This is a genomic window from Microbacterium sp. NPDC089186, from assembly GCF_040685115.1.
GTDB classification, from domain to species: domain Bacteria; phylum Actinomycetota; class Actinomycetes; order Actinomycetales; family Microbacteriaceae; genus Microbacterium; species Microbacterium galbum.
In genome coordinates, this window is record NZ_JBFBHJ010000001.1 from 763,662 (window position 1) to 820,536 (window position 56,875).

General features: G+C 68.7%; 52 protein-coding genes and 3 tRNA genes (2 of these 55 only partly in view). 31 read left to right on the forward strand and 24 right to left on the reverse strand.

All coding sequences use genetic code 11. The annotated features are described in order from the left end of the window. Window positions 1-150 carry the 5' end (the start) of a LacI family DNA-binding transcriptional regulator gene (locus AB0N82_RS03645; protein WP_363388252.1) on the reverse strand. 900 nt of this gene lie to the left of the window's left edge, so the window shows 150 of its 1,050 coding nt (coding positions 1-150); the start codon lies at window positions 148-150; the stop codon falls past the left edge of the window. 77 nt (window positions 151-227) lie between these two features. On the opposite strand from AB0N82_RS03645, the gene AB0N82_RS03650 reads away from it, so the two are divergent. The 5 genes from AB0N82_RS03650 to AB0N82_RS03670 all read left to right on the forward strand — a co-directional run bounded on the left by AB0N82_RS03650 (window position 228) and on the right by AB0N82_RS03670 (window position 6,306). After that, on the forward strand, window positions 228-1,466 hold the full coding sequence (locus AB0N82_RS03650; RefSeq protein WP_315994058.1) for an MFS transporter: 1,239 nt from the start codon (window positions 228-230) through the stop codon (window positions 1,464-1,466). 44 nt (window positions 1,467-1,510) lie between these two features. Continuing rightward, window positions 1,511-2,209 carry an endonuclease NucS gene (gene nucS / locus AB0N82_RS03655; RefSeq protein ID WP_076673136.1) on the forward strand — a complete coding sequence of 233 codons (699 nt, stop codon included), beginning with the start codon at window positions 1,511-1,513 and terminating at the stop codon, window positions 2,207-2,209. A 121-nt stretch (window positions 2,210-2,330) separates the two neighbouring features. Then, window positions 2,331-3,017, forward strand: a complete 687-nt coding sequence (locus tag AB0N82_RS03660) for an HAD hydrolase-like protein (protein WP_315994059.1) — start codon at window positions 2,331-2,333, stop codon at window positions 3,015-3,017. Next, window positions 3,010-4,206, forward strand: a complete 1,197-nt coding sequence (locus AB0N82_RS03665) for a hypothetical protein (protein ID WP_363388257.1) — start codon at window positions 3,010-3,012, stop codon at window positions 4,204-4,206. Before AB0N82_RS03660 ends, AB0N82_RS03665 begins: the two co-directional genes overlap by 8 nt. A 36-nt stretch (window positions 4,207-4,242) precedes the next feature. Next, window positions 4,243-6,306, forward strand: coding sequence for a phosphatidylglycerol lysyltransferase domain-containing protein (locus AB0N82_RS03670; RefSeq protein ID WP_363388260.1), 2,064 nt, complete (start codon window positions 4,243-4,245; stop codon window positions 6,304-6,306). Between the two features lie 57 nt (window positions 6,307-6,363). Here the strand turns inward: AB0N82_RS03670 and AB0N82_RS03675 are convergent, their stop codons facing one another. Continuing rightward, complete coding sequence (locus AB0N82_RS03675; RefSeq protein WP_315994062.1) at window positions 6,364-6,570, reverse strand: cold-shock protein; 207 nt, start codon at window positions 6,568-6,570, stop codon at window positions 6,364-6,366. A 320-nt stretch (window positions 6,571-6,890) separates the two neighbouring features. On the opposite strand from AB0N82_RS03675, the gene AB0N82_RS03680 reads away from it, so the two are divergent. From AB0N82_RS03680 to AB0N82_RS03695, 4 genes are read left to right on the forward strand one after another with little or no spacing between them, the layout of a single operon-like run. Beyond that, window positions 6,891-7,499, forward strand: coding sequence for a GntR family transcriptional regulator (locus AB0N82_RS03680; protein ID WP_315994063.1), 609 nt, complete (start codon window positions 6,891-6,893; stop codon window positions 7,497-7,499). A 48-nt stretch (window positions 7,500-7,547) separates the two neighbouring features. Then, window positions 7,548-7,976: a hypothetical protein gene (locus tag AB0N82_RS03685; RefSeq protein WP_363388265.1), complete on the forward strand. Its 429-nt coding sequence runs from the start codon at window positions 7,548-7,550 to the stop codon at window positions 7,974-7,976. A gap of 4 nt (window positions 7,977-7,980) precedes the next feature. Continuing rightward, entirely contained in the window at window positions 7,981-9,240 is a 1,260-nt protein-coding gene (locus AB0N82_RS03690) for a histidine kinase (protein WP_363388268.1), read from the forward strand. Next, window positions 9,237-9,914, forward strand: coding sequence for a response regulator transcription factor (locus tag AB0N82_RS03695; protein WP_363388271.1), 678 nt, complete (start codon window positions 9,237-9,239; stop codon window positions 9,912-9,914). Before AB0N82_RS03690 ends, AB0N82_RS03695 begins: the two co-directional genes overlap by 4 nt. A gap of 213 nt (window positions 9,915-10,127) precedes the next feature. Here the strand turns inward: AB0N82_RS03695 and AB0N82_RS03700 are convergent, their stop codons facing one another. Further along, window positions 10,128-11,126 carry an endonuclease/exonuclease/phosphatase family protein gene (locus tag AB0N82_RS03700; protein WP_363388274.1) on the reverse strand — a complete coding sequence of 333 codons (999 nt, stop codon included), beginning with the start codon at window positions 11,124-11,126 and terminating at the stop codon, window positions 10,128-10,130. 141 nt (window positions 11,127-11,267) lie between these two features. Beyond that, the gene (locus AB0N82_RS03705; RefSeq protein WP_315994068.1) at window positions 11,268-11,534 is read right to left on the reverse strand and encodes a GlsB/YeaQ/YmgE family stress response membrane protein; all 267 of its coding nucleotides are present in this window, start codon (window positions 11,532-11,534) and stop codon (window positions 11,268-11,270) included. 159 nt (window positions 11,535-11,693) lie between these two features. Between AB0N82_RS03705 and AB0N82_RS03710 the strand changes: the two genes are divergently transcribed. Next, window positions 11,694-12,611, forward strand: a complete 918-nt coding sequence (locus AB0N82_RS03710) for a DUF368 domain-containing protein (protein WP_363388277.1) — start codon at window positions 11,694-11,696, stop codon at window positions 12,609-12,611. 314 nt (window positions 12,612-12,925) lie between these two features. Here the strand turns inward: AB0N82_RS03710 and AB0N82_RS03715 are convergent. Next, window positions 12,926-13,009, reverse strand: a tRNA-Leu gene (locus AB0N82_RS03715). Between the two features lie 152 nt (window positions 13,010-13,161). Between AB0N82_RS03715 and AB0N82_RS03720 the strand changes: the two genes are divergently transcribed. The 7 genes from AB0N82_RS03720 to pknB are packed head-to-tail and all read left to right on the forward strand — an operon-like array spanning window position 13,162 to window position 22,101. After that, window positions 13,162-13,899: a DUF3662 and FHA domain-containing protein gene (locus tag AB0N82_RS03720; protein WP_315994103.1), complete on the forward strand. Its 738-nt coding sequence runs from the start codon at window positions 13,162-13,164 to the stop codon at window positions 13,897-13,899. Then, complete coding sequence (locus AB0N82_RS03725; RefSeq protein WP_315994104.1) at window positions 13,896-14,441, forward strand: FHA domain-containing protein; 546 nt, start codon at window positions 13,896-13,898, stop codon at window positions 14,439-14,441. Before AB0N82_RS03720 ends, AB0N82_RS03725 begins: the two co-directional genes overlap by 4 nt. A gap of 9 nt (window positions 14,442-14,450) precedes the next feature. After that, entirely contained in the window at window positions 14,451-15,689 is a 1,239-nt protein-coding gene (locus tag AB0N82_RS03730) for a PP2C family serine/threonine-protein phosphatase (protein ID WP_315994105.1), read from the forward strand. Continuing rightward, window positions 15,686-17,089, forward strand: a complete 1,404-nt coding sequence (locus tag AB0N82_RS03735) for an FtsW/RodA/SpoVE family cell cycle protein (protein ID WP_363388280.1) — start codon at window positions 15,686-15,688, stop codon at window positions 17,087-17,089. Before AB0N82_RS03730 ends, AB0N82_RS03735 begins: the two co-directional genes overlap by 4 nt. A 40-nt stretch (window positions 17,090-17,129) precedes the next feature. Next, window positions 17,130-18,584, forward strand: coding sequence for a penicillin-binding protein 2 (locus tag AB0N82_RS03740; protein WP_363388282.1), 1,455 nt, complete (start codon window positions 17,130-17,132; stop codon window positions 18,582-18,584). Beyond that, complete coding sequence (locus tag AB0N82_RS03745; RefSeq protein WP_363388284.1) at window positions 18,581-20,371, forward strand: serine/threonine-protein kinase; 1,791 nt, start codon at window positions 18,581-18,583, stop codon at window positions 20,369-20,371. The genes AB0N82_RS03740 and AB0N82_RS03745 overlap by 4 nt, the downstream gene beginning before the upstream one ends. Before the next feature lie 29 nt (window positions 20,372-20,400). Beyond that, window positions 20,401-22,101: a Stk1 family PASTA domain-containing Ser/Thr kinase gene (gene pknB / locus AB0N82_RS03750; RefSeq protein WP_363388286.1), complete on the forward strand. Its 1,701-nt coding sequence runs from the start codon at window positions 20,401-20,403 to the stop codon at window positions 22,099-22,101. Here pknB and AB0N82_RS03755 read toward each other — a convergent pair. Genes AB0N82_RS03755 through AB0N82_RS03765 form a run of 3 tightly spaced genes read right to left on the reverse strand, consistent with a single transcriptional unit; the run spans window position 22,073 to window position 23,663 of the window. Continuing rightward, complete coding sequence (locus AB0N82_RS03755; protein ID WP_363388289.1) at window positions 22,073-22,729, reverse strand: gamma-glutamyl-gamma-aminobutyrate hydrolase family protein; 657 nt, start codon at window positions 22,727-22,729, stop codon at window positions 22,073-22,075. The genes pknB and AB0N82_RS03755 overlap by 29 nt on opposite strands. Beyond that, the gene (locus AB0N82_RS03760) at window positions 22,726-22,881 is read right to left on the reverse strand and encodes a hypothetical protein (protein ID WP_363388292.1); all 156 of its coding nucleotides are present in this window, start codon (window positions 22,879-22,881) and stop codon (window positions 22,726-22,728) included. The genes AB0N82_RS03755 and AB0N82_RS03760 overlap by 4 nt, the downstream gene beginning before the upstream one ends. After that, entirely contained in the window at window positions 22,881-23,663 is a 783-nt protein-coding gene (locus tag AB0N82_RS03765; protein ID WP_363388295.1) for a class E sortase, read from the reverse strand. The genes AB0N82_RS03760 and AB0N82_RS03765 overlap by 1 nt, the downstream gene beginning before the upstream one ends. 54 nt (window positions 23,664-23,717) lie before the next feature. Between AB0N82_RS03765 and AB0N82_RS03770 the strand changes: the two genes are divergently transcribed. Then, window positions 23,718-23,957 carry a cell division protein CrgA gene (locus tag AB0N82_RS03770; RefSeq protein ID WP_076673116.1) on the forward strand — a complete coding sequence of 80 codons (240 nt, stop codon included), beginning with the start codon at window positions 23,718-23,720 and terminating at the stop codon, window positions 23,955-23,957. Window positions 23,958-24,008: 51 nt separating this feature from the next. Here AB0N82_RS03770 and AB0N82_RS03775 read toward each other — a convergent pair whose 3' ends face one another. Together AB0N82_RS03775 and AB0N82_RS03780 are read right to left on the reverse strand one after the other, a co-directional pair. After that, on the reverse strand, window positions 24,009-24,935 hold the full coding sequence (locus AB0N82_RS03775; RefSeq protein WP_363388299.1) for a rhomboid family intramembrane serine protease: 927 nt from the start codon (window positions 24,933-24,935) through the stop codon (window positions 24,009-24,011). Between the two features lie 16 nt (window positions 24,936-24,951). Continuing rightward, window positions 24,952-25,509, reverse strand: a complete 558-nt coding sequence (locus AB0N82_RS03780; protein WP_363388302.1) for a peptidylprolyl isomerase — start codon at window positions 25,507-25,509, stop codon at window positions 24,952-24,954. 101 nt (window positions 25,510-25,610) lie between these two features. Between AB0N82_RS03780 and AB0N82_RS03785 the strand changes: the two genes are divergently transcribed. Further along, the gene (locus tag AB0N82_RS03785) at window positions 25,611-26,183 is read left to right on the forward strand and encodes a DNA helicase (RefSeq protein WP_315994115.1); all 573 of its coding nucleotides are present in this window, start codon (window positions 25,611-25,613) and stop codon (window positions 26,181-26,183) included. Next, the gene (locus tag AB0N82_RS03790) at window positions 26,180-26,653 is read left to right on the forward strand and encodes a YbaK/EbsC family protein (RefSeq protein ID WP_315994116.1); all 474 of its coding nucleotides are present in this window, start codon (window positions 26,180-26,182) and stop codon (window positions 26,651-26,653) included. The genes AB0N82_RS03785 and AB0N82_RS03790 overlap by 4 nt, the downstream gene beginning before the upstream one ends. Before the next feature lie 6 nt (window positions 26,654-26,659). Here the strand turns inward: AB0N82_RS03790 and AB0N82_RS03795 are convergent, their stop codons facing one another. From AB0N82_RS03795 to dnaA, 10 genes are all read right to left on the reverse strand, one after another. Beyond that, window positions 26,660-27,091, reverse strand: a complete 432-nt coding sequence (locus AB0N82_RS03795) for an NUDIX hydrolase (RefSeq protein ID WP_363388306.1) — start codon at window positions 27,089-27,091, stop codon at window positions 26,660-26,662. 130 nt (window positions 27,092-27,221) lie between these two features. Continuing rightward, window positions 27,222-27,294: transfer RNA gene (locus tag AB0N82_RS03800), tRNA-Ala, on the reverse strand. 13 nt (window positions 27,295-27,307) lie between these two features. After that, window positions 27,308-27,381: transfer RNA gene (locus AB0N82_RS03805), tRNA-Ile, on the reverse strand. Window positions 27,382-27,446: 65 nt separating this feature from the next. Further along, window positions 27,447-27,848: a DUF3566 domain-containing protein gene (locus tag AB0N82_RS03810; RefSeq protein ID WP_136586371.1), complete on the reverse strand. Its 402-nt coding sequence runs from the start codon at window positions 27,846-27,848 to the stop codon at window positions 27,447-27,449. Further along, complete coding sequence (gyrA, locus tag AB0N82_RS03815; protein ID WP_315994118.1) at window positions 27,845-30,472, reverse strand: DNA gyrase subunit A; 2,628 nt, start codon at window positions 30,470-30,472, stop codon at window positions 27,845-27,847. The genes AB0N82_RS03810 and gyrA overlap by 4 nt, the downstream gene beginning before the upstream one ends. 59 nt (window positions 30,473-30,531) lie before the next feature. Further along, complete coding sequence (gene gyrB / locus AB0N82_RS03820; protein ID WP_363388311.1) at window positions 30,532-32,568, reverse strand: DNA topoisomerase (ATP-hydrolyzing) subunit B; 2,037 nt, start codon at window positions 32,566-32,568, stop codon at window positions 30,532-30,534. A 119-nt stretch (window positions 32,569-32,687) separates the two neighbouring features. Next, window positions 32,688-33,176, reverse strand: a complete 489-nt coding sequence (locus AB0N82_RS03825) for a DciA family protein (RefSeq protein ID WP_363388314.1) — start codon at window positions 33,174-33,176, stop codon at window positions 32,688-32,690. Beyond that, window positions 33,169-34,323 carry a DNA replication/repair protein RecF gene (gene recF, locus AB0N82_RS03830; RefSeq protein ID WP_363388317.1) on the reverse strand — a complete coding sequence of 385 codons (1,155 nt, stop codon included), beginning with the start codon at window positions 34,321-34,323 and terminating at the stop codon, window positions 33,169-33,171. The genes AB0N82_RS03825 and recF overlap by 8 nt, the downstream gene beginning before the upstream one ends. 59 nt (window positions 34,324-34,382) lie before the next feature. Continuing rightward, complete coding sequence (gene dnaN / locus AB0N82_RS03835) at window positions 34,383-35,534, reverse strand: DNA polymerase III subunit beta (RefSeq protein ID WP_315994122.1); 1,152 nt, start codon at window positions 35,532-35,534, stop codon at window positions 34,383-34,385. Between the two features lie 450 nt (window positions 35,535-35,984). Next, on the reverse strand, window positions 35,985-37,415 hold the full coding sequence (dnaA, locus tag AB0N82_RS03840; RefSeq protein ID WP_315994123.1) for a chromosomal replication initiator protein DnaA: 1,431 nt from the start codon (window positions 37,413-37,415) through the stop codon (window positions 35,985-35,987). Window positions 37,416-37,709: 294 nt separating this feature from the next. On the opposite strand from dnaA, the gene rpmH reads away from it, so the two are divergent. The 9 genes from rpmH (at window position 37,710) to AB0N82_RS03885 (ending at window position 48,336) form a co-directional block, all read left to right on the forward strand. Beyond that, on the forward strand, window positions 37,710-37,847 hold the full coding sequence (rpmH, locus tag AB0N82_RS03845; RefSeq protein WP_005054680.1) for a 50S ribosomal protein L34: 138 nt from the start codon (window positions 37,710-37,712) through the stop codon (window positions 37,845-37,847). Between the two features lie 8 nt (window positions 37,848-37,855). Next, window positions 37,856-38,194, forward strand: a complete 339-nt coding sequence (rnpA, locus tag AB0N82_RS03850; protein ID WP_315994124.1) for a ribonuclease P protein component — start codon at window positions 37,856-37,858, stop codon at window positions 38,192-38,194. Continuing rightward, window positions 38,191-38,547 (forward strand): membrane protein insertion efficiency factor YidD, encoded by a 357-nt coding sequence (gene yidD / locus AB0N82_RS03855; RefSeq protein ID WP_315994125.1) that lies wholly within the window; start codon window positions 38,191-38,193, stop codon window positions 38,545-38,547. The genes rnpA and yidD overlap by 4 nt, the downstream gene beginning before the upstream one ends. A gap of 2 nt (window positions 38,548-38,549) precedes the next feature. Continuing rightward, window positions 38,550-39,623: a membrane protein insertase YidC gene (gene yidC, locus AB0N82_RS03860; RefSeq protein WP_315994126.1), complete on the forward strand. Its 1,074-nt coding sequence runs from the start codon at window positions 38,550-38,552 to the stop codon at window positions 39,621-39,623. A 15-nt stretch (window positions 39,624-39,638) separates the two neighbouring features. Further along, on the forward strand, window positions 39,639-40,142 hold the full coding sequence (locus AB0N82_RS03865) for a R3H domain-containing nucleic acid-binding protein (protein ID WP_363388328.1): 504 nt from the start codon (window positions 39,639-39,641) through the stop codon (window positions 40,140-40,142). A gap of 8 nt (window positions 40,143-40,150) precedes the next feature. Beyond that, window positions 40,151-40,780 (forward strand): 16S rRNA (guanine(527)-N(7))-methyltransferase RsmG, encoded by a 630-nt coding sequence (rsmG, locus tag AB0N82_RS03870; RefSeq protein WP_315994128.1) that lies wholly within the window; start codon window positions 40,151-40,153, stop codon window positions 40,778-40,780. 5,250 nt (window positions 40,781-46,030) lie between these two features. Then, window positions 46,031-46,951, forward strand: coding sequence for an AAA family ATPase (locus AB0N82_RS03875; RefSeq protein ID WP_363388333.1), 921 nt, complete (start codon window positions 46,031-46,033; stop codon window positions 46,949-46,951). Further along, window positions 46,951-47,916: a ParB/RepB/Spo0J family partition protein gene (locus tag AB0N82_RS03880; protein ID WP_363388337.1), complete on the forward strand. Its 966-nt coding sequence runs from the start codon at window positions 46,951-46,953 to the stop codon at window positions 47,914-47,916. The genes AB0N82_RS03875 and AB0N82_RS03880 overlap by 1 nt, the downstream gene beginning before the upstream one ends. A 69-nt stretch (window positions 47,917-47,985) precedes the next feature. After that, window positions 47,986-48,336, forward strand: a complete 351-nt coding sequence (locus AB0N82_RS03885; protein ID WP_363388340.1) for a tryptophan synthase subunit alpha — start codon at window positions 47,986-47,988, stop codon at window positions 48,334-48,336. Between the two features lie 528 nt (window positions 48,337-48,864). Here the strand turns inward: AB0N82_RS03885 and trxA are convergent. From trxA to AB0N82_RS03905, 4 genes are all read right to left on the reverse strand, one after another. Further along, a complete protein-coding gene (trxA, locus tag AB0N82_RS03890) occupies window positions 48,865-49,188 on the reverse strand; it encodes a thioredoxin (RefSeq protein ID WP_315994132.1) in 324 nt (107 codons plus the stop codon). Between the two features lie 62 nt (window positions 49,189-49,250). Further along, window positions 49,251-50,237: a thioredoxin-disulfide reductase gene (gene trxB / locus AB0N82_RS03895; protein WP_363388344.1), complete on the reverse strand. Its 987-nt coding sequence runs from the start codon at window positions 50,235-50,237 to the stop codon at window positions 49,251-49,253. Window positions 50,238-50,310: 73 nt separating this feature from the next. After that, window positions 50,311-51,930: a murein biosynthesis integral membrane protein MurJ gene (gene murJ / locus AB0N82_RS03900; RefSeq protein ID WP_363388349.1), complete on the reverse strand. Its 1,620-nt coding sequence runs from the start codon at window positions 51,928-51,930 to the stop codon at window positions 50,311-50,313. Next, window positions 51,927-54,170, reverse strand: a complete 2,244-nt coding sequence (locus tag AB0N82_RS03905; protein ID WP_363388352.1) for a DUF6049 family protein — start codon at window positions 54,168-54,170, stop codon at window positions 51,927-51,929. Before AB0N82_RS03905 ends, murJ begins: the two co-directional genes overlap by 4 nt. 131 nt (window positions 54,171-54,301) lie before the next feature. Between AB0N82_RS03905 and AB0N82_RS03910 the strand changes: the two genes are divergently transcribed. Then, entirely contained in the window at window positions 54,302-55,813 is a 1,512-nt protein-coding gene (locus tag AB0N82_RS03910; protein ID WP_363388355.1) for a methyltransferase, read from the forward strand. A 104-nt stretch (window positions 55,814-55,917) separates the two neighbouring features. Then, window positions 55,918-56,875, forward strand: the 5' portion of a protein-coding gene (locus AB0N82_RS03915) for a CCA tRNA nucleotidyltransferase (RefSeq protein ID WP_363388358.1). Its footprint extends 470 nt past the window's final position; 958 of the gene's 1,428 nt are visible here — the first part of the coding sequence; the start codon lies at window positions 55,918-55,920; its stop codon lies beyond the right edge, outside the window.

Genomic DNA, 56,875 nt, shown 5'->3' on the forward strand with positions numbered 1-56,875 from the left:
CGTGTAACCGAGCGCATCGGCGGCGGCGAGCACGCGTGCGCGGGTCGCCTCGGAGGTGGGCGTCTTCCCGCTGAAGACCACCGAGGCGGTCGACGGGGAGACGCCGGCCTCACGGGCGACGTCGCTGATGGTGGCGCGGCGGGTGCTCACGGCCCGATCGTACCCGCGACGCAGGGTGCTGCCGAATCGATTCGATCGATGTCGAATCGATTCGGTACAGTGTCGGCATGCTCACCTCTCTCACCCGCTCCCAGCTCGTGCGCTGGCACATCGCGATCTGCGCCATCTTTTTGGCGAGCGGACTGAGCATCTCGACCTGGGCGTCCCGGGTCCCCGCCATCCGCGAGTCGCTCGGCATCGAGAACTCCGGGGTCGGCCTGCTGCTGCTCGGTATGGGCGTGGCATCCATCATCGGCCTCTCCATCGCGCCCGCGGTGATCGCACGCCTCGGTGCGCGCACCGGAATGCTCGTCGCGCTCGTACTCGTCGGCGTCGGACTCGGCGTCATCGGGTTCGGCGCCGACACACTGCAGGTCTTCGGCGTCGCCCTCGTCGGCCTCGCCCTCTTCGGCTTCGGCAACGGCGCGGTCGACGTGATGATGAACGTCGAGGGGGCCGCCCTCGAGAAGGCGACCGGCCGCACCATCATGCCGTTGCTGCACGCGTTCTTCAGCTTCGGCACGGTCATCGGCGCAGGCCTGGGATTCGTCGCCGTCAGCGCGGGGATCCCCGTGCTCGCGCACTGCGTCGCGATGGGTGTCGTCATCCTCGTGGTCGCCTTCGTCTCCGTGGCGAACGTGCCGCGGGCCGAGGTCGCGATGGACGCCCCCGCCGCCGAGGAGCGCGCGCACTGGCGTGATCGCCTCGCCACCTCGCTCCAGGCGTGGCGCGAACCGCGCACCTACACGCTCGGCGTGATCATGCTCGGCATGGCCTTCGCCGAGGGCAGCGCGAACGACTGGCTGCCCTCCGCCGTCGTCTACGGCCACGGCGCCCCCGAAGAGGCGGGTCCCGCCGTGCTCGCGGTGTTCTCGGTCGCGATGACCGTCGGTCGCATCGCGGGCGGCCCGGTCGTCGATCGCCTCGGCCGCGTGATCGTGCTGCGCGTGCTCGCGGCGACCGCCGCCGTGGGTCTGCTGCTGTTCATCCTCGCGCCGTACGGACCGCTCGTGTTCGTCGGCGCGGCACTGTGGGGCCTCGGCGCGTCGCTGGGATTCCCGATCGGCATGTCGGCCGCCGCGGACGACCCCGCCAAGGCCGCTTCCCGCGTCGCGGCCGCAGCGACCATCGGGTACGTCGCATTCCTGTGCGGCCCGCCCATCCTCGGCTGGATCGGCGACCACATCGGCCTGCTGAACACCCTGTTGATCGTGGTCGGGCTGATCGTGGCATCCGGGCTCTTCTCCGGCGCGGCGAAGCCGCTCGTGGTCGACGAGGCGAAGGTCGACGAGGCCGCACGCCGCTGACGCCCGACGAGGCGGACACCGGCGAGCGCGATTAGGCTCGTCGGGTGCGTCTCGTCATCGCCCGTTGCTCCGTCGATTACACCGGCCGTCTCAACGCGCATCTCCCCCTCGCCACCCGCCTGCTCGTGCACAAGAACGACGGCAGCCTGCTGGTGCACTCCGACGGCGGCTCCTACAAGCCGCTGAACTGGATGAGCCCGCCGTGCAGCCTCACGCGCGAAGACCCCGACGAGGTCGACGTGGAGGACGGCGTGATCGAGCGGTGGCGCGTGACGCACGCGAAGACCGGTGACGCCCTCCTCGTCCGCATCCACGAGATCGTGCACGACACGGCACACGACCTCGGGGTCGACCCCGGGCTCATCAAAGACGGCGTCGAGGCCGACCTGCAGCGCCTCCTGGCCGAACAGGTGTCGGTCGTGGGCGAGAACCTCACCCTCGTCCGTCGCGAATATCCCACCGCGATCGGCCCGGTCGACCTGCTGCTGCGCAACGACGACGGTCCCGGCACGGTCGCCATCGAGGTCAAGCGCCGCGGCGACATCGACGGGGTCGAGCAGCTCACGCGCTATCTCGAGCTGCTCAACCGCGACCCGCTCCTGGCGCCGGTGACGGGCGTGTTCGCGGCGCAGGAGATCAAGCCCCAGGCTCGCGTGCTCGCCACCGACCGCGGCATCCGGTGCCTCACCCTCGACTACGACGAGATGAAGGGCGTGCAGTCGGGGGCTCCGCGGCTGTTCTGAGGTCGCCCGGTCGTCCCTCTCGACGCCCGGGGCCGGCTTTCTGCGGACCGCTCTGCTCCGTCCCCGCGACGGCCCCGACGCTGAGACCCACCCCGCACGGCTCCGCCGGTAGCGTGGTCGTATGCGCGTTCGCTCTCCCTTCTCCTGCATCCTGTGGGACGTCGACGGCACTCTCGTCGACGCATCGGAGGGGATCCTCCGCCGTCTGGCCATCACGCTCGAGCACTTCGGCCACCGGGCGCCCACGCGCGGCGAGCTGTCGCACTGGATCGGCCCGCCGATGTTCGAATCGTTCCAGGCCAACGTCGGCATGACCCCCGAGGAGGCGACCGCGGCGGTCGTGTTCTACCGCGAGCTCAACAAGAGCGAGGGCTACACCGTCAGCGCGCAGCTCTACCCCGGAGTGGCCGACCTCCTGCACGATGTGCACGCGGCCGGAGTGCCGCAGTCGACCGCGAGCTCCAAGCCCGAGGTGCAGGTCGTGGCGCTCATGAACCACTTCGGCGTAGCCCCCGACCTCGAGGCCGTCGTGGGGGCGACCCTCGACGAACGAACCCTGAGTTCCAAGGCCGACATCGTCCGCGAGGCCCTGCGTCGTCTCGCCGCCACGGGGGCCGACGTCTCGCGCCCCGTGCTGATCGGCGATCGGCATCACGACGTCGAAGGCGGGGCGGATGCCGGTGTGCCGGTGATCTTCGTCCGCTGGGGCTTCAGCTGGCCCCACGAGGCCGACGGTGCTCAGGCCGCCGTCGACGACGTCGCGCAGCTGCGCTCTCTGCTGCTGGTGGAGGACCCCGCCGGTGCCTGACCTCGGCGCGGCACTGCCGTTCGTCGTCGCCCTGGTCGCGGTGCTCGTCGTCGCCGGGGTGGTCGCTCTCGTCGTGCAGGCGACGCGCCGATCGCCGCGCGCGCGGGCGGCCGCCGACGAGGTCGTCGCGGAGGCGGCGGAGGCGCTACGGCGCCTCGACGACGCCGTCGACGACCTCGACGTGGCCTTCGAGGCGGTCGACGCCCTCGACGCACCCGACGCCCCCACCGACCTGCGACGCGGGCGCACCGCCGCGCACCGCGCCCGCGACCGCGGCTTCACCGACCTGTGGGCGCTGGACGACCGCTCCGCCGTCCCCGCTCGTCGGCGGGACCAGGCCCGACGGGTCGGCCGAGACCTCGACACGAGCCGCGCGCGGATCGACGCCCTGCAGAGCCGCCTCGACGAATGGGCGGCCGACAGCCGACTCCCCGCCGCCTTGCGCGACGCCGCCCGGGTGCGCCGCGACGGTCTCCTCGAGGCGACGGGCGATCCGGATCCTCTGCTCGGGGCGCTGCGCCGACGCTTCGATGCGTCCGACTGGATCGACGCACAGCGCGCCGCTGACGCCGCGGCCTCGGCGATCTCCGACGCCGACGCGGCACTGCGCGACGCCGAGACCGACCCGACACCCTCCGTCCTTCGTCGCGCGACCGCGGCGCTGCGTCGTGCCGAGCGGAACGGGCGCGCCGTCGAAGACGTGCACCGCATGGCCCTGCAGGCGGCCGAGAACGCCGACGCCGAGCTCGCGGCCGCCCGCGACGAGCTCGATGAAGCGATCGCGATCGCGAGCGCTCGACCCGCGGAGTGCACTCCGTCCGCCGACGAGATGCTGCGGGCGGCCGCCCGCGAGCTCGAGACCGCCGCCACAGCTGCCGTGCACCGCCCGCGCGAGGCGATCGCTACCGTGGCGCGCGTGCGCGAGACGCGCGATCGCGCTCTCGGCGCTGCCGTCAACGCACGTCAGCGGCTCGAGGCCGCTCGCGCGGCTCTTCCCGGCACGCTCGCGTGCGCGCGAGCCGCCCTCGCCGCCGCGGACGCGCGCGACGACCTCCCCCCCATCGCCGACCGCCTGCAGCTCGCGCGAGCCCGGCGCGAGCTCGCCGCGGCCCGCGCCGCCACCGACGCCGCCGAGGCCTTGGCCAACGCGCGCGCGGCGTGGCACGCCGTTCCGGGCGCTCTCGACTGAGGCAGCGTCGCCGCACCGTGCAATATGGTGAGCGCTATGGCGGACTCCTCCCCCATCCGACGCCTCTCGGTCGTCGCCCGGCGCGTACCGGTCACGCTCGGGCTGATCACCGTCCTCATCCTCTGCGGGGTCATCGGAGGCGGCCTGTGGTCGCCGTTCTCGGCATCCTCGATGTACGCCGATGTCGCCTACGGGCTCCCCGCGTTCGCCGAGGGCCGGTGGTGGACCCTGGTCACGGGGACGTTCTTCGTCTCGGCGCCCTGGGTCTACCTCGCGGGCGTGCCCGCCGTGGCGATCATGGCGTTCTTCGAGTACCGGCGGGGTAGCCGCGTCACGGCGGTCTTCTTCGCCGGAGGCCAGCTCTTCTCCGTCCTGGCGTCCGCGGGATTCCTCGCCCTCGCGTCGCTGCTGCCGTGGGCGTGGGCGCAGCAGCAGGCCGTCGCCCTCGACGTCGGCCCCTCCGGCGGCGTCTTCGCGTGCATCGCCGGGGCGCTCGCCCTTCTGCCGTCACCGTGGCGGTTGCGTGCGTGGACCGTGTTCATCGCGATCCTGGCCGTGACCTTCGTCTACTACGGCTCCCTCCCCGACCTCGAGCACGTGCTCGCCGTGGGCCTCGTGCTCGCCGTCGACCGCTCGCTCCGGCCGCAGCGGGTGAGCGTGCGCGAACAGCGGCTCATCGCCTTCGTGGTGGTGTGCGGCCTGGGCGCCTTCGAGATCCTCGGCTACGTCGCGCCGATGACAGGTCCCTTCGGCAGCTCGGCGGCGACCTCCGGATCGTGGATCGACGTCGCGATCAACACCGCGGTCGTGCTCGTCGTCGCGACGTCACTGCGCCGCGGTCGCCGGTGGGCCTGGGTCGTGGTCCTGGTTTACTGCCTCCTCAACGTCCTGCTCGTCCTCGCGGTCATCGGCCTCCTGATCGCCGTCGGTCTGTCCGGTATCGAGGCCGAGATCGACACCGACGTCACGAGCGTGCTGGCGTCGTCGGTGCTGTGGGTCGTGGCATCCGTATACGTCGTGCTGGTGCGCGGGGCGTTCCGCGCCCGCCCGCGCGCCGCCCTCGGCGACGCACCGGCGCCGACGCTCGACGACGTAAAGACCGAGCTGCGTGCCAGCGGTGGCGGAACGCTGTCGTGGATGACGACGTGGGACGGCATGTCGTACGCCCGGTTCGGCCGTGGCATCGTCGCCTACCAACGCCGGTCGGGGGTCGCCCTGGCGCTGGGCGACCCTCTCGGTCCCGACGCCGATCGCGCCGCCACCGTCCGACGGTTCATCGAGCGATCCGAGGCCGCCGGCCTGGCGCCCTGCTTCTTCAGTGCCGGCGGGGCGACGAGCGCCGCCGTTCCCCCCGACTGGCGCCGCATCGTGGTCGCCGACGACACCGTGGTCGATCTGCCCGGTCTGCAGTTCACCGGCAAGGCCTGGGGCGCGGTGCGCACGTCGCTGAACCGCGCGCAGCGCGAGGGCATGACCTTCCGGCTCACGCGCCTCGCCGACGAACCATGGGGCGTGCGTCAGCAGCTGCGGGCCATCTCCGAGAGCTGGGTGGGCGACAAGGGACTGCCCGAGATGGGCTTCACCCTCGGCACCCTGCACGAGGCCTCCGACCCCGAGGTGCGCCTGGCCCTCGCCGTCTCCCCCGACGGCGACGTCGACGGCTTCCTCTCGTGGCTACCGGTCTACGGCGAGGGAGAGGTGCGGGGATGGACCCTCGACCTCATGCGACGGCGCGACGGCGGCTTCGGCCCCGTCATGGAATACCTGATCGGATCGTCGGCGCAGCAGTTCTCGGCCGAGGGCGCGCAGGTCATGTCGCTGTCGGGCGCTCCTCTGGCCCACGAGTATCCCCCGGATGCCGGGGCCATCGCCGATCTGCAGACGCGCATGGCCGACATGCTCGAGCCCGTTTACGGGTTCGCGTCGCTCCACCGCTTCAAGCAGAAGTTCCACCCGCGGTACGAGACGATGTATCTCCTCTACCGCGACGAGGCGGACCTCACGAGGATCGGGGCGGCGCTCACGCGGGCGTTCCTGCCCCAAGCCACGATCCGGCAGTTCGCGGCCGCCGGGGTCGAGCTCGTCCGCCAGGAACGCTGATCGCCCCGACCGCGAAGGAGCGTGCGGGCGGGGCGGCATCGGCCGCAGCCGACGGCGTCAGAGCGGGCGGATGTCCTCCGCCTGCAGGCCCTTGGGGCCCTGGGCGATCTCGAACTCCACGCGCTGGTTCTCCTCGAGCGAGCGGTAGCCGCCCGACTGGATCGCGCTGTAGTGCGCGAAGACGTCCTGTCCGCCGTCATCGGGGGCGATGAAGCCGAAGCCCTTCTCCGAGTTGAACCACTTGACCGTGCCCTGCGTGCTCATCGTGATGCCGTTTTCCCCTTTGAGCCGACGCCGAGCGCGCCGGTCTGTGCCCCCACGGTAACGGCCGGAATCCTCCGGCGCACGGCACCGTGACACAAACGTTGCGGTCGGAGGAATGCGCCGGAATTGTCCTGAGCCCATACGACGCCCGGGCTGAGCAGAGCTCGAAGCCCGGGCGTCGACGGATCCCCCCGGATATGCCACGCGATGCGTGACGGCGATCACTTTACCGGCGCGCGAGCGTGCGCGCGACACGAAAACGAAGAATCAGTCAGTTATGTCGATGTTCTGTGCTAGCGATGAGTCGTAAAATCCGGCTGATGGATGGTCGGCGGCGTGCTTCGGCCCTCGTCGACGCGGCGTACCGCTCTCTCGGCGAGGCCATCGTCGACGGTCGCCTGCAGCCCGGCGACCGTCTGCGCGACGTCGAACTCGCCGCACTCATGGGCATCTCGCGCACTCCCGTCCGCGAGGCCCTCCAGCGCCTCGAACGCATCGGTCTCGTCGAGGTCGCCGCCAACAGATACACGCGTGTGGCCTCCCTCACCGACCGTGCCCGCACGGACATGCGCGAATACGCCGCCCACACGATCGCCGGCGTGCTGCACGTCGCCCTCGATCGCGCGACCGACGAGGAGATCGCCGAGACGATCGCTCTCCTGGACGCCCTCCGCGATGCCCCGTCGTCGCGTACGTATGTCGGGGCGATGATGGCCCTGTACTCGCAGCTGGTGGCCGAATCGCGCAATGTCGTCTTCCGGAAGGCCTTCGAGCAGACCGATCTCGTGCTCCGCCGCAATCTGGACGGGTGGGAGAGCATCGACGACGACACCCGCGAACCGCTGTTCCGGCATCTCCGCGAACAGACCGCGAGGCGCGACGCGAACGGCGCCAGCTGGACGTTCCTCGCGCTGCACGGTTTCGCCTGACGGCACAAGGTCTCACCCCGCACCGCGCCACGGCACTACCGTGACGGCATGCCCCACATCGAGCTGCGCGCCCTGACCGACGACCACCGGGATGCCGCCTTCGACGCCATGTCGGCCAGCAGGTCCTCCTGGCCGCGCGGTGTCTTCGAGGCGCGGGCCTCTTTCGACGAGTGGGTCGACCGCCCCGACGTCGAGGTGTACACGGTCTCGGAGGACGGCCGGCTCTCCGGCGTCGCCGCCGCGATGGACGTCGACGGCGACCGCGAGATCCTGCTCGCCGTGACACCGGATGCCGGGGACGAGGCGCCGACGGAGGCCCTGCGCCAGCTGACCGTACGGGAGGCCGAGAGGCCGCTCTACGCCTGCGTGTCGGTCGACGACGAGCCCGCTCACGACATGCTCGCGCGCATCGGTTTCGTCGAGCACGAACGCGATGGGGCGGACGTGGTCTACGTCCTCCCGCCGACGCTAGAGTGACGCGGTGCCGACGAACGACGACCTCACCCGCGTCCTGACGCGTCCCCGCTCGCTGGCGGTCTTCGTCGCGATCGTCTTCCTCGTCACCACCGTGCAGGCGCTGACCAACCCGCTCGCGGGGCTGCTGGAGGGCGAGTTCCCCTGGGACGGACCCGTTCCCTTGGCCGCCGTCGTCGCCCTCGTCGTCCTGGGCTGCGCGGCCCAGAGCGCGTTCCTCTTCCTCAGCGCCCGCGCGCCGGTGGTCGCCGTCATCGGCACCGCGGCCTGCTACGTCGCTCTCGTCGTCGGCCTGTCCATCCCCCGCTGGCTCACCGCTCTCCCGCTCGTGGTGGCGGTCACCGTCTTCCTCCTCGCCGTGAGCAGGCGACCGCTCGTCGCCGTCGGGTGGTCCGTCACGGTGGTCGCCGCGGTGAGCCTCTCCCTCTTCGGGTGGGCCCTTTCGACGGGCGTCCCCCTCGGCATCGTGGGCAGCTTCGTCCTCGAGGCCGTCCTCGCCTTCGGCACCCCGATCGCGGGCGCGGCAGCCCTGGGCATCTGGTGGGCGCGGCGCATGCGCGTCCTCCGACGCACGCGCGACGAACTCGCCGCCGCCGCCGAGCGCCATGCCGCCGAGATCGAGCGCGTCACCACCCTCGAACGCGCGCGCATCGCTCAAGAGCTCCACGACGTGGCCGGTCAGCACCTCGCCGGATTGCTCTCCCTCGCCGATGCGGCCGTCGACATCGACGTCCTCGACACCGCGCAGGCGACCGAGCTCATCGCCGAGATGCGGGCCGAGGGGCGCTTCGCGTCGGCCAGCCTGTACGCTGCCCTGCGAGACCTCCGCATCCAGAACGGCTCGCGCGTCGGACCGACCCTCGACCTGCGTTCCCTCGACGGCCTGCGCGACTTCTGGGCGGCGCGGGGCATGAGTATCGAGATCGAGGTGCGCGGATCCATGGCCGACCTCCCCGCGATGGTCTCCACGACGGCGTACCGCGTCGTGCAGGAGGCGCTCACGAACGCGAGCAAGCACGCCCCGGGAGCCGCGACGCGAGTCGATGTCGAGGCGTCCCCCGCCACCCTGCATGTCGCCGTGCGGAACGCCCCCGCCCTCGTCCCCCGCACGGCGCCGGATGCCGGGGGTCTCGGATGGGGACTGACCGGCATGGCCGAGCGGGTGGACCTGATCCATGGCACCCTCACCGCCGGTCCCCGCGACGACGGCGGATGGTCGGTCACCCTGCGCGCTCCCGTCGGCGCCTTCGACGCGGTTTCGCCGTGACAGCCGCCGAGCCCGAGGTCAGCGTCCTCATCGTCGACGACAACCGCACCGTCCGCCGCGGCATCCGCCTGCGGCTCGAGAACGCTCGGGGGATCCGCGTCGCCGGAGAGGCGTCGAACGGACAGGATGCCGTGGTCCTGGCGCGAGCCGAGCGCGTCGACGTCGTGCTCATGGATCTGCACATGCCCGGCATCGACGGCATCGAGGCGACCCGTCGGATCACAGCCGAGCGCGCCGATCGCTGCCGAGTGGTCCTGCTGACCAGCGAGGTGTCCGACTCCTTCCTCGTCGATGCCCTCGAGGCCGGTGCCAGCGGGTATCTGCTGAAGGGCCACGAAAGCGACCAGCTGCTGCCTGTCATCCGCGGCACCGCGGCCGGCATGGCGACGATCTCGCCACTCGTCGCCCCCCGGCTGCTGCGCGAGCTCCGCGAGGCACGGCCGACGCCGGCCGATCCCGCACAGCTCGAGTTGCTCACCGCCGCCGAACGGCGCGTGGTGGGGCTGTTGAGCAGCGGCGTGACCTCCAACGACGACATCGCGCGCCATCTCTCCGTCTCTGTCAACACTGTACGGAGTCAGACGGCGGCCGCCCTGCGCAAGCTCCACCTCGATGACCGGACGCAGCTCGCGCTCTGGGGCGCCCGGAACGGCCTCGATCGTCGCGACGCGTAGTCCGAACGGATGAAATCGCGACCGGTCCCCCCGCCGGATTCCGCACCTCGCGAGGAATCGTGCGCCGCATTCGCGACGAATGGTGCGCGCGGGCGGCGGGAACGCGCCAGAATGCTGCTCACAGCGGCGTGGCTTCGCCGCTCATCCGCGCGGGGCCGGGAGTTTGGGGGCGGCCCCGCGCGGCCACACCGGTCCCGTGCGGACGCCGCTGCGTCAGCGTCGGGACAGCGTCGCGACGATCGGGCGGTGGTCGCTTCCGGCGTCATCGAACCCCGCGATGACGGAGAACCCGTCGGCCGTCCAGTCCGAGCCGACGAGCACGTGATCGATGGGGGCGCCGAGCAGCGCCGGGAGCCGGACGGGCCACGTTCCCACAGCGGCCGAGCCGGCGGCGGCGGCGGCATCGCGGCATCCGCCCAGATCGCCTCCGGCTGCGCCGTAGCCGTCGAAGTGGTCGACGGTCGCGTTGAGGTCGCCCGCGACGATCACATCGGCGGCGGCGCAGGCATCGGCGATCCAGGCCAGCCCGGCGTCCCACTCATCCAGGACTGCGGGCAGGGGAGGCATCGGATGCGCGGCGACGAGCGTCGGTCCCCCGCCGTCGACCGGGCGCCACAGGCCGCTCGGCAGTCCGGGCGTCGATCCCGCGCGGACGTCTCGCATGTAGACGCCGAGCGTGTCGGAGATGAGTATCGAGGTGGGGATCGTCTCGCCACCCTCCGCCGCCCACACCGTGTCGTGGCGCATCGAGCGTCCACTCGCCTGCAGGATGCCGACCACCTCCGCCGCGGCGAAGGCATCCGTCTCGGGCAGGCTCACGACGTCCGCGCCCGTCTCCCGTACGGCGCGCGCGATCCGCTCCGGCGAGACGGATCCTCCGTAGGTGTTCCAGGCCATGACGGTGAGCTCCCCGTCGGGCACGGCCGCGCCCGGGCCGCGCACCGCGAGCACGACGCCGTTACCCACCGCCGCCGCGACGAGCGAGAGGGCGAGGGCCGCCGAAACTCCCCAGCGACGACGTCGCACCGCGATCGCCGCGCACGCGAGGGCCGCCACGGCGAGGCCGATGGCCAGTGGAGCCCGGAGGGAGATGGCGTTGGCGACGAGCGGGAGACGATGGATGCCGATCCCCTGGGGCCAGATGGCGGCGGCAGCCGCGACCGCACCGAGCAGCAGCGCGATGACGAACGAGGGGCGGGGTCTGGTCGGCATCCTGATCAGTAAAGCGCGCCCGTCACGCGGTTCGCACGTCCGCTGAGACGGCGGCGTGCTCGGACGCCGGATCGACGTCGCCGTCACGACGCGCGAGGGCCCGGGACGCGGTTCCCCGCCCCGGGCCCTCGGGTCACGTGATCAGCGCGCGGCGCGACGCCCCACGATGAGGCCGTAGATCAGCAGCACGATGATCGATCCGCCGATGGCCAGCAGCCACGTCTGGATCGAGAAGAAGTCCTGAAGCGGGGCGTTGAACAGCAGTCCACCGAGGAAGCCGCCCAGCAGGGCGCCCACGACGCCGAGCACCAGCGTGATCAGCCAGCCGCCACCCTGCTTCCCGGGGAGGATCAGCTTGGCGATGGCGCCGGCCAGGAGGCCGAGGAGGAGAAATCCGAAGAATCCCATGTTGTCGTTCCTTTCGCGAGTGAGAACCGAAGCCCGCGCACGGCGGGACTCATTGCATACAGCCTCCTCCCAGGAAAGCGTTTCGCGGGGTGGGTTGCATCGGCGCTGATTGTCTGGTTCGCGCGAGGCGCGATCGGCTGTTCGCATAGCGTGGGGCGGATGGCCGACCATCTTGCCGACCGCCGTCCCCCTCTCCGCCCCGCGCTCGACCTCGGGCGAGGCCTCCTCATCGGGGCTGTCGAAGTCGTCCCGGGGGTGAGCGGGGGCACGGTCGCCCTCATCGTCGGCGTCTACACCACCCTGATCGAGGCCGCGAGCCACGTGGTGCGCGCCGTCGTCGCCCTCGGCGACCTCCCTCGGGGGCGGGGCATCAGCCGCGCGCGGGCGCATCTCGCGGCGGTGCGCTGGAGCGTCGTCGCTCCCGTCCTCGTCGGCATGGTGCTCGCCGTCGTCCTGGGCGCGCGCGTTCTCGCTCCCCTCGTCGAGGAGCACCCGACGGCGACACGGGCCGTGTTCGGCGGGATGATCGCGGCATCCCTCCTCATACCGGTGCGCCTGCTCGGCCGGTCGTGGACGTGGCGGCTGTCCCTGCTCGCCGGCTTCGCCGCAGCGGGAGCCTTCCTCGTGACGGGCCTGCCGTCATCGCGGGTGATCGATCCGCCCCTCCTGCTCGTGGCCCTCGCCGCGGCGGTCGCTGTCTGCGCCCTCGTGATGCCGGGGTTGTCGGGCGCGTTCCTGCTGCTGGTCTTCGGGCTGTACGAGACGACACTCGTCGCCGTCAATGAACGCGATGTCCCGTACATCCTCGCCTTCGCCATCGGGGCGGTGGTGGGCCTCAGCCTGTTCGTGAACCTGCTGCGGGTGCTCCTCGCCCGGTTCCGCGAGATCATGCTCGCGCTGATGACGGGCCTCATGCTCGGCTCCCTCCGCGCCCTCTGGCCGTGGCAGGACGCGTTCGGGCAGGCGACGCCGGCGGGACCGGATGCCGTCCCGATGGCGTTGCTCGCGCTGGGGGGCGCCGCGGTGGTGCTCCTCGTCGTCGCGATGCAGGCGCGACTCGACCGTCCGCGCCGTTGAGCTCTTCGTCCCCAATCTGTGGACAACTCTGTGCACAGTCGAAAAACTCATGTGGATAACCCTGTGGGAAGTCGGCGCGGACAGCTCGCCGACGTCACGTCGACGCGGTTCACGCGCCCGTCATTCCGGGCGTCGAGGGGAATTACATCCGCGTAATTCCGCGAGACCGCCCCCGTGATCGCGGCGGAGAACGTCCTGGGGAGAACTTCGCTCACAGGGGGTGGAAACTGTGGATAACTTTCCGACGCGGACGACTTCTCGTGCGGCAAACGACGAAGACCCCGGGGATGAACCCCGGGGTCTTCGTCGTTCTGTGCGCGAGGGGGGACTTGAACCCCCACGCCCTTGCGGGCACTGGCACCTGAAGCCAGCGCGTCTACCTATTCCGCCACTCGCGCGAGTCACGGCACGGATGCCACGAACTCAACTTCCCGAGAATATCACGGCGGGGTCCACGTGACGAAACGCGGCCGCGGGAGGCCGCTTCCATGACCTGCCCAGCCGCCCTGGCTACGATGTGCCTACTGGTCTGCCTGCCCGAAGGAGTCTCGTGGGACTACTCGACAGTTTCGAGAAAGGTCTCGAACGCGCCGTCAACGGTGCGTTCGCGAAGACCTTCCGTAGCGGCATCCAGCCGGTGGAGATCGCCTCCGCGCTGCGCAGCGAGCTCGACAAGAAGGCCGTGGTGGTCACGCGCGAGCGCATCCTGGCGCCGAACGCCTTCTCGGTGCGCCTCTCCCCCGCCGACGACGAGAAGATGGGCGCCCTGGGCTCCACACTGCTCACCGAGCTCGACACGCTCGTGAAGAAGCACGCCCGCACGCAGGGCTACTCGTTCGCGGGGCCCGTCGCCATCACGATCGAACGCGACTCCTCCTTGTCGACGGGCACGCTCCGCGTGGACTCGCAGACCACCGAGGGCCGTGTCGCCTGGCGCGGTGTCGTCGACATCGACGGCACGCGTCATCCGCTCACGAGCTCGCGCACCGTGATCGGACGCGGCAGCGACGCCGACATCACCATCCCCGACGCCGGCACCAGTCGCAAGCACGTCGAGATCCTGTGGGACGGCGAGCGCGCGATGGTCCGCGACCTGGGCTCGACCAACGGCACCACCCTGAACGGCCGCAAGGTCTCGGAGGCGGCACTGCCCCCCGATTCGACGATCTCGATCGGCCGCACCAATATCGTGTTCCGTGTGGTCGCGCAGGCGCAGCCGCCGCGGCGCCCGCAGGCGTCCGACGCCACGAGCATCTTCGACGTCCGGGAACGGGGACCCCTGTCATGAGTCAGCTGACTCTGCTTCTTCTGCAGGGCGGGTTCCTCGTGCTGCTGTGGTTCTTCGTGTTCGGCGTCGTCTACTCGCTGCGTGCCGACCTCTTCGGCGTGAAGGTGCGCAAGCTCCCCGAGCCGGCGGCAGCGTCGTCCGCTCCCGCGGCCGCGGCGCCGACCGCGTCTCCCGACGCCGTGACCACGCAGGTCAAGCGTCCGGCCGCACCGCCCGCTCCCGCCCCGGTCGGGGCTCTCGCGACGACCGCGGCGGTCTCGCGCATCGTCATCACGAGCGGCCCCAAGGCGGGTCTCGAACTCCCGCTGGGCACCGAGCCGCTCACGATCGGCCGGTCGAGCGAGTCGGGGCTCGTCATCCGCGACGACTACACCTCCAGCCACCACGCCCGACTCGTGCTGTGGGGCGATCAGTGGATGCTGCAGGACCTCGACTCCACCAACGGAACGACGCACGACGGCGTCCGCGTCGCGTCGCCCGTGCAGGTCAAGGTGGGTGCGCCCATCAAGGTCGGCGCGACCACGTTCGAGTTGAGGACGTAAGCCACCCCCATGGTCTTCCAGGGCTCGAGCGCCGCCATCTCTCACACGGGCAAGGTGCGCTCCAACAATCAGGACTCCGGCTATGCCGGGTCCAACCTCTTCGTCGTCGCCGACGGGATGGGCGGTCATGCCGGGGGCGACGTCGCCTCGAGTCTGGCGATCCACCGACTGACCGAGCTCGACCAGCCCTTCGGCACCCCCGCGCAGGCGGAGCACGCGATCCGCGACGCCCTCGCCGACACCGCGGCCGAGCTGATCGACACGGTCGCCCGCCGCCCCGAGCTCGCCGGTATGGGCACCACGGTGAGCGCCCTGGTGATGGTCGACGACTACGCCGTCATCGGCCACATCGGCGACTCGCGCATCTACCTCTACCGCGACGACACGCTCACGCAGATCACGGCCGACCACACCTTCGTGCAGCGCCTCGTCGACTCGGGCCGCATCACGCCCGAAGAGGCGCGATACCACCCGCGGCGCTCCGTCCTCATGCGCGTGCTCGGCGACATGGACCCCGATCCCGAGGTCGACAGCTTCATCATGCCGACGCAGGACGGCGATCGCTGGCTGCTGTGCTCCGACGGGCTGTCGGGGGTCGTCGACGACCCGCACACCGCCAAGACGCTCGCCCTCGGCATGCCCCCGGCGCGCACGGCCGACGCGCTGCTCAAGCAGGCGCTCGACGGCGGCGCGCCCGACAACGTCACCGTGGTGCTCGTCGACGTGGGCGGCCAGCATCCGGTGTTCATCGGCACCCCGGCGATCGTCGGCTCCGCCTCCAACCCGAGCGGCGTGGTCGTCCCGGCGGCCCGGCCCAGCCGTCCGAACTGGCTGCACCACGCCCGCCAGGTCGCCAACGAACCGACCCATTTCGAGCCCGCCGCGGAGTTCCTCGAGGAGCTCATCGAAGAAGACCGCCGTCGCGCGCGCCGTCGCCGTTTCGGCTGGCTCGCCGCGCTGCTCGTCGTGCTGGCCGGCATCGGGCTCGCCCTGTTCGCCGGGTACAACTGGACCCAGACGCGGTACTACGTCGGCGCCGACGAGAACTCGGTCGTCATCTACCGCGGCATCCAGCAGTCCATCGGGCCGATCTCGCTCTCGACCGTCTACGAGGACACCAACATCGTGCTCGCCGATCTGTCGGACTTCGACCGTCAGACCGTCGAGGCCACGATCTCGGCCCGCTCGCTCTCCGATGCGGAGCTGATCGTCGACCGCCTGCGCCCGGCGGCGGAGGGAAGCGGATGACCGACCAGAAGCAGACGCGCTCCCCCGACGCCGTGTCGACCGACACGGCTGTGATGCGCGCCCTGAAGAAGATCCGCGTCCCGGCGACGCAGCGCAACCGCGAGCTGGGTCTGCTCTTCTTCGCGATCGCCGTCTACGGCTCCGCCGTGGCCCTCGTCCAGCTCGGGGCGACCGGCGCGATCGACACCGGCTTCCTCTCGCTCGCCGCCGTGCCCGCCGTGCTCGGCCTCGTGATGCACGTCGTGCTGCGCCTGCGCGTGCGCGACGCCGATCCGTTCGTCCTCCCCATCGCCACCGTGCTGACGGGTCTCGGCATCGCGATGATCTACCGCATCGACCTCGCCGACCAGAGCGCCGGATGGGATGCCACGGGTCACCGCCAGATCGCGTGGGCCGCCATCGCGATGATCTGTGCACTGGCCGTGCTGATCTTCGTCCGCAACTACCGCGTCCTCTTCCGGTACACCTACCTCTCGGGACTGGTCGGCATCCTGCTGCTGCTCCTGCCTTTCGTGCCCGGTCTGGGCACCGACCAGAACGCCGATGTGTGGGTCTCGCTCGGCTTCGTGTCGTTCCAGCCCGGTGAGCTGGCGAAGATCTGCCTCGCGATCTTCTTCGCCGGCTACCTCGTGCGCACCCGAGAGAGCCTCACCTCCACGGGCACCCGGTTCCTCTTCATGACCTGGCCGCGGGCGCGCGAGCTCGGCCCGGTGCTCATCATCTGGCTCGTCTCGCTCGGCATCATCGTGCTGCAGCGCGACCTCGGAACCGGCCTGCTCATCTTCGGCATGTTCGTCGCCATGCTCTACGCCGCGACCGGCAAGACGAGCTGGGTCGTCATCGGCCTGATCCTCGTCGCCAGCGGTGCGTTCCTGGCATCCCGGGTTCTGCCCTACGTGCAGGGCCGCTTCGCCAACTGGCTGAACGCCTTCGACCCCGAGGTCATCGACCGCGACGGCGGCAGCTACCAGCTGGTGCAGGGCATCTTCGGGCTGTCCCACGGTGGACTGTTCGGCACCGGGCTCGGCCAGGGGCGTCCGTACATCACGCCGCTGTCGCAGAGCGACTACATCGTCCCGAGCCTCGGCGAGGAGCTCGGCCTCGTCGGGATCTTCGCGATCCTCGCGTTGTACATGGTGTTCACCAGCCGTGGCATCCGCGTCGGTCTCGCCGGTCAGGACGACTTCGGCAAGCTCCTCGCGACGGGCTTCTCGTTCACGATCGCCCTGCAGGTGTTCATCATGGTCGGCGGCGTCACGCGCGTCATCCCGCTGACGGGTCTGACCACGCCCTTCCTCGCCGCCGGCGGATCGTCGCTCATCGCGAACTGGATCATCGTGGCGTTCCTGCTGCGCATCTCCGACGCCGTCCGCTCCCGCCCCCGGGTGGTGATCGGCTGATGCGCCGCGCCCCCGCCGCCCCCCGACCCGAGGAGGCACCGTGACCAAAGAACTCCGACGCCTCAGCATCGTCATGCTCGCCATGTTCCTGGCGCTGTTCGCCTCGACGAGCGTCATCCAGGTCGTCCAGGCGAACGCCCTGACCAACACCCAGGGCAACACCCGCGCCCTCTACGACTCCTTCGAGATCCAGCGCGGATCGATCATCGTCAGCGGCACGCCGATCGCCCAGTCGGTCCCGTCCGACGACGTGTACAGCTGGCAGCGCCAATACGCGGATGCCGCCATGTGGGCGCCCGTGACCGGCTACATGAACCCCGTGCTCGACGCGAAGACCAACATCGAGTCCGCCGAGAACAGCGTGCTCAGCGGCTCCGACTCGAACCAGTTCTTCTCGCGCATCGACCGCGCCATCACCGGTCAGGCCCCGCGCGGATCGAACGTCGAACTCTCGCTCGACGCGAACGTGCAGAAGGCCGCGTGGGACGCCCTCGGCGACCAGCAGGGCGCCGTCGTGGCGATCGAACCCTCGACCGGCCGCATCCTCGCCATGGTCTCGAAGCCGAGCTTCGACACGAACACGCTCGCCTCCCACGACACGGATGCCGTGAACGCGGCGTACGACCAGCTGGTCGCCGACAGCGCGAAGCCGCTCGACAACCGCGCGATCTCGGGGAACCTCAACCCCCCGGGGTCGACGTTCAAGCTCGTCGTGGCCTCGGCCGCCCTGGCATCCGGCAAGTACACCCCCGACTCGGCCTTCCCCAATCTCGCCGCCTACACGCTGCCGCAGTCGACCAACGTCGTCAGCAACGCCGGCGGCGGAACGTGCGGCGGCGGCGACACCGTGACCATCGCCACGGCCCTGCGGTTGAGCTGCAACATCCCGTTCGCCGAGCTCGCCGTCGAGTTGGGCGACGACGCGATCCGTGCGGAGGCGGAGAAGTACGGTTTCAACACGTCCTTCACGATGCCGCTGACGTCGACCGCGTCCACCTACCCGGCCAGCCCCAACGCGCCGCAGACCGCGCTGAGCGGCTTCGGCCAGGGCGACGTCCGCGCCACGCCGCTGCAGATGGCCATGGTCTCGGCGGGCATCGCGAACGACGGTGTGGTGATGAACCCGCGGATGGTCGATCGGGTGATCGAGCCGAACCTGTCGGTCACCGACGAGGGCACCAGCAGTGAGTTCGGTCGCGCGATCGAGTCCGACGTCGCCGCCCAGATGGTGTCGATGATGACGGCGAACGTCCAGGACGGCGCGGCATCGAATGCAAGAATAGACGGGGTCCAGGTGGCGGGTAAGACCGGCACCGCGGAGAACGATTCCCGCCCCTACACTCTCTGGTTCACCGGCTTCGCACCGGCGGACGACCCTCAGGTCGCCGTCGCCGTGGTCGTCGAAGACGGTGGAGGCCAGGGGCAGAGCGGGAGCGGCAACGAGATCGCCGCCCCGATAGCGAAGAAGGTCATGGAGGCGGTGCTGGGTAAATGAGACCGACACAGGGTGTGACCTTCGGCGGGCGGTACGAGCTCGATTCACGGATCGCGATCGGCGGTATGGGCGAGGTCTGGGAGGCGACCGACCACGTCATCGGCCGGACCGTCGCCATCAAGATCCTCAAAGACGAGTACATGGGCGACCCAGGCTTCTTGGAGCGCTTCCGCGCCGAAGCCCGCCACGCCGCGCTCGTGAACCACGAGGGCATCGCGAGCGTCTTCGACTACGGCGAGGAAGACGGCAGCGCCTTCCTCGTGATGGAGCTCGTCCCCGGCGAGGCCCTGTCCACGATCCTCGAGCGCGAGGGGTCGCTGTCGAGCGACAAGACCCTCGACATCGTCGCGCAGACCGCAGCCGCCCTCCAGGCGGCGCACGCCGCGGGCCTCGTGCACCGCGACATCAAGCCCGGCAACCTGCTGATCACCCCCGACGGCCGCGTGAAGATCACCGACTTCGGCATCGCGCGCATCGCCGATCAGGTCCCGCTCACCGCGACCGGCCAGGTCATGGGCACGGTGCAGTACCTCTCCCCCGAGCAGGCCTCGGGACACCCGGCGTCACCGGCCACCGACACCTACTCGCTGGGCATCGTCGCGTACGAATGCCTGGCGGGCAAGCGTCCCTTCACGGGCGAGTCGCAGGTGGCCATCGCCATGGCGCAGATCAACGAGCAGCCCGCTCCGCTGCCGCCCACGGTCGCCGTCCCGGTGCAGAACCTCGTGATGGCGATGATCGCGAAGAAGCCCGAGGACCGCCCGGCATCCTCCGCCGCCGTCTCGCGCGCCGCAGCTGCGCTCCGCCGCGGCGACCTCGCCGCTGCCGCGGCGGCCGTCCCGGCGATCGCCGCCGGTGCCGCCGCTGTCGACGACGCCACGCAACTCCTCACCTCGGGGCAGACCTCGGCCACCACGCGCCTGCTGCCCGCGGCCGGCGCCGCAGCGGCGGGTGTCGCTCCCATCCTCACGGAGGAGCACACCGAAGAGAACGCCGCCCCGCAGAAGAAGAAGCGGAGCCCCTGGACGTGGCCGCTGGTCGCGCTCATCGTGCTGCTGGCCCTGGTCCTCGGTGGAACGCTCTTCACGCTCCTGGCGAACCAGAACGAGCCGGACGCCGCCCCCACCAGCGCCGCTCCCAGTTCCGCCACTCCCAGCACCCCCGCCTCTCCGTCGACCTCGCCGACGCCCACGCAGTCGGCACAGCTCGTCGACGTCGACGCCCTCGACCTCATCGGCAAGACCTGCGACGAAGCGCGCAGCATCCTGGGTGACGCGAACCTCGGCGCGACGTGCGCCACCGGCACGGCCGCCGAGAACGCCGACCAGATCGGTCTCGTGTACATCGTCGACCCCACGGGACGCAACCTCGAGGGCACGAACATCACGGTGACCGTGTACGGCGAAGAGACGCCGCTGCAGCAGCCGGGTACGCCCACCCTCCCGGGCACGTCCGTCACGGCCGGCAGCGACATCCAGGTGTCGTGGCAGCAGTACTCCTGCCCCGCCGGTACCGGCAGCGTGACGTCGTACGACTTCACCGCGACGAACGGCACGTTCGACACGAACGGTCAGTCCACGGCGTCGTTCTCGCCGGACGAGCGCAACGCGCAGCTGAAGGTGAGCAACTCGGTCGGGCAGTCGCTGCGCGTCACGTACACCGTCAGCTGCTCGGGCACCGACCGCACGGCAGGACCCTCGGGCGAGGCATCCGCCTCGATCACGGGAGGCAACTCGCCGAGCCCCTCCACCACGGGCAACGGCGCCGGCGCCACCACCAAGCCCTGAGCTTCGACCCACCCCCTCCGGGAGTTTTCGTGACCATTGAGACGCGCGTCCTGTCCGGGCGCTACCGCGTCGACGACCTCATCGGTCGCGGCGGCATGGCGAGCGTCTATCGTGGCTACGACCAGACGCTCGGGCGCACGGTGGCCATCAAGATCCTCAAGGCGGATCTGGCGGGCGACGCCGCGTTCCGCACGCGCTTCCGTCTCGAGGCTCAGGCCGCGTCGCGCATGGCTCATCCGACCATCGTCCGTGTCTTCGACGCGGGCGAGGACGTCGAGGTCGGCGTCGACGGCCAGGAGCGCCCCGTTCCGTACATCGTCATGGAGCTCGTGCACGGGCGCCTGCTGAAGGAGATCATCGCCGAGGGCTCGGTGCCGGTCGACTATGCGCTGCGCTACGTCGACGGCATCCTCGAGGCCCTCGAGTACTCCCACCGCGCCGGAGTGGTGCATCGCGACATCAAGCCCGGCAACGTCATGATCACGGATGCCGGGCGCGTTAAGGTCATGGACTTCGGTATCGCGCGAGCCGTGTCCGACTCGTCGTCCACCGTCGCCGAGACGACCGCGATCGTGGGCACGGCGGCGTACTTCTCGCCGGAGCAGGCGAAGGGCGAGTCCGTCGACGCCCGAGCCGATCTGTACTCCACCGGTGTCGTGCTCTACGAACTGCTCACGGGCCGCCCTCCCTTCCGCGGCGAGACCCCCGTCGCCGTCGCGTACCAGCACGTGAGCGAGGCCCCGCTGCCTCCGAGCGAGGTCAACGAGAGCATCCCCCGCGCCCTCGACGCGATCGTGCTGCGCGCACTCGCGAAAGACCCGTTCCAGCGTCCGCAGGATGCCGCGGGCTTCCGCGAGGCACTCGACGAGACCGCCGACGGCAAGTCGCCGACGAAACGCCAGATGTCGGCCCTCTCTAACGAGCTTTACGGACCGAACCCCCGCCAGGCTGCCGAGACCGCCCGTTCGCTCCGGCAGCTCAGTACCGACACGACCATGCGTCGCACCCAGCCCGGACCGCCCGTCGCGTGGATCTGGGCCGGCGTCACGGTGCTCGCCGTCCTGCTCGTCGCCGTCCTCATCTGGGTGATGCAGATCCAGCCGAACGAGGACGTGCCCACCAACTCCTTCACCGTCCCCAACGTCGTAGACATGTCGTACGAGCGGGCCGTCGAGACACTCGAGGCGCAGGAGCTCACCGCGAGCCGTGTCAACGAACCCGACGCGGACATCGCCGCAGGCAACGTCACGCGCACCACCCCCGACGCGGGGACCACCGTGGCGTCCGGTCAGCAGGTCACCGTCTACGTCTCGACCGGGCCCGACACCGCGTCGGTGCCCTCGCTGGAGGGCCTGTCCGAGTCCGAGGCGCGCACCGCCTTGCAGAACGCGGGTCTGTCGGTCGGATCGATCCGCCGCACCACCGATCCCGCTCTCTCCGCAGGCACCGTGATGTCCGCGAGCGCCGAGGCCGACACGCAGCTGGCCAAGGGCACCGCGGTCAACCTGGTCGTCGCCAGCGGCCAGGTCGTCATCGTCAACTACACGGGGTACCTCCTCGAAGCCGCCATCCGCGACCTCGAGTCCGACAGCAAGCAGCTGACGGTCATCACGCAGGAAGACCCCGGATGCCGCGCCACCACGCCCCAGACGGTGAGCGGCCAGTCGCTCGCCCCGGGTGAGGTGCCGGTGCACAGCGAGATCACGCTGTCGGTCTGCTCGGGCTCCTGAGGCCACGCGGGCTGAGGCGGGCGGCGCGTTCGGCCGCGCCGGGCATGCCGGCGTTCTCCAACCACCGGCCCAGGAGGACGTGACCCCCCTCGGTGAGGACGCTCTCGGGGTGGAACTGCACCCCCTCGATCGGCGCGGTTCGGTGGCGGATCCCCATGACGACACCGCCATCCGTGAGCGCCGTCACCTCCAGCACGTCCGGCACCGACGTCGGGTCCACCGCGAGGGAGTGGTACCTCGTCGCCGAGAACCCATCCGGCAGGTCGGCGAAGACGCCCGCGCCGTCGTGTCGCACGACACTCGTGATCCCGTGCAGCAGCTCGGGGGCGTGCCCCACGCGCCCTCCGAACGCCGTCGCGATGGCCTGGTGCCCGAGGCACACCCCGAGAAGAGGGATGCCGAGCTCCGCCGCCTCGAGGATCACCCGCTCGGACTGGCCGGCTTCGGCGGGATGCCCCGGTCCCGGGGAGACCAGGACGGCGTCGGCGGATCCCCCGACGACGGTCGACAGCCGGGTGTCGTCGGCGGACAGGAGGTCCGTCTGCGCACCCAGGTCGCGCAGGTAGCCGGCGAGGGTGTGGACGAAACTGTCGCGGTTGTCGACGATGACGACGCGCCAGGGGCTCACTCGACCGTGACCTCCTGCGGGTAGACGATGTCGCTGACCCAGGGGAAGACGTAGAAGAAGAGGCCGTAGAGCACGGCCACCAGCAGGACGATCACGATCAGCAGGCGCACCCACCACGGACCGGGGAGGACGCGCCAGAGGGCTCCGTACATCAGGCTGCTCCAGAGGTCAGGGCGAGAGGCGGGCCCGCGTCGGTGCGGGGGGTGTACGACTCGAAGACACCGTAGGCGATCGCTCGTTCTGAGAAGCCGTAGCGCGGGCTGCAGGTCGTCATCGTGATGATGCGGTCGGTCGCCTCGATCTCGGGGCGCTGCGGGAGGGGCAGCAGCACGTCGACCGCGTCCGGACGCACGTACTCGAGGTTGCGATAGCGATAGGTGTACCACCCGGTCTCGGTCTCGACCACGATGGCGTCACCGATGTGCAGCGACGGCAGATCCGCGAAGGGAGCCCCGTGGCTGCCGCGATGACCGGCGATGGCGAAGTTGCCGAGCTGACCGGGCATGGCGCTGTCGGGGTAGTGTCCGAGGCCGATCGGGTCGAGCGTCCGCGACGCACTCACCCCACCGGCCAGGCGGAACTGATAGTCGGAACCCAGCCGTGGGATGCGCACGACGCCGAAGATCTGGGCATCGTCGGGCTGCGCCATCGCCGGCGGATCGGAAGTGGGCGGGATGCCCGGGGTCGAGGTGTCGCTCGGCGCCGGAGCAGGCGGATCGGCCGCCCAAGACTCGGTGATGTCGCGCGCCTCGTTCTTGAACTGCGACCCGATGATGACGTCGCCGATCCACAGCTGCCAGACCACGAAGAGGAGCACCAGCACACCAGCGGTCACGAGGAGATCGCCGATCACGCCGATGACCGAGAGACCACGGCGGGGAGCCGTCGTGCGCCGCCGTGCCCGTCGGGTCTGAGGCTGCGGGACGGTGTGCACGAGGCGAGTCTAGTTCCGTGGGTTCGCGCACACCTGAGCATTAGACTGTGCCGCATGGCTCGAACTGGCAAAGGCGAAGACCCGATCGCCGAACGCAACGACGGTGGATCCGCCCCGAACCCGGTGTGGTTCCTGCCCATCATGATCGGCCTGATGCTGATCGGACTCGTCTGGGTGCTGGTGTTCTACCTCAGCAACTCGCAGTTCCCCATCCCGGGGATCGGCCCCTGGAACCTCGTCATCGGGTTCGGCATCGCCTTCGTGGGCTTCCTCATGACCACCCGCTGGCGCTGACTTACACCCGTGTAATTCATCCCCACCTGTGGATGAAGCTGTGGATAAGTCTCAGAGGTAGGCCACCGCGGGTATCGCCAGCAGCGCGACGAGCACCACGGTGACGGCCACGAGCAGACCGGTCTGCAGACCCCGTTGACGCTGCGCTCGTGTGCGCGAGTAGATGACGCCGACCACGGCGCCGGTGACGAGGCCACCGAGGTGCGCCTGCCACGAGATGCCGATGGCTGCGAGCGACGACGCGAAGTCTCCGGACCCGATCGCGTTGATCCCGGCGAGGACGAACGGCCAGGCGAAGTTGATGGCGATGAGGATCGCGATCACCCGGATGTCGGCGCCGAGGTGCCGACCGATCACGAGCAATGCGCCGAACAGCGCGAAGATGGCTCCCGAGGCGCCGACCGTCCACACGCCCGGTGCCAGGAGGGCGACAGCGACCGAGCCGCCGAGCGCCCCGAGCAGGTAGAGGATCAGGAACCGCGCCCTGCCGAGCAACGGCTCGAGGCTGCGCCCGATGAACCACAGCGCGAGCATGTTCAGCGCCATGTGGAGGAAGCTGCCGTGCACGAGTGCCACCGTGAGCAGACGCCACGGCTGCAGGATTCCCGCCTGCGGCAGCACGAAGAAGCTGTTGAACGCCAGGAGATCGGACAGCACGCTTCCGACACCCGGGATCAGCCCGATGATGTAGACCAATCCGGTCACGGCGATGATGCCGAGCGTCATGGTCGGTCGACCTGACGAGACCACCGACATGGGACGGGACGCCCAGCGGCGCTCAGCCTTCTTCTGCGCCGGTGTCTGCGTGGCGCGCTGCTGCGCCATGCATTCGGGACAGATCACTCCGACGGCGGCGGGGGTCCGGCACTCCGAGCACACGGTGCGCATGCACCGCTGGCACAGCACGAAGCTCTGCCGGTCGGGATGCCGGTAGCAGAAGTTGTCGCTGTTGCGACGGAACTCCTCGGTGGTGGACACCCGCCGCCGTCCGGGATCAGACCGCGGCGATGTCGACCGAGTGCAGCACGACGTCCGCCTTCGGCCGATCCTGAGCGCCGGTGGGAACGGCGGCGATGGCGTCGACCACGGCCTTCGAGGCGTCATCCGCCACCTCGCCGAAGATCGTGTGCTTGCCCTGAAGCCACGGAGTGGGGTCGGTGGTGATGAAGAACTGCGAGCCGTTCGTTCCCTCCGGCTGACCCGTGATCGCGTTGCGACGCAGGCCGGCGTTGGCCATGGCGAGCTTGTAGGGCGCGGTGAAGTCGAGCTCGGGGTGGATCTCGTCGTTGAAGTTGTATCCGGGGCCGCCGATGCCCTGACCGAGCGGGTCGCCGCCCTGGATCATGAAGTTGGGGATGATGCGGTGGAAGATGACGTCCTTGTACAGGGGACCCTCGCCCTTGGCGCCGGTGGCCGGGTTGGTCCATTCCTGCGTCCCATCGGAGAGACCGATGAAGTTGCGGACGGTGCGCGGAGCGTGGTCACCGAAGAGGTTGACGACGATGTCGCCGTGGTTGGTGTGCAGGGTCGCGACGGCGGTGTGGTTGGCCATGGGTACATTCTCTCAGAGTTATCTGCAAGGGTCGGCGGCGCGGACGGCCCGTTCTGGCAAGATGAGGGCAACGTACATCCCATCGACAGGGAGGATGAGCCGTGGGCCTCAGCCGCAAGAGCAAGAAGGAACTGCGCAAGCTCCAGAAACACGCCGCCAAGGTGTGGGAGTCGCAGCAGGTGCTGCTGGGCGAGAGCGGGAAGGTCGCTCGCGAAGCCGGCCACCAGCTCGGTCGCTTCAGCCGCGAAGACCTCGTCCCCGCCGTGCAGGACGGCTACAACAAGTACGCCGCGCCGTACGTCGACAAGAGCGTGAAGTACAGCAACCGCTTCCTCAGCAACAAGGTCGTTCCGGCCGCTGGTGCTGTCGTCGGCGGTGCACTCTCGGTGTGGGACGCCGCAGGCGACACCCGCGACCGTCTCGCCAAGGGCAAGGGCTTCGAGCTCGACACCCACAAGTATGCGAAGCGGGCCGAGAAGTACGGCAAGCAGGCCTCGAAGCGCCTCTCCAAGAAGCTTCCGTCGCAGCACGACGGCATCGGCGCCGGTGGCGTCATCGCCATCATCCTCGGCGTCGTCGCCGCGGCGGGCGTCGCGTACGCCGCCTGGCAGACGCTGCGGGCCGACGACGAGCTCTGGGTGGCTGACGACCCGCTGCGGGCGCCGGACGCGTGAGCGATCCCACCATCAGAGTCAGAGAGGCCGCGCGCGAGCGCGGCCTCTCTGTCGATGTGCGCGAGCGACCCGCCGCATCGAGCCTCGACGAGGCGGCGGCTCTGCTCGGCATCCCCTCGGCATCCATCGTCAAGACGCTGGTCGTCAAGCGGTCTGACGACACCTACCTCTTCGCGCTCGTTCCCGGCGATCGGGCCATCTCCTGGCCGAAGCTGCGAGCCGTCGTCGGGGTGAACAAACTCCGCCTGCCCGAGCCCGAGCTGGCCCTCGCGGCGACGGGCTATGAGCGCGGCACGATCGTGCCGATCGGCAGTTCCACCGCATGGCCCGTCTTCGCCGATGAACGCATCGTGGGCACTCGTATCGCTATGGGGGCCGGAGCACACGGATACAGCCTGTTCGTCGAAGCCGACGACCTGATCGCCGCGTACAGCGCCGTCGTCGCCGACATCACCACCGCGCGATCCTGACCGCGATCAGGGCCGCGGCAGGTCGGCCATGCGCAATGCGATGTCGACGAGTTGCACCCGCCGCGCCTTCCTCGCGGCCGCGAGCGTGAACCACGCGGCCCGGTCGGTCGAGCCGTCGGTCTCGAAGCGGAGCCGACCGCCCACGATGCGCGCGCGGTAGACGATCCGCAACGCGTGCAGAGGCTCCGAAGCCCCCTCCGCGAGCCTCGACTCGGCGGGGATGACACGGGAGTGGATGCCGAGCAGGTCGCCGACGACGACCCGGAACCCGGTCTCCTCCCGGACCTCTCGGCGCACCGCGTGCACCGGATCCTCTCCGGGCTCGAGTCCGCCACCGGGGAGCGTCCAGGCGGCTCGTCGACCATCGATCCAGTGGGCGAGCAGCACGCGGTCGTCGGCGTCGGTGATGACGGCGTACGCGGCGACCCGCATGTCCATGACCGAACTCTACCGACCGGCGACGGCGGCCCCTCATCGCCGAGCGGAGAGCCGGAGCCGCGCACCGAACGCATCCTCGGAGCAGAAACGCCGAAAGCCGGCCCGAAGGCCGGCTTTCATGTCGCGGATGTGGAGCCTAGGAGATTCGAACTCCTGACATCCTGCTTGCAAAGCAGGCGCTCTACCAGCTGAGCTAAGGCCCCGCGAGGGAAGGGGTGGGGCTACCAGGACTTGAACCTGGGACCTCTTCATTATCAGTGAAGCGCTCTAACCGCCTGAGCTATAGCCCCGTCTCGCTGACGTGATGTCAACCTCGAAGACTTTACCGGACTTGCGAGGTTTTGACGAATCGGCGTCAGTTCGAGGTGAAACCGACGAGCAGGCCGCCGGTCACCTTGACGGCGAGGTTGTAGATCCCGGCCATCACGGCGCCGAGGACGGTGACCACGACGAGGTTCAGGATGGCGACGATCGCCGCGAACGCCATCACCTGCGGCAGACCGATGTACTGCGAGAGCGTCGCTCCCCCGTCGGTGAAGCTGGTGAAGAACTCATCGAGCTTCGTGAGCAGCGTCGCCGAGACCACCAGGTAGATCAGGAAGTATGACACGACGGTCACGATCGCGAGAGCGACCGCCACCAGGAACGACAGCTTCACCGCCGACCAGAAGTCGATGTACACCAGGCGCAGCCGCACCTGCTTGGCAGGGGTCTTGTGAGTCGACTTCTTGGCGAGCTTGTCGGCTACCGTGCTCATGCGTCAGTACTTTCCTCGGGGGTCTCGGGAGTGGAGGCGGTGACCTCGTCCGCAGAATCTGCGGCGGGCTCCGTGGCCGTCTCCGTCGTCTCGGTCAGGTTGCGCTCGGCGTTGCGGGCGATCGCGATGATCTTGTCGTCGCCTCCTGCGCGGGCAAAAACGACACCCATCGTGTCGCGTCCCTTGGCGGGCACCTCGGCCACGGAGGAGCGTACCACCTTGCCGCTGGCAAGAACCACAAGGACCTCGTCGGTCTCGGACACCATCATCCCGCCCGCGAGCACCCCGCGATCATCGGTCAGACGGGCCACTTTGATGCCCAGACCGCCGCGGTTCTGCATGCGGTATTCGGTCACCGCGGTGCGCTTGGCATAGCCGCCCTCGGTCACCACGAACACGAACTCGTCGTCCTTGGCGACGGATGCCGAGAGCAGGCTGTCGCCCTCGCGGAAGTCCATGCCCTTCACACCCGACGTCGACCGGCCCATCGGGCGCAGCGCACTGTCGGTGGCGGAGAAGCGCAGCGACATTCCCAGGCGGCTGATGAGGAGGATGTCCTCTCCCTCGTCGACCAGGAGCGCACTGACGAGCTCGTCGGCGCCGGCCTGCTCGTCGTCGCCCTCGTCGGACGTCTGACCACGCAGCTTGATGGCGATCACGCCACCCTGACGGTTGGTGTCGTACTCGTCGAGACGCGTCTTCTTCACGAGACCGCCCCGGGTCGCGAGCACCAGATAGGTCGCCACCTGGTAGTCGCGGATGTCGAGGATCTGCGCGATCTCCTCGTCGGGCTGCAGGGCGAGCAGGTTCGCGACGTGCTGGCCCTTGGCATCCCGCCCGGCCTCGGGGACCTCGTACGCCTTCGAACGGTAGACCCGGCCCTTGTTCGTGAAGAACAGCAGCCAGTGGTGCGTCGTCGTGACGAAGAAGTGCTCCACCACGTCGTCGGCACGCAGCTGCGCGCCCTTCACACCCTTGCCGCCGCGGTGCTGAGAGCGGTAGTTGTCGCTCCGTGTGCGCTTGATGTAGCCGTCGCGGGTGACCGTGACGACCATCTCCTCCTCCGCGATGAGGTCTTCGATCGAGACGTCGCCGTCGAAGCCGTGGAGGATCTCGGTGCGACGGTCGTCGCCGAAACGATCGGTGATCGCGGTGAGCTCGTCGCGGATGATGGTGCGCTGACGACCGGGGGTGGCGAGGATGTCGTTGTAGTCGGCGATGCGCGCTTCGAGCTCGGTGGCCTCGTCGACGATCTTCTGACGCTCGAGGGCGGCGAGACGACGCAGCTGCATGTCGAGGATCGCCTGCGCCTGCACCTCGTCGATGTCGAGGAGCTTCTGCAGCCCGTCGTTGGCATCCTGAGCCGTGGGCGAGCGGCGGATCAGCGCGATGACCTCGTCGAGCGCGTCGAGCGCCTTGAGGTAGCCGCGCAGGATGTGCATGCGCTCCTCCGCCTTGCGCAGGCGGTAGCGCGTGCGACGGACGATGACCTCGATCTGGTGGTCGATCCACAAGCTGATGAAACCGTCGAGCGACAGCGTGCGCGGCACGCCGTCGACGATGGCCAGCATGTTGGCGCCGAAGTTCTCCTGGAGCTGGGTGTGCTTGTACAGGTTGTTGAGCACGACCTTCGCGACCGCATCGCGCTTGAGCACCACGACCAGGCGCTGCCCGGTGCGTCCCGAGCTCTCGTCGCGGATGTCGGCGACGCCGGTGATCTTGCCCTCACGGGCCAGGTCGCCGATCTTCACGGCGACGTTGTCGGGGTTCACCTGATAGGGCAGCTCGGTGATCACGAGGCACGTCCGGCCCTGGATCTCCTCGATGTTCACGACGGCGCGCATCGTGATCGAGCCGCGCCCCGTGCGGTACGCGTCCTTGATTCCACGGGTGCCGAGGATCTGCGCACGAGTGGGGAAGTCGGGCCCGGGGATGCGCTGCATGAGCGCTTCGAGCAGCTCCTCGCGGGTGGCATCCGGGTTCTCGAGAGCCCACAGGGCTCCGGCGGAGACCTCGCGCAGGTTGTGCGGCGGGATGTTCGTGGCCATACCGACCGCGATGCCGACGGAGCCGTTGACCAGCAGGTTCGGGAAGCGCGCCGGCAGGACCGTGGGCTCCTGGGTCTGACCGTCGTAGTTGTCCTGGAAGTCGACGGTCTCTTCCTCGATGTCGCGCACCATCTCGAGCGCGAGGGGAGCCATCTTCGTCTCGGTGTACCGCGGCGCGGCCGCGCCCTGGTTGCCGGGCGAACCGAAGTTGCCCTGTCCGAGGGCCAGCGGGTAGCGCAGCGACCACGGCTGAACGAGGCGCACGAGGGCGTCGTAGATGGGCGCGTCACCGTGCGGGTGATAGTGGCCCATGACCTCGCCGACGACACGGGCGCACTTCGAGAACGACTTGTCGGGCCGGAAGCCGCCGTCGTACATGCCGTAGATCACGCGGCGGTGCACGGGCTTGAGCCCGTCGCGCACATCGGGCAGCGCGCGACCGACGATGACGCTCATCGCGTAGTCGAGGTAGCTCCGCTGCATCTCGAGCTGCAGGTCGACCTGGTCGATCTTGCCGTGGTCGTGCACCGGCTCACCCCGGACGTCGTCGGGCTCGGGGGTGGTGTCGTCAGCCATGTCTTCTCAGTTCCGTAAGTGCGTTCGTCGTCTGGATGCCGTGTCTCGCGTCGGCGAGATCAGATGTCGAGGAAGCGGACGTCTTTGGCGTTGCGCTGGATGAAGCTGCGGCGCGACTCGACGTCTTCGCCCATGAGGACCGAGAAGATCTCGTCGGCTGCCGCGGCGTCGTCGATCGTGACCTGCTTGAGCGTGCGGGTCTGGGGGTCCATGGTGGTCTCCCAGAGCTCGTGGTCGTTCATCTCGCCGAGACCCTTGTAGCGCTGGATGCCGTTGTCCTTCGGGATGCGGCGGCCCGAGGCCTGTCCGTCGACCAGCATCACGTCGCGCTCGCGGTCGCTGTAGGCGTATTCGTGCGGGTGGTTCGACCACTTCAGGCGGTACAGCGGGGGCTGCGCAAGGTAGACGAACCCGGCCTCGATCAGACCGCGCATGTAGCGGAACAGCAGCGTCAGCAGAAGCGTCGTGATGTGCTGGCCGTCGACGTCGGCATCGGCCATGAGCACGATCTTGTGATAGCGAGCCTTCGCCATGTCGAAGTCCTCGCCGATGCCCGTGCCGAAGGCCTGGATCATCGCCTGGACTTCCTTGTTGCCCAGAGCGCGGTCGAGGCGCGCGCGCTCGACGTTCAGGATCTTGCCGCGCAGGGCGAGGATCGCCTGCGTGTGGGGGTCGCGCCCCTGCACGGCCGAGCCGCCGGCGGAGTCACCCTCGACGAGGAAGATCTCGCTGATCGAGGGGTCCTTCGACGTGCAGTCCTTGAGCTTGTCGGGCATCGCGGCCGACTCGAACACGCTCTTGCGGCGAGCGGTCTCGCGCGCTTTGCGTGCGGCCAGACGCGCCGTGGCCGCGTCGATGGCCTTTCGGATGATGTTCTTGGCCTGGCCCGGGTTGCGGTCGAACCAGTCGCCCAGCTTGTCTCCGACGACCTTCTGCACGAACGCGCGCGCCTCGGTGTTACCCAGCTTCGTCTTGGTCTGACCCTCGAACTGCGGCTCCGACAGCTTGACCGAGATGACGGCGGTCAAACCCTCGCGGATGTCGTCGCCGGTGAGGTTGTCGTCCTTCTCCTTGAGGAGGTTGTTCGCGCGCGCGTACCGGTTGACCAGTGTGGTCAGAGCGGCACGGAAGCCCTCTTCGTGGGTGCCGCCCTCGTGCGTGTTGATGGTGTTGGCGTACGTGAAGACGTTCTCGGTGTACGCCGTCGTCCACTGCATCGCCAGTTCGAGGGCGATCTTGCGCTCGGTGTCCTCGGACTCGACCTCGATGATCTCGTCGTTCACCACGTCGGCCTTGCGCACGCGGTTGAGGTGCTCGACGTAGTCGACCAGACCGCGCTCGTAGAGGAAGGAGTCGTGACGGGCCTCGGTCACCTCTTCGCCCGGCTCACCCTCGGTGACGACCGACTGCGGACGCTCGTCGCGCAGGCTGATGCGCAGGCCCTTGTTGAGGAACGCCATCTGCTGGAACCGAGTGCGCAGTGTGTCGTAGTCGAAGTCGATCGTGTCGAAGATCGTGGCATCCGGCCAGAAGGTGATCGAGGTACCGGTCGCCTCGCTCTCCTCCCCCTGCTCGAGGGGGGCGAGTGGCACACCGCCGTTGCGGAACGACTGACGCCACACGTGTCCCTGACGCTGCACCTCGACCTCGAGGCGGGTGGACAGAGCGTTCACCACCGAGGAGCCCACGCCGTGCAGACCTCCCGAGACGGCGTAGCCGCCGCCGCCGAACTTGCCACCGGCGTGGAGGACGGTGAGCACGACCTCCACGGTCGACTTGCCCTCGGTGCGGTGCATGTCGACCGGGATGCCACGGCCGTTGTCGATCACGCGCACGGCGCCGTCGCTCAGGATCGTCACGTCGATCGTGTCGCAGTAGCCGGCGAGGGCTTCGTCGACGGAGTTGTCGACGATCTCCTGAACGAGGTGGTGCAGTCCCCGCTCTCCGGTGGAACCGATGTACATGCCGGGGCGCTTGCGGACGGCCTCGAGACCTTCGAGCACCTGGATGGCGTCTGCCCCGTACTCGTTGGGAACCTTTGCGGCAGTGGTCGCTTCGGGTTCCTCGGAAACGTTGTCGGGGTTCTCGGACGTCATGAGTACACGCGCTCCAGATCGAATCGTCGGAACCTCCATCTTACCGCGCGGGACTCGCCGAAATGGCGTGTACGCCCCTACGCGGGCAGAAATCGCGTCGAGCCGGGACCGACCATGGCCTAACCGTAGGTATCGCGCGGACCGCGGCCTGGAACGGCTCTGGGGCCCCATTTCCAAGAGGGGACGTCGGGGCCGACGAAGCGGATAGCCTCCACCCCCGCCTCGGGGAAGCGTCGGATGATCTCCGACAGGATGTGCGCGCGCATGAGCTGCAGCTGCTTCGCCCACGCGGTGGAGTCGGCCTGGACCGTCAACGTGCCCGCGTCCAACGCGACCGGACGGGTGTGCGCGGCCGTGTCGGCACCCGCCACTTCATCCCACGTGCGCACGAGATCCTCACGCGAGAGCTGGGGCTCCCACCCGGCGGAACGGGTGAGCGACGACAGGACGTCGCCGAGGCCCCGGGGATCGCGACCGGGCGTGAACGGGGCGTTCTCGCCGTCATCGGCGCGACGCCGCCGCTTCTTCCGGCGGTAGGGCGACGGCTCGAGCCCGCGCAGGCGCAGATAGGTCGCCATGGTCTCAGGGAGCTCCGGCTCGTCAGCCATCGAGGGACTCCTGGATGCGACCGGCCTCGACCCGTACGACGTGGGCGCGCAGCCCCTCGGGCACGTCCTCCTCCACCGCGGAGGTGACGATGACCTGCTCGTACCCGCCCGCCATCTCGGCCAGACGGGTGCGCCGCCCGGAATCGAGCTCGGCGAACACGTCGTCGAGGATGAGGACCGGATCGCCGAGGCGGGATTCGGCCCGCAGCAGTTCCGCCGACGCGAGCCGCAGGGCGAGGGCGACCGACCAGGACTCGCCGTGGGACGCGTACCCCTTGACGGGTAGGCCGTTCACTTCGAGGACGAGGTCGTCGCGATGAGGTCCGACGAGAGTGAGGCCGCGCTCGAGCTCGGCGCTGCGACGAGCGGCGAGCGCAGCGCGGAACTGATCGGCGAGGGGGCCCGACGGACCGGATGCATCCCCGGACTCCCCCTCCTCCGGATCGCCCCCGCCGACGGACAGGGCCCACGACAACCGCGGGTCGTGGTCGGCTCCCGCGATCGCGGCGTACGACCGCGCCATCGGTGCGGAGAGATCGGATGCCAGGGCGAGCCGGGATTCGATGACCTCGGTGCCGAGCGAGACGAGCTTCTCGTCCCACACATCGAGCGTGCTGAGGGCGTCGCCCCGCACACCGCGTGCCCGCGCCGACTTCAAGAGGGCACTGCGCTGGCGCAGCACCCGGTCGTAATCCGCCAGGACGGCGGCCATCCGCGGTGTGCGCTGCACGATGAGCTGATCGGCGAATCGACGCCGGGACGAGGGGTCGCCGCGGACGATCTGGAGATCCTCCGGGGCGAACAGTACGACCTGCGCGTAACGCGGGAGCTCCGACGTGCGGACGTTGACGCCGTTCACGCGCGCCTTGTTCGCTCCCTGCCGGTTGAGCTGCAGCTCGAGCAGGACGCTGCGTTCGCCGTGGGCCAGCCTGGCGCGGATGATCGCGGCATCCGTGCCGTCCCGCACCATCGGTGCGTCGTTCGAGACGCGGTGGGAACCGAGCGTGGCGAGGTACGCGACGGCCTCGACGAGATTCGTCTTGCCCTGCCCGTTGCGCCCGACGAACACATTGGCTCCCGCGGAGAGCGAGACGTCGGCGCCCGCGTAATTGCGGAAGTCCTTCAGTCCGAGCTGCTCCACGATCACCGAGTCAGACTACCCGTCGCCTCCGACACGACCACGGCGCCGCAGGCGTCCGGCCGACGTCAGCGCAGCAGCAGGTTCGGCTGCAGGAGGTACTTGAACGACCCCTCGCCGCCCTTGTCGACCGAGGTCTGGGGGGTGACGAGCACAGGACTGAGCTTGTTGGCGTTGTCGCTCGAGGTGAACGTGATGCGAGTGAATTCGCTGCGCACCGCGCCGAGGGACTCGAGCAGGTACTGCGGGTTCAGGCCGAGGGTCACCTCGTCGCCCACCAGCGTGGCGTCGACGGACTCCGTCGCGCGCGCCTGCTCGGTCCCCGACGCGTCCATCGACACGCCCTCAGAACCGAAGGTGAAGCGCAGCGGCGCCGACCGGTCGAGCACGAGCGCGACACGACGGACCGCCTCGGCCAGCTCGGCGGTGTTCACGACGCTGTGGTGCTCGGTCTGCGCCGGGAAGAGCCGGCGCACGGGCGGGAAGTTGCCCTTGATGAGCAACGACGTCACGGTCTTGTTGCCCGACGAGAACGCGATGATCTCGCGGTCTCCCGAGCCCGAGAATGCGATCGAGATGTCGCCGCCGTGCGCGAAGGTCTTGCCGACCTCCTGCAGGGTGCGGGCAGGAACGAGAGCCGACGTCGGCTCGTCGGAGGCCGCAGCCCCGCCATCCCACGGGATCTCGCGGAGGGCGACGCGGTAGCGATCGGTCGCGACCAGACTGAGCTGCGTTCCGGTGACCTCGAGCTGGACGCCGGTGAGCACGGGGGTGACGTCGTCACGGGAGGCGGCGAAGGCGACCTGTGCGATCGCGGTGGCGAACTCGTCTGCGGGCACGAGGCCCGACTCGCCCGTCACCTCGGGAATGGCGGGGTATTCCTGCACCGGCATGGATGCCAGGGTGAACCGGGCCGATCCGCAGGTGAGCAGGATGCCGCCGTCGTCGTCGACGGTGATCTGGATCGGGGCGTTCGGGAGACGGCTGGCGATGTCGCTGAGGAGGCGGCCGTGGACGAGGATCGTGCCCGGCTCGTCGACGGTGGCCTCGATGGTGGTGCGCGCCGAAGCCTCGTAGTCGAAGGCGGCAAGGGTGAGCCCCTGCTCGCCCGCCTCGATCAGCACGCCGGCCAGGATCGGCTGCGGATTGCGCTGAGGCAGGAGCTTGACCACGAACGAGACGGCTTCGCTGAACACATCGCGATTGACGTGGAACTTCACGGGCGCTCCCTTGACGGCGGGTATGGCTTACCCATGCTAGTGCCCTGCTCCGGCTGCGCCCGTCGTGCGCCGCTTGCACGGCAAGGTCATCGAATCTCTCTTAACTCGGATAAAGAATCTTCATCTTGTTAACCGCTGTGGAGACTGTGGATAACTTCCGACACGCGTGTTAACACAAGGGATCGCGCGGTCTGTTAACTGTGGACGCGTTGCGGAGACCCTGGGCACTTAACAGAGGCCGAGGATGCCGGCATCCCCTCGTCATCCACAGTGTTAACGCGTTCGTGCACATCTCATCCGCAGCAAATCGGAGTTATCCACAGGTTTTCCACACTGTGTAGAACCGGCTGAAAGATATCGGTCGACGGCGTTTCGCGGCTCGCTGACGCCCGAAAACGACCGAGGGGCCCGTCCGAAAACCTCGGACGGACCCCTCTCGCAAACGGGCGCTCAGCGCATGCGGCCGAGTTGGCTGGTGATCTCGGAGACCTGGTTGAAGATCGAACGACGTTCCTTCATCAGGTCGCTGATCTTCTTGTAGGCGTACATCACCGTGGTGTGGTCCCGGTTGCCGAAAAGCTGCCCGATCTTCGGCAACGACAGGCTGGTCCGCTCCCGGCAGAGATACATCGCGATCTGTCGCGCGGTCGCGACGGCCTGCGACCTGCTCGAGCCGTACAGATCGTCGACCGACAGCTTGAAGTACTGCGCGGTCGCCGTGATGATGTCGGTCGGCGAGATCACGTTGGCGTCGTCCTGGTCGATGATGTCGCGCAGCACCGTCTGCGCCAGCGACATGTCGAGGGTCGATCGGTTCAGACTCGCGAACGCCGAGACGCGGATGAGGGCGCCCTCGAGTTCGCGGATGTTCGAGGAGACGACCGTGGCGATGTACTCGAGGACGTCGTCGGGGATCAGCAGTCGTTCGCTCTGGGCCTTCTTACGGAGGATCGCGATGCGCGTCTCGAGGTCGGGTGCCTGGACGTCGGTGATGAGGCCCCACTCGAAGCGGCTTCGCATGCGGTCTTCGAAGCCGGTCAGTTGCTTCGGGGGGAGGTCGCTGGTGATGACGACCTGCTTGTCGTGATCGTGCAGCGTGTTGAACGTGTGGAAGAACGCTTCCTGCGTCTCGGCGCGACCCTGCAGGAACTGGATGTCGTCGATCAGCAGGATGTCGACGTCGCGATATCGCGCCTGGAAGGCCGATCCCCGGTTATTGGCGATCGAGTTGATGAAGTCGTTCGTGAACTCCTCGCTCGAGACGTAACGCACGCGGATGCCCGCGTACATGCTCGCGGCGTAGTCGCCGATGGCGTGGAGGAGGTGCGTCTTCCCGAGGCCGGAATCTCCGTAGATGAAGAGGGGGTTGTAGGCCTTGGCCGGAGCCTCGGCGACCGCGACGGCGGCGGCGTGCGCGAATCGGTTGGACTGACCGATCACGAAGTTGTCGAAGGTGTACTTCGGATTCAGCCGCGTGTCGTTGCGCGAGGCCGGGACGATGGGTTCCGGAGTCTGCTCGACCGACGATGAATGGGTCGCCGTCGCTGCCGAGGAGCGATCCGACGCGGCGGGCGCCGGCGCGGTGGACGGCCGCGGATTCTCGACGAGATCGGGGTTCACGACCACCCGGAAGGTGCCGACCGCGGGGTCTTCTCCCTGGACCTGCGCGAGGGCCTCCATGATCGGTGCCCGCATGCGCTTGTTGAACTGAGCCGCGGTCAGGTCGTTGGGGACATCGAGGTACAGCGTCCCGCCCATCACTCCCTGGGGCACCGCGAGGTTGAGGAAGCCGTGGAGCTGCGGGGTGACGCGGTCGTCGGTGAGAAGATGGTCCAGCACGGCCGACCAGACGGGAACATCCGGTACTTCGTGCAGAGACATATCCCCTCCGGGATCTAGACGCGACGGGCGATCGACGTGTCGCGCCGAACCTGTGGATAACTTCCGGGGCCACGCTAGTTCGCGGCTCTCGCGGAGCAAAATCCACTGTAGGACCCGGCCGCGTGTCTTTGCCATGCTTGTGGACAACGCCTGGGGATAATAGGCGGTCGGCCGCCCGGTTTGAGTTAACGGCGCGCGCGACGTAGCCTTAGTCGGTTGACTTATGCCTATACGGCAGTACCGACCCCGTCCCCGGCAGAAGAGCATCGGGCGACACCACCTCCGGAGTGACCCATGAGCAAGCGCACCTTCCAGCCCAACAACCGCCGCCGCGCCAAGAAGCACGGCTTCCGCGCCCGCATGCGTACGCGTGCCGGCCGCAGCATCCTTTCGGCGCGTCGCGCCAAGGGCCGCACCGAGCTCTCGGCCTGACAGACCCGGTGCTCGCGAAGCCGAACCGACTCACCCGCGGATCGGACTACAAAGCCACAGTCCGACGGGGTTCTCGTTGTGCCGGAGCGCACACGATCACCTACGTCGGCTCGTCGGCCGAGACCGAATCGCCTCGCTTCGGCTTCATCGTGAGCCGACAGGTCGGCTCCGCTGTCACCCGCAACACCATCCGCCGCCGTCTCAAGGCGGTGTGCGCCGAGGCGCTCCCGTCCATCCGCGGGGGCGCCTCGATCGTCATCCGTGCACTTCCCTCCGCCGCCACGATCGACTACGCGACTCTTCGCGCCGACGTGGTGAGGTGCCTCGAACGAAAAGCGTCAGCATGAGCGCTTCGACACTCCCGACGTCCTCTACGGGGTCCGGTCGTTTCCGAGTGGATGCCGTCCTGGCATCCGTTCCGCTCCTTCCGCGTAACGCGGGGCTCGCGCTTCTGCACGCCTATCGCTCGACGATCTCGCACGTCTACGGCGACGTGTGCAAGTACTACCCGTCCTGCTCCGCCTATTCGGTGGGCGCCGTGCAGCAGCACGGACTCGTGAAGGGCATCGCGTTCACCGCGGCCCGTCTCGCACGGTGTCATCCCTGGGCTCAGGGTGGCATCGACGACGTCCGTCCTCACCGGGCCTTCCGCCACGAACTCACTCGGCACGGATTCGTCGTGCCCGCCCGAAAGGACTGATCGTGCAATTCGATCTCATTGGGACCATCCTCTGGCCGCTGAAATGGGCGGTCGAGCTCGTGCTGGTGGGCTGGCACGCGCTGTTCACGGCCCTCGGCATGCCGCCGGCGGCCGGTCTGACATGGGTGCTGTCGATCATCGGCCTGGTGCTGATCGTCCGCGCGGCGCTCATCCCGCTCTTCGTCAAGCAGATCAAGAGCCAGCGCAAGATGATGGAGATCGCTCCCGAGCTCCGTAAGGTGCAGGAGAAGTACCGGGGCAAGCGCGACCAGCTTTCGCGTGAGGCGATGAGCCGCGAGACGATGGCGCTCTACAAGAAGCACGGCACGACCCCCGTGTCCAGCTGCCTGCCGCTGCTGGTGCAGATGCCGATCTTCTTCGCCCTGTTCAGCGTGCTCAACGACGTGTCGAAGCACGCGGCGAGCGGTGTCGGCGGTGTGGGGCTGCTCACCCCCGAACTCACGACCGAGTTCTACGACGCGCGTCTGTTCGATGTGGCATCCATGCACGTGAACCTGGTCACCGCGTGGAGCCAGCCCGATGGACAGGTCACCGTCGCGATCCTTCTGACGCTGGTCGTGCTCATGATCGGCTCGCAGTTCTTCACCCAGCTGCAGATCATCTCGAAGAACCTGTCGCCCGAGGCCAAGACCGGTCAGGCGTACCAGATGCAGAAGATCATGCTCTACATCCTGCCGCTGGCCTTCATCTTCTCGGGTGTCTTCTTCCCGCTCGGCGTCGTCATCTACTGGTTCGTCAGCAACCTGTGGACGATGGTGCAGCAGTTCGTCGTCATCCGCGAGATGCCCACGCCCGGCTCGGACGCGGCCAAGGCCCGCGAAGAGCGTCTGGCCCGCAAGGGCAAGGCGATCGATTCCTCCGGCAAGGTCGTCCCGATCGAGAAGTACGAGGCGGAACAGCAGCGTCTCCTCGAGGAGGCCGAGCGCGCCCGCGCCGCAGCTCCGAAGCGCCAGCAGCCCGTGGGCAAGCAGCGTGCGAAGAAGCAGCAGTCCGCCAAGAACACCGGTGCCGCGGGTGGACCCGCCGGCAGCCCCGGCTCCTCCCCCGCTTCCTGACATCCGGAGATCACGATGACGACGTCCGATCAGATCGCCCCCGACCAGACCGCCGCCACCGAGGAGCAGCTCGAGCAGGAAGGCGACATCGCCGCCGACTACCTCGAGGGTCTTCTCGACATCGCCGACATCGACGGCGATCTGGCCATGGATGTCCGGGCCGGTCGCGCCTACGTCTCCGTTGAGGCGGAGGACACCGCCGCGCTCGCGAGCCTGTCCCACCCCGACACGGTCCAGGCGCTGCAGGAGCTGACCCGACTGGCCGTGCAGAACTCGACGGGTCGCTTCTCGCGGCTCATCCTCGACGTCGGGGGATCTCGTGACGCGCGGCAGCGCCAGCTCGAGACCCTGGTGGACCGTGCGATCGCGCGGTTGGACGAGGGTGCGTCGCAGGCGTCGCTGCCGGCGATGTCGAGCTATGAGCGCAAGCTCGTGCACGACATCGCCGCGGACCGCGGGTATTCGTCGGAGTCGTTCGGCGAGGGAGCCGATCGTCACACCGTGCTGCGCCGCGGCTGAGGCCGGACATGCCGGATCAGCTCGAGAACGAGCCGGCCGTCGCCGCATCGATCTTCGGCGAGAACATCGAGCGTGCTCGGCGGTTCACTCAGAACCTCGCGCGGCACGGCGAAGAGCGCGGGTTGATCGGTCCACTCGAGGTCCCTCGGCTGTGGACACGTCATATCCTGAACAGCGCGATCGCGGCGCCCTACTTCCACGGTCGGGCCGTCGACGTGGGCTCGGGGGCGGGTCTTCCCGGGCTGGTGCTGGCGATCGCCCGACCGGACGTCGCGTGGACCCTGATCGAGCCCATGGAACGCCGTACGGCATGGCTGTCCGAGCAGGTCGATGAGCTGTCCCTCTCAAACGTCACCGTGGAACGGATGCGCGGCGAGGAGTGGACCGGCGGTCGTGTCTTCGATGTCGCCACCGCTCGCGCGGTGAGCGCTCTTCGTACCCTGCTCCCCTTCACCGCGCCGCTCGTTCGACCTCAGGGACGTCTGGTCTTTCTCAAGGGCGCCAACGTCGGCGCGGAGCTGGAAGCGGCGTCGAAGCAGGTGCGGAAGTTCGGGCTGGAGGACGTGTCGATCGAGGTGGTCGGGGAGGGCGTGCTCGACGAGCCGACGCGGGTATTCGTGGCAACCGTGTCGCGCTGAGAAGCGCACACCTCGAAAACGTTCCTGATCAGGAATTTAGTTGGTCAGTTCTATTGCCTTTCGTCTGACGTAGGTTTGTCGCTCCCTCTTGTCGGGCCTGAGTGGTGTCGTGTCTCATACGGACTTCGACCAGTTGAGCCTCTATCTGTCGACGTTCCGATGATCGTCACAGCGGTCCAGACGCCGGCCGTGAGGGGTGCAGGCGGAGTACGGGTTCTGCGAATGTGCCGGTTTGTCTGTTGTGGGCGGTCGCGTTAAAAGCCGCACGTGTCCGACCGTGGACCGGTGGCGCTTGTCGAGGGATCGCGCGCCCACACGCTGGCCGGGCGTCGGGTCCCTGACCGCGTGACCCACTCCGAGCGGGTTGTTCGATCGTCTGCGTCGAGCGAGGAAGGTCTGACCGGTCGGGCGTTCGCTCGCCGGAGCCGCGGCCTACCGCAGGTGCTTCGCCTTAGGCGGCCGAGAGGGATCTCGATCAAGTGTGGGCACATGGCCACTCCCCCGCCGCGAATCGTCCGGCTTCGCCTGCGTAGCCGGAACGAGAACCTCGGTGGCTATCGGTCAAGGCACTGCGCCGGGCGCCATCGAGGAGTGAACAAGAGGGGGCGAGCTTCAAGCCCTTGTTCACTGCCGTGAAGACTTTGGTTCCGTCACGACAGCGGACTGTGCTCGGCGCGCGGCGAGGAAGAGAAGTGCTGGCATTCACACTCAGGGTGCTTTGATTCGAGGTCAGCTCGGCACCAGAGAACTCAACGTTGGGCCGGCGGCGCGCAGGAACCGGGCCTGGTCGTGACTCCCGATCTCCCCCGGTATGGCGCGTCAATCAATTTCTGCCCGTCTTCGAGAGACGGGCCGTTTCACGTGAAACAGAAGCTCTGGTGGGCCGGAGCGTGGGGCCGATGTCGACGTGCATTGAGTCGTGCCGGATCTCGGGCTTTCACTCTCTTCGTGAGGCCGGATGTCGTGCGGAGACGGGTTCGGTTCGGCAGCCGCGCGAGGTCGCGACGATCTCCATCGAACGGTCTGATTGCCCCCTGCACATCGCCGGTGGTGAGGCGTGATGACGGAGCGACGGGGCGCTTTGTGCTTTGCGGTCCGCGGCATGCGGGGCAGGTTCCGGTGGGATTCCGCCCGCCTTACGCCACGCTTTCCCCGGATGCCCTCGAGCTGCGTGACACGTGACACCCCTGAATGAGGAGACCCAGTCCCTGCTTTGCTGGGGGGTTTCCCCTCACCTCCACGCAGTGCAGTGCTTCGCGCCGGGACGAAAGAGAGAAGATTCGGCATCGGCCTGCGGTGTGTGGTGGCGAGCTCCGACGTGGAGCTCTCACGCGACATACGGGCGAGAACGAACGCGCCGCCGCACGTCCGCCAGATCATCGCTTTGGAGTTCCGCCGGCAGCGGAGCGCGGAGGGGTCGCCGAGACGCCGTGCCGAGACTCGGTGCCGAGACCCGTTCCCGGGACGTCGGCGGGGATCGTGGCTCGCTCCGTCGATTGGCCGTTAGATCGTGCTGGCGGCCGACCGCTCCTCCCCCGCGTGTGTTGGTTCCCCAACGGGCCGTGGGTGGCCTCTCAGGATGATTGCGGGTGGTGATTTCCGGGCTTTCCAGCGGCATCGGATGTCGTGGCTTGTCGGTGGGATTCCGTGGGGGCCTCGTGACGCGATCATGAGCGAAGCGCCCGTGCGGCTGGATCGGCGCAACCCCGGATAGACGCGACTGTTCAGAGGTGCGGCGCGACGTACGAGGTTGACGAGTTGCTAGCCATCTCCGGGCTATCTGCTGGCCCGCTGTGCCGCTTCAAGGCTAGGGCGCAGGGCGGGCGATCGGGCCGCCCGCTGGACGCCTCGACGACGGAATCGCTGCGCCCAGCGCTGCGGTCGAATCGGTCGGGATGGGCCTGAGGTCGATGGGAGTTCGCGGACGGGGGGCGCCCGTTCCGCCTCAAAAGTTTTGTCTTCCCTCCGCCCCACGCCTGACGATGGCGCAAGACGCAGGAGGGAGAGCTGACACACTGCTGCGTCGAAGGTGCCAGAGATTCGGTGGTCGCAGATGCGATGAGGTGGTGGTCCGAGACGTTCGACGTCCGAAATTCTCGATATGCTCCGTCCCCATAGCCGGACAGCGGGCGACTATCTGGTCGGCTCACGGTAGTCACCTTGAGGCCGATGACGTGGCAATTCGGATTTCTAGAGTCACCTCCGGAATGTTTCACGTGAAACAGCGTGCGTTTCCCCACCCGAGCTGGCCATACGTCTCGTGTCGATGGACTGGAAAATTCAAGTCGGGCGAGGCCGCGCTACAACCTCGTTGTTCGGCGTGCGTGGGAGCGAGTCTGTCGCGTGAAGGCTCCCCACCGGCGCGTGCGCGGGATTCCTTCGGTGTTGATCCGGAGCTGTTGCGAGGTGGAGCACCAGAGATCGACCCTGCACTCAGGCTCGTTGAACCGACCCCTCCGCGACTCCCCTCGATCCGCTTCAAACGTTCATGCGCCGCCGGCTCGACCACGAGCATGCGACCAGGGCGGGGCGAGTGCTGGTTGCCGGTCGTCCCCACGAGGGCCCATGGAGAGTCGTATCGCCCGGACCGACCCTCGGATCGCGCCGAAGTCCCGCCGGATGACGTGACCGTGCGCCGTGGCTGTCGCGCAGCGTTCCACGTGAAACATGGTCGCTCTCCCCCGACCTTGACACTCGTCACTCAACGAGTATCGGTGCAAGGGTTGTCCGGCTGGAGACCGCACGCGGACGTGGATGCGCCAGTGTGAGGGGTGCGTGCCGGTGAGGGTAGGCCGCTGAATCTGTGCTGCCGGAGGGTCGGACGATTCCGTGAGTGCGAAGTTCGCGGCGGGTGCGCCAACCTCGGGGACATGGAGACAGCGAGCTGGTCCAATGGGTACACGATGCCGCCCGCGGTACGGCGGCGCTCAGGCTGCGGCAGCATCGACGAGATAGGACGAGCCTGAAAGCCGCCCTCACGGAATCGTCGAGAGTCTCGGAGGGGTGAGACCCGCATCACACGACAGACCCGATATGGGTCGGAGTGGGACGTCAGTAGGCCCCACCCGGGTAGTCTCCCGTCTCGGCGCTTCGTGGAGGTGAGACGCGCGACCGTGGCGCGCGCGGGAGGACGGAACCCGGACACTAGCGGTTTGGAGGTGCGTCGGTGACCTGCGTGGTCTCCCTCAGGGCGGCGTTTCGAGGCACAAGGCGAAGTCGTGGCCGCGGGTTCGCCACGGTGGCGGCCGGTGTGGCGTTTCTGCCGCGGTGAGAGGTCAGGGATTACGGATGAATGAGAGGCCACGGACACAGTGGACGCCGTTCGCGCAGATGTCTCATCGTCATCTCTGTGTCGACGCGCGAGCTTGGCTGACGGAATGTCGGAACGGCGAGGCCAGCGCGTCAACGGTCATGTTCCGCGCTGTGACGGTAGGTGGGGCCATGTCCGGCGGCTGCTGGAGTGCCGCCGTCGAGCCGGGTGAGCAATTCGTTCGCCCCCCTTGAGTGTTGGCTGAATCCTGCATCTCTGGACCCGGGGGGCGGGCGGCGCGCGCTGGGCCGCCAGCTTCATGTGGGCGGGTTACGCGCGCGGGGTGTCACTCATGTGGCGTCGGCTGCCTTGCTCACCGTCCACCGATGGGGGAAACCCCCCTTCCTATGGACTCCACCAGCTTTGCGGCTTGGTGGCATTGGGCAATGGTTAGCCGCTGCGACAGTCGCAGCTCGCGGAACAGGATGAGGGCGAAGAGACCTCACCAGGGTAAGGACCCGGACAATTTCATCGGCATGCTTCACACCGGCGTGCTGCGCTCGGTCAGTGCAGTGGTGTGAGACAAGAATCCTCGATCGGTCGATAGCACACCAATACACCTGACGTGCACGGACGGGCGAAAACGTAGTGGCGGCGGATCGCGTCGACCAAGGCCCTTGAGAGGCCTACCACGTGCGCCAGCCGATGACTCTCTCCAGAAGACGACCAGACGCGCGGGCGCCCGCTACCCCAGCGCGTTTCACGTGAAACATCGCACCGGAGTGCACCGGGTGGTGACGCACAAATCCAGCTCGGTTCGTGACCTGCTCGTCGATCCCGAAGTGGGAGTGGCGAGGTGAGATGTCGACAAGCCAAGCCGCGCGGTTAGCGGCGACTTCGTCGCTCGTGCCAACGTTTCACGTGAAACATCTCTGCATCACACCGTCTCCGATCAAGGGAGCTTGCGCCGCCTTCTCAATCTCGTCGTCGGCTACGTAGAGGGCGCGTCGTATCCCCAGAGACGCTCACACCGATCTTCCACGTGTTCGGGCGCCGTGGCGGACCAGACGCGATCACAGGTATGCCGAATCATTTAGGCGTAGTGATGATCCGTCCGGGTTTGGCGAGTGATCGCATCCAGACTCCCCTACCGTGAACCGTCGCCTCTCGGCGAGAACTACAGCTCCGCGGAAAGACATGCTCGGAGCGGGGGTGGGTGCATAGATCACGGCGTAAACCTCCGGTGAATTGGTGCTCCACCCACCGACTTTCTGTCTGTGGCGCAGTTAGGCGTGCAGGCTGTATCAACAAACCGCCGTTCTGAAGGGGAGGTACTCGAGCCCACGCCCGCAATAGCGGCACGAGCCGGATTGATCGTCGACGTGCAGGAGTGGTCTTGCAGTGTCGCCGACTGAGGCGGAGCGCCCCGTGTGCGGCCTCTCGAGCGTGTAGCGCCTGAGTCTCGTGTCGACCGTTCACGCCACGCGTTTCAGCGCAGTGGGCAACATCCCTTCCGGCAACCGGTGAGAGAGGTGCGGTCGAAGTCGTCCGGCAAGGGAACGCGCGTCGGTCTCACGAGACCGACCAGACCGTCCGTTTCCGCTGAGCCCGATAAACGGCTCATCGCGATCACCGCGCCGTGGGGCGCTTATCGGTACTGGAGTCGATGCTCGTCGAATGACGACGGGCGTCGATTGACGACGGGGCCGCGCCGGAGTCATCGCGCCTTACCGTGTCGGTCCATCGTCTGTGTGGTCCTTGTCAGGTACGTGGACGCGGCGGTGTCGGGAGGCTGAACGACGCACCCGGTAGGCACGTCGCGCCTGGCGTCCACACGGAGACGAGCAGTCGGCGCCGCTCATGCACCGTGGGGCTGAGCGAACGTTCTCGCCGCCACCTCAACTCCCGAACCGCCGAGCCTCGCCACGTCCATAAGTCATCGTGCAGCGCATATCGCGCGGGTAGACTGGGCAAGTTCGTGACGGAGAGGTGTGTTTCACGTGAAACAGTCCGATGAGGCGCCCGCGTCGTCCTTCTCACTCGACGACTCCCCCATCGCTCGCGAGATCGCCGATCTGTCTGCTCGTCGTCGCGCGCTAGAGGCCGCGAAGGTGGAGCTCTCGGGCCGCACGCGCGTGTTCACCGTGTCGAATCAGAAGGGCGGCGTCGGTAAGACGACCACCGCCGTCAATGTCGCCGCGGCTTTGGCATCCGTCGGGGCCCGCGTTCTCGTCATCGACCTGGATCCTCAAGGAAATGCGTCGACAGCGCTGGGTGTCGCGCACACCGCCGACACCCCCAGCATCTACGACGTCCTGATCGACGAGTTCCCCCTCGCTGACATCATTCAGACCAGTCCGGAGTCGCCGAACCTGCTTTGTGCTCCGAGCACCATTCATCTTGCCGGAGCGGAGATCGAGCTCGTTTCTCAGGTGGCGCGCGAGCACAGGTTGCGCGGCGCCCTGCGGGACTACTTGGCGATCGAGGACAACCATCTCGACTTCGTCATCATCGACTGCCCGCCCTCCCTCGGCCTGCTGACGATCAACGCCTTCACTGCAGCGGACGAGGTGATAATCCCCATTCAGTGCGAGTACTACGCGCTGGAGGGTCTGAGCCAGCTTCTGGGTAGTGTGCAGATGATTCAGAAACACCTGAATCCGACGCTCCACGTTTCGACGATCCTGTTGACCATGTACGACGGGCGCACTCGCCTGGCCCAGCAGGTGGCCGAGGAAGTCCGCTCGCACTTCACCAGCGAGGTGCTCGACACGGTCATCCCACGTTCTGTCCGGGTCTCTGAGGCACCGAGCTTCGGGCAGACGGTCATCGCGTACGATGGCCAGTCAGCGGGCGCCATCGCCTACCGCGAAGCAGCGGTGGAGATCGTCGCACGAGACACCACGAAGAAGGGTTCCTGATGGCGAAGAGGACCGGACTGGGTCGCGGCATCGGCGCCCTCATCCCCACGGCGGAACCCTCGGAGGCGCGCCCTGTCGATGTGTTCTTCCCCGAGGGGAACGCGACCACGCAGAACGACTCCTCCGCGAACAATGGTGCTGCTGAGGACACCCTCGTCTCCGTCCCCGGCGCGCGGCTCGTGCACATCGATCCGAAGTCGATCGTTCCGAATCCTCGTCAGCCACGAACACACTTCGATCCCGATGATCTCGCCGAGCTCATCCACTCCGTTCGCGAGTTCGGGGTTCTTCAGCCCGTCGTGGTCCGTGACAAGGGTGACGGTACCTACGAACTCATCATGGGCGAGCGACGCACGCGAGCCTCGCGCGAGGCCGGCTTGGAGACGATCCCCGCTGTCGTGCGTGAGACGGACGACGAATACCTGTTGCGCGACGCGCTTCTCGAGAACCTGCACCGTTCGCAGCTCAATCCCCTCGAAGAAGCCTCCGCGTATCAGCAGCTCCTCGAGGACTTCGGGATCACTCAGGAGGAGCTCGCGACGCGTATCGGGCGCTCCCGCCCACAGATCAGCAACACCATCCGACTTCTCAAGCTGCCGGTCCCGGTGCAGCAGCGAGTTGCCGCGGGAGTTCTGAGCGCGGGCCATGCTCGCGCGATCCTCTCCCTCGACGACGCCAAAGAGATGCAGAAGCTCGCCGACAAGATCGTGAACGAGGATCTGTCGGTGCGTGCCGCCGAGGCGGCCGCCAAGATGCCCGGTATCGCCCCGGTCCGCCAGAAGCCGACCGCCGGATCGCGCCGTTCAGGACTCGACGACGTCGCCGATCGTCTCGGTGACCGACTCGACACGAAGGTGCGTGTCTCGCTGAGCGCTAAAAAAGGCCAGATCAGCATTGATTTCGCGAGCATTCAAGACCTCAACCGAATTCTTGCGGCACTCGGCGAGGAAAGCTACACCGGCTGATCCTCGCCGTGCATCCGCGGGGAGCGAACGGCCCCGGGCCCTGATGTCGGCGGTGCAACGTACGCTGGAATGGTGACCGCGAACGATGAGAACCTGCGCCGTCGCGCCAGCCTCGAGCTTCTGCGCGCCGAGGCGTCCGACGAACTGGCGGTGCTGATTCACGAGCGCCTGCGCGGTGGCGAAGACCCGTGGGACTTCATGGAAGACCTGCCCAGCGTCGATGAACTCGTCGTCTTGACTCTGCGAGCCGAGAACATCGCCGAGAACGGGGGTGTCCGCCCGAACAAGGCGCGCAACTACCGCGTCCTGCGCCAGATCGCTCTCGACTACCCCGCCCTCACGCGCGCTGTGTGGCGCATTCTGGGCGACGAAGAGCCACATCGACGCTGGGACGCGTCGGCGCGTCTCGACGCGTTCTGAACGCCGCACACGCCGTTGCGAACGGCGACGGACAGGACGCCCTCGGCACGTCCGTCGTCTGATGGGTGAGGCCAAGGCCGCGGAGACGACGCCGGGCTCGACACGCCTCTGATGACTAAGACGGGCCCCCCGGATCCTCAAGCTTCGTGGTCGGGCGCATCGCATGCGACCGCGCCGAGGGAGCTACGGTGCCCGCGCCGAGGGAGCTACGGTCCCGGCGCCGACAACGGCCTCCCCGCACGTCCTGATTCCACCGGCCGTGCTCCCGACGGTCCAGTCGCGATCGAGAAGACGTGCGGAGCACGGCATCCGGACGTCACGGCGTCCGACTCCCCCTGATCGATCATGCCGCGCGAGCACTCGCGAGCGGCTCGGGCGCGAGCGGCGTCTCGCCGGTCATCGTGTGGTCCATATGCCCACACGCGCCGACAGGCGGCATCCGGGCCTCACGAAAAGCACCACAGGAGTGCGGAGACGACGAGAGCCCCGACACCGAAGTACCGGGGCTCTCGTCGTGCGAAGAGGGACTCAGCCGATGAACGGGGCCAGGTCCTGCTCGAGCGCGTACTTCGGCTTCGCGCCGATGATGGTCGTCTTGACCTCACCGCCGTGAAAGACCTTCATCGCGGGGATCGAGGTGATCTGGTACTTCATCGCGAGGTCGGGGTTCTCGTCGACGTTGAGCTTGAGGACGGTGATCTTGTCAGCGTTCTCGCTCTGGATTTCGTCGAGCACGGGCGCGACCATGCGACACGGTCCGCACCACTCAGCCCAGAAGTCCACGAGAACGGGTCCGTCGGCCTGCAGGACGTCCTGCTCGAAGGTCGCGGAGGTCGTCGCCTTGGCGGTCATGTGATTTCTCCTTAGATGAGATCGTCAGTGTGTGAAAACGCAGGTGAGTGCGTTTTTGTTCCTCAGACCACGGCGGCGTCGGGGAGGCCCTCGATCGGGCTCTCGGCGACGGCGGGCTCGCCGGCCTCCCCGCGAGCGGCGAGGAAGTGCTCCACGTCGAGAGCAGCCACCGTGCCGCTTCCGGCAGCCGTGATGGCCTGGCGGTACGTCGGATCGATGACGTCACCGGCGGCGAAAACGCCCTCGACCGACGTGCGCGACGAGCGACCGTCGACCCAGATGGTGCCCTGGTCGGTGAGCTGCAGCTTGTCGTGCACGAGGTGCGTACGCGGGTCGTTGCCGATCGCGACGAACAGTCCGTCGAGGGGCAACTCGCGCGTGGTGTCGTCGATGGTGGAGCGCAGGCGAACGCCGTTCACAGCTTCGTCGCCGAGGATCTCGTCGACCGCGCTATTCCAGATGAACTCGATCTTGGGGTTCGCGAAGGCGCGCTCCTGCATGATCTTCGACGCCCGCAGCGAGTCCTTGCGGTGGATGACGTAGACCTTCGACGCGAACTTCGTGAGGAAGTTCGCCTCCTCCATCGCGGAGTCGCCACCGCCGACCACGGCGATCGTGCGGTCGCGGAAGAAGAACCCGTCGCAGGTGGCGCACCAGGACACGCCACGGCCGGACAGGCGGTCTTCGCCCTCGAGGCCGAGCTTGCGGTAGGCCGACCCCGTGGCGTAGATGACCGAGACGGCCTCCTCCACCTTCCCGCTGCCGAGCGTGACCTTCTTGACCGGTCCGTCGAGCTCGAGCGAGACGACGTCGTCGTAGAGCACCTGCGCACCGAAGCGCTCTGCCTGCGCCTGCATCTTGGCCATGAGGTCAGGACCCTGGATGCCGTCGGGGAAGCCGGGGAAGTTCTCGACCTCGGTGGTGTTCATGAGGTCGCCGCCGGCTTCGACCGAGCTCGCGACGACGAGGGGCTCGAGGTTGGCGCGGGCCGCGTAGATCGCAGCCGTGTAGCCGGCCGGGCCGGATCCGATGATGATGACGTGACGCACGGTAGCGCGTTCCCTTCGTTGATTCCGCCGGATGAAACCCATGCTAGCCCTGGGGTATTCCGGGGGCGGGGGGCTAGCGCTCGGGGAGGAACCGCCGACCGAGCGCGAGCGCCGGGGCGAGTTCGGGAGTGCGGAAGAGGGCCAGGATGCCGAGGTACACGACGAGGACGACTCCCCCGACGAGCGCCGAGCCGAGGGCACCCGTCAGGCGATCCGCGGAGAGCCAGCCCTCGGGACCGCCGCAGAGCAGGACGACTCCCCACCCCGCCGCACCGGCCGGGATGCCGACCAGGATGAAGCGGAAGAGGGGCAGAAGCCATTCACGGATGCCGATGCCCCCGAGCCGACGGTTGAGGATCGCGGTCGCGATGATCACCTGGACGAGGCTCGAAAGCGACTGGCCGAGAGCGACCGCGGCCGCGAGTTCGGTGACCGGGAGGAGGCCGGCATCCAGAGCCCAGCCCGCGCCGAGGGCGGTCACCGCGACCAGGACGCCCTGCACGAGCGTGAAGAAGAACGGCGTCCGCGTGTCGTTGTAGGCGTAGAAGGTGCGCTGGATCACGAACAGCACGGCGAGGGGCAGAAGACACACCAGGAAGCACAGGAGGACCGGAGCCGCGGCGACGGCCTCGCGCGAGTCGTTGGTGAAGATGCGCGAGGCGGGAACGGATGCCGCGACCAGTGCCGCCGTGGCGGCGACGATGAAGAGCCCGAGCACCCGGATGCTGCGGATGATGTCGTCGCGCACGCGGTCGTCACGACCGGCCGCGGCGTGCTCGCTCAGCTGCGTGAAGTAGGGGGTACCGATCGACAGCACGATGAGCGAGTACGGGAGCATGAACACCAGCCACGCGTTCTGCGAGGCGAGGACGGCGGGACCGTTCCCGGATGCCTCGAAGAGGACGCGGCTCTGCACGATCCCCGCGAGCTGGCCGATGATGACCATGAGGAACGTCCACCCGGCCAGCCGGCCGATGTGTCGCAGGCCCACACCGCGCCACTGGAAGTCGGGCCGCAACTGCAGACCCGCGCGTCTCCAGAACACGAGTAGGACGATCGTCTGCAGCACGATGCCGCCGGTCGCGACCCCGCCGAGGAGCGCGATCATGGCGGGCGTCCACTGATCGACGGCCGTGTTCGGTCCCCCGAAGATCAGCAGAAAGACGCCGAAACCGACGAGCGAGACGACGTTGTTGACGATGGGCGCCCACGTGTACGGCCCGAAGACCTTGCGCGCGTTGAGAACCTCACCGAGCAGCGAATACAGACCGTAGAAGAAGATCTGCGGAAGGCACCAGTACGCGAAGGCCGTGGCGAGGGCGATCTGATCGGGAGCCGCGCTCGCGGGCGTGTACAGCGCGACGATCCACGGAGCGGCGATCATCGCCAGGGCCGTGGCGATCAGGAGGATGACGGTGCCGAGGGTGAACAGCTTCGAGATGAACGCGCGTCCGCCGTCGGAGTGGGACGCGGCTTTGACGATCTGCGGCACGATGACCGCGGTCAAGACGCCCGTCGAGATGATCGCGTAGATCGCGTTCGGCAGGGAGTTGGCCAGACCGAACGCGTCGCCGGCATAGCTCTGGACCGAACCGACGATCGCGACGAGCACGACCTGGCGCAACAGACCACTCAGCCGGGACACGATGGTGCCCGCCCCGATGAGCACGCTCGCCCGTCCGATACTGCTCACGGGCGTGTCTCCTGCTCGATGTCGGTGTCACCGGCGGGGGCGTCCGGATCGGCGCCCTCGGGGTCGCCGTCGTGGGGGTCGATGTCGGAGGGATCCGCGTCGTCGGGATCGGCGTCGCCGCGCCCGTCGGCATCCGGATCCTTGTTCCCCACCCCGTCGACGGCGTCGTGGTCTTCTTCGGGTGGCGCAGCTGCGGCGCGACGACGGCGCGCGACGGTGCGGACCACGCCGAGACTCAAGAACGCCACCACCAGCACGATGATGGCGATGAGGCCGATGCTCTCCCACTCGGCGCGCACCTCGACGTCGACGGCCTGCGGCTGTCCGATCGGCTCGCCGGTGGGGCTGAACAGCTGCAGGTCGACGCCGACCTCGCCGTTGGCGATGCGCGCCTCGACCGGTACCTCGACACGGGTGTTCGCCGAGGCCTGTGCGTCGACGGTGGTGTGGTCCTGCACGCGCAGGCGCGCGTCGTCGGGGCGTACCGACAGGACCACCGTGACCGGCCAGGGGAGGTCGTTGCGCACCCAGGGGCGCAGCGGCGCACTCGAGCTGACGAGGCGGAAGTCGGAGGACAGGATGCCGACCGAGTCGAGCGTCGTGGACGTCGCGGCGCGATGGTCGGAGACGGCCTTGCGGGCGGCATCCCCCGTCCAGGAGATGTTCGTGACCTGCAGGACCTCGGCGCGCTCGCGGCCGGTGAGCAGTTCGGGCTGATCGAGGATCGTGGCGAAGCGGTCGACGACCTGTTCGTCGTCGAGCAGGGCGCTCACCTCGCTGACCCGCGCGTCATCGACCGCGGGCTCGGTGAGGGCGATCTCGGATGCCGGCAGCTCCGCGAGGGTCGCCAGGCGCGAGCCGGCGAACCCCGGCGCGGTGGCGATGAGCCCGAGGGTGGCGCGCAGACTCACGCGCGAGCGATCCGTCCCGCGGTCCAGGACGGCGAGGACGGGCTGTTCGCCGGTCGCGGCGCGGGCCATGGCCAGGTATCCCTGGGCGGCTGCGAGCGAGGAGCCGCGCAGCGTGGCGTCATTCTGTCCCGCGGCGTCGGCGAGGGCGCGCGACACCTCGGCGTCGTACACGGGCGTCGATACTCCCCCGACGGATGCGGCGGCCTGACGCGCGCCCCCGGCCACGCTCGTCGACGGCACGAGCACGTGAGCGGGGTCGTCGGCGGTGCCGAGGGCTCCGAGCGCCGCGACGGTGTCCGAGCCGGCGGAACCGGTGGACGGCCAGTACACGTTCGCCGTCGCGGTGCCGATGTCGAGCAGTGTCGCGATCGAGGGGTACGTCGGCTGCCCCGGCGTCGACGCCGGTGAGGGGTCGGGGGTGGAGACGGCCGAGACGGCCGGGGCCGGCTGGGTGAAGTCGGCGGCGGCCATGTACGTCTGCAGCGATGTCGGACTGAGCGGAGCGGACAGGCCGGCGCGCAGCTGCGCGGCGACGTCGGAGTCGCCGAACTGCAGGGCGAAGCGGTCGTTCGGCAGGCCGAGCAGCCGCTGCAGCCAGGCCACCGCGGTGGGTGGGGCGGACGAGCCCAGCACGCGGATCGCGGCCGGGATCGCGGGGTCGATCGCCAGGGTCGCCCCCGTGCCGTCGACCGCGTCGAGCTGCGCCGAGAGTGCGCCGTCGACGGCGGTGAGCTCGGCGAGCTCATTCGCCGTCAGCAGGCCCCGGGTGAGGGGGGCGGCGGTGATGGGGACGACGAGGGCGATGGGCGTCTGGGCGCCGGTGTCGGCGGGGACGACGATCACGCTCGCGGCCGCGAGGCCGACGCTCGCGGCGGTCACCTGCACGGGGTAGACGCCCGCGACACGACCCGCCAGAGCCGCATCGGTCGCCGCTACCGCGAGGGTGGTGGTGCTCTGCGCGCCGGCGGGAGCGGCATCCACCGACCCGGTCGCGACCTGCTGGACGCTCACTCCGGTCGCATCGCCGCTGAGCCAGCGCTCGAGGGCCGCGTCGTCGGGGAGCGGGTCGCGACCGATCCCCAGGGCGACAGGCGTGGAGACGGCGCTCGAGGAACCCGCGGTGAGGGTCGTGACGACCGACAGAGCGTCGCCGGATCGGAGGATGCCGTTCGCGGCGGGCGCTGCGGACAGGGTCGCCGGGGTGGCCGATGAGGAGGGAGACGGGGTGGCGTCGGCGACGGCGGTCGAGGCCGGGAGCGCGACGCCCAGGACCACGGCGAATGCCGCGAGGGTCGCCAGCAGCCGGCGCGTGCGAGGGCGCCGTGGCACGGGTGAGCCCGAAGGCGGGGAAGTCACGGTCATACGAGCGTCGGTGCAGGAGGGGGCCTCCTACCGCGTCGAGTCTAGGACGCGTCCCTTCACGCCCGCCGATAGCCTCGCGCAGACGGTTGAATGGACCGGTGCTCCCTGAACCCGATTCCCAGCTCTGCGACGCGCTCGCCTCCGACCTTCGCGCGGCGGGTTACTCCAGCGCCGCCCTGCGGGAAGCATGGGGCGAGCAGGCGGATGACGCCGTGGCCCGGGGGCTGCGCGGGCCGGCGGAGCGCGCACTCGGCGCTCGCGACGACGCTCTCGCAGTTCTGGGGCGCCTGTGGGGTCTGGGCCTCGCGGTTGCGCGGAGGAAGGCCGCCGCGGCACTGCCCGCACTCGGTGTCGAGGGAGCCGAGGCGTTGGGCCTGCTGACCCTGACCGGCGATGACGCGCGACCCGCGGTGCTCGTGCGACCGCAGGCTTTCGCCGACGACGCGGGCGAGGTGGAGTGGTGGATCGCGAGCGATCTCGACGAGGCGGCCCTCGGCGGTCCCCTCCCGGAGGACCATGTGCTGGGGGTCGGCGGGGCGTCGCAGACCCTCGCCCGGCTGCAGATCACGCGCCGCGGCGGCACCGCGCTCGACCTGGGCACGGGCTGCGGCATCCAGGCACTGCGTCTGCGGCGGCTGGTGGACCGCGTCGTCGCGACCGACATCTCCGTGCGCGCGCTGCGTTTCACCCGACTCAACGCCCTGCTGAACGGCGTGGACGGCATCGAGACGCGGCTCGGCTCGCTCTTCGAGCCGGTGGCTGACGAGACGTTCGACCGGGTGGCATCCAATCCTCCCTTCGTCATCACCCCGCGCGTCGAGGGGGTTCCCGCGTACGAATACCGCGACGGAGGCATGGAGGGCGACGCTCTCGTGGCCACCGTGGTCCGCGAGGTCGGGGCGCATCTGTCGCCGGGCGGTGTGGCGCAGTCGCTCGGCAACTGGGAGTACCACGAGGGCGAGTCGGGGCTCGACCGCGTGCGCGGATGGGTCGGCGACGGGCTCGACGCCTGGGTGATCGAGCGCGAGGTGCTGGATCCGCTGGCGTATGCGGAGCTGTGGGTTCGCGACGGGGGGACCGTGCCCGGAACCCCCGCCTACGCCCGCCTCATCGAGGCCTGGCTCGACGACTTCGCGCGACGTGGAGTGACCGGGGTCGGGTTCGGGTACGTGCTGGTGCGCCGGCCGCTCGCCGGTGGCCCGACGCTCGCGCGCTACGAACGCGTGGCGGGCGGCGGCGAGGCGGGATTCGGACCGTATCTCGCGGACTGCCTCGCCGCGCACGATCGTGCCGCGCTGCTCGACGACGACGACCTCGCCGACAGCCTGCTGCGCGTCGCGCCCGACGTCACCGAGGCCCGCCACCATCGGCCCGGTGAGGGCGATCCCTCGGTCATCGAGCTGCGGCAGGGCGGCGGCTTCGCTCGGACGATCGAGGTCGATCCGGCTCTGGCCGCGCTCGTCGGCGCGTGCGACGGCGACCTGCCCGTGGGGACCCTCGTCGACGCGATCGCCCAGCTGATGGAGGTGGATGCCGCGCACCTCCGCGCGGATCTCCTCCCCCGCGTGCGCGAGCTGCTGGTGACCGGCTTCCTGTCTTTCGAGGACTGATCCGCGGCGGTTCTCCGAGCGCCGTCCCCGCCGCGGGCGCACGGATGTCGTCGTCATGCTCAGCCCGCTGAGAGCCGTCGGCGCCCCCGGTTAGGCTCGAAGGCATGCTGAACATGGCCGAGGGTCTCGCGCGCCTCGAGGAGCTCGCCGCGCATCCCGTCGTCTCCGCGGTCGCCGACGCCTTCGCCGGCGCGGGCCGTGACCTGGCGATCGTGGGCGGCCCGGTCCGCGACGCCCTCCTGGGGCGCCTCACCCATGACTTCGACTTCACGACCGACGCTCGCCCCGACGAGATCCTCGCGCTGATCAAGCCCATCTCCTCGGTGCAATGGGACGTCGGTCGTGCCTTCGGAACGATCGGCGCACGCGTCAAGGGCGAGCAGGTCGAGATCACGACGTTCCGCGCCGACAGCTACGACGGCGTCACCCGCAAGCCCACGGTGGAGTTCGGCGACACCCTCGAGGCCGACCTCAGCCGCCGCGACTTCACGGTCAACGCCATGGCGCTGCGCGTACCCGCCCGCACCCTCGTCGACCCGACGGGCGGGGTCGAAGACCTGCTCGCCGGCCGCCTCCGCACGCCGATCGATCCGGCCGTGAGCTTCGGCGACGACCCGCTGCGCATGCTGCGCGCGGCCCGCTTCTCGTCTCAGCTCGAGTTCGCGGTCGATCCCGCGACGCTCGACGCCGTCCATGAGCTGCGCGCGTCTCTGTCGATCGTCAGCCCGGAACGGGTGCAGGCCGAGCTCGTGCGGCTGCTGCAGACCGACGATCCCGTGCGGGGGATCCGCGTGCTCGTCGAGACCGGGCTCATCGAGGAGTTCCTGCCCGAGGTCCCGGCCCTCCGCCTCGAGGTCGACGAGCACCACCACCACAAAGACGTCTACGAGCACTCCCTCACGGTGCTGCGCCAAGCCATCGGGCTCGAGAAGAAGCGTCACCCGGATGCCGCTCCCGACGTGCCGCTGCGCCTGGCGGCCCTGCTGCACGACATCGGCAAGCCCGCCACCCGGCGTCTCGAGGCCGGAGGTGGTGTCACCTTCCACCACCACGACCTCAAGG

What these genes read in the sequence shown, in the direction of transcription:
- AB0N82_RS03795 (WP_363388306.1), bottom strand. Translation starts at nt 27,091, where the DNA reads ATGGACATGCGGGTCGCCGCGTACGCCGTCATCACCGACGCCGACGAC.
- AB0N82_RS03730 (WP_315994105.1), top strand. Translation starts at nt 14,451, where the DNA reads ATGGTCTTCCAGGGCTCGAGCGCCGCCATCTCTCACACGGGCAAGGTG.
- AB0N82_RS03745 (WP_363388284.1), top strand. Translation starts at nt 18,581, where the DNA reads ATGAGACCGACACAGGGTGTGACCTTCGGCGGGCGGTACGAGCTCGAT.
- AB0N82_RS03885 (WP_363388340.1), top strand. Translation starts at nt 47,986, where the DNA reads ATGGTGACCGCGAACGATGAGAACCTGCGCCGTCGCGCCAGCCTCGAG.
- rpmH (WP_005054680.1), top strand. Translation starts at nt 37,710, where the DNA reads ATGAGCAAGCGCACCTTCCAGCCCAACAACCGCCGCCGCGCCAAGAAG.
- AB0N82_RS03770 (WP_076673116.1), top strand. Translation starts at nt 23,718, where the DNA reads ATGGCTCGAACTGGCAAAGGCGAAGACCCGATCGCCGAACGCAACGAC.
- AB0N82_RS03880 (WP_363388337.1), top strand. Translation starts at nt 46,951, where the DNA reads ATGGCGAAGAGGACCGGACTGGGTCGCGGCATCGGCGCCCTCATCCCC.
- AB0N82_RS03660 (WP_315994059.1), top strand. Translation starts at nt 2,331, where the DNA reads ATGCGCGTTCGCTCTCCCTTCTCCTGCATCCTGTGGGACGTCGACGGC.
- AB0N82_RS03825 (WP_363388314.1), bottom strand. Translation starts at nt 33,176, where the DNA reads ATGGCTGACGAGCCGGAGCTCCCTGAGACCATGGCGACCTATCTGCGC.
- AB0N82_RS03735 (WP_363388280.1), top strand. Translation starts at nt 15,686, where the DNA reads ATGACCGACCAGAAGCAGACGCGCTCCCCCGACGCCGTGTCGACCGAC.
- AB0N82_RS03780 (WP_363388302.1), bottom strand. Translation starts at nt 25,509, where the DNA reads ATGGCCAACCACACCGCCGTCGCGACCCTGCACACCAACCACGGCGAC.
- AB0N82_RS03705 (WP_315994068.1), bottom strand. Translation starts at nt 11,534, where the DNA reads ATGGGATTCTTCGGATTTCTCCTCCTCGGCCTCCTGGCCGGCGCCATC.
- AB0N82_RS03810 (WP_136586371.1), bottom strand. Translation starts at nt 27,848, where the DNA reads ATGAGCACGGTAGCCGACAAGCTCGCCAAGAAGTCGACTCACAAGACC.
- yidD (WP_315994125.1), top strand. Translation starts at nt 38,191, where the DNA reads ATGAGCGCTTCGACACTCCCGACGTCCTCTACGGGGTCCGGTCGTTTC.
- AB0N82_RS03710 (WP_363388277.1), top strand. Translation starts at nt 11,694, where the DNA reads ATGGCCGACCATCTTGCCGACCGCCGTCCCCCTCTCCGCCCCGCGCTC.
- trxA (WP_315994132.1), bottom strand. Translation starts at nt 49,188, where the DNA reads ATGACCGCCAAGGCGACGACCTCCGCGACCTTCGAGCAGGACGTCCTG.
- AB0N82_RS03670 (WP_363388260.1), top strand. Translation starts at nt 4,243, where the DNA reads ATGGCGGACTCCTCCCCCATCCGACGCCTCTCGGTCGTCGCCCGGCGC.
- gyrB (WP_363388311.1), bottom strand. Translation starts at nt 32,568, where the DNA reads ATGACGTCCGAGAACCCCGACAACGTTTCCGAGGAACCCGAAGCGACC.
- rsmG (WP_315994128.1), top strand. Translation starts at nt 40,151, where the DNA reads ATGCCGGATCAGCTCGAGAACGAGCCGGCCGTCGCCGCATCGATCTTC.
- AB0N82_RS03685 (WP_363388265.1), top strand. Translation starts at nt 7,548, where the DNA reads ATGCCCCACATCGAGCTGCGCGCCCTGACCGACGACCACCGGGATGCC.
- AB0N82_RS03865 (WP_363388328.1), top strand. Translation starts at nt 39,639, where the DNA reads ATGACGACGTCCGATCAGATCGCCCCCGACCAGACCGCCGCCACCGAG.
- AB0N82_RS03725 (WP_315994104.1), top strand. Translation starts at nt 13,896, where the DNA reads ATGAGTCAGCTGACTCTGCTTCTTCTGCAGGGCGGGTTCCTCGTGCTG.
- AB0N82_RS03680 (WP_315994063.1), top strand. Translation starts at nt 6,891, where the DNA reads ATGGATGGTCGGCGGCGTGCTTCGGCCCTCGTCGACGCGGCGTACCGC.
- AB0N82_RS03650 (WP_315994058.1), top strand. Translation starts at nt 228, where the DNA reads ATGCTCACCTCTCTCACCCGCTCCCAGCTCGTGCGCTGGCACATCGCG.
- AB0N82_RS03760 (WP_363388292.1), bottom strand. Translation starts at nt 22,881, where the DNA reads ATGTACGGAGCCCTCTGGCGCGTCCTCCCCGGTCCGTGGTGGGTGCGC.
- dnaA (WP_315994123.1), bottom strand. Translation starts at nt 37,415, where the DNA reads ATGTCTCTGCACGAAGTACCGGATGTTCCCGTCTGGTCGGCCGTGCTG.
- gyrA (WP_315994118.1), bottom strand. Translation starts at nt 30,472, where the DNA reads ATGGCTGACGACACCACCCCCGAGCCCGACGACGTCCGGGGTGAGCCG.
- AB0N82_RS03675 (WP_315994062.1), bottom strand. Translation starts at nt 6,570, where the DNA reads ATGAGCACGCAGGGCACGGTCAAGTGGTTCAACTCGGAGAAGGGCTTC.
- AB0N82_RS03700 (WP_363388274.1), bottom strand. Translation starts at nt 11,126, where the DNA reads ATGCCGACCAGACCCCGCCCCTCGTTCGTCATCGCGCTGCTGCTCGGT.